48 protein-coding genes and 2 pseudogenes (1 of these 50 only partly in view) are annotated in these 56470 nt (G+C 72.9%); 21 read left to right on the plus strand and 29 right to left on the minus strand.

From position 1 onward, the window contains the following. Window positions 1-239: 239 nt before the first annotated feature. Window positions 240-1910, minus strand: coding sequence for a DNA repair helicase XPB (locus ACWD0A_RS09255; protein ID WP_451296139.1), 1671 nt, complete (start codon window positions 1908-1910; stop codon window positions 240-242). A gap of 85 nt (window positions 1911-1995) precedes the next feature. Beyond that, window positions 1996-4557: a helicase-associated domain-containing protein gene (locus tag ACWD0A_RS09260; protein ID WP_451296141.1), complete on the minus strand. Its 2562-nt coding sequence runs from the start codon at window positions 4555-4557 to the stop codon at window positions 1996-1998. A gap of 101 nt (window positions 4558-4658) precedes the next feature. Between ACWD0A_RS09260 and ACWD0A_RS09265 the strand changes: the two genes are divergently transcribed. Next, a complete protein-coding gene (locus ACWD0A_RS09265; protein ID WP_451296143.1) occupies window positions 4659-5666 on the plus strand; it encodes a hypothetical protein in 1008 nt (335 codons plus the stop codon). 193 nt (window positions 5667-5859) lie between these two features. Here ACWD0A_RS09265 and ACWD0A_RS09270 read toward each other — a convergent pair whose 3' ends face one another. The 4 genes from ACWD0A_RS09270 to ACWD0A_RS09285 all read right to left on the minus strand — a co-directional run bounded on the left by ACWD0A_RS09270 (window position 5860) and on the right by ACWD0A_RS09285 (window position 9848). Continuing rightward, the gene (locus ACWD0A_RS09270) at window positions 5860-6840 is read right to left on the minus strand and encodes an ABC transporter substrate-binding protein (protein ID WP_451296145.1); all 981 of its coding nucleotides are present in this window, start codon (window positions 6838-6840) and stop codon (window positions 5860-5862) included. Continuing rightward, window positions 6837-7670 carry an ABC transporter ATP-binding protein gene (locus ACWD0A_RS09275; protein ID WP_451296147.1) on the minus strand — a complete coding sequence of 278 codons (834 nt, stop codon included), beginning with the start codon at window positions 7668-7670 and terminating at the stop codon, window positions 6837-6839. The genes ACWD0A_RS09270 and ACWD0A_RS09275 overlap by 4 nt, the downstream gene beginning before the upstream one ends. Continuing rightward, window positions 7667-8740, minus strand: a complete 1074-nt coding sequence (locus ACWD0A_RS09280) for a FecCD family ABC transporter permease (protein ID WP_451296149.1) — start codon at window positions 8738-8740, stop codon at window positions 7667-7669. Before ACWD0A_RS09280 ends, ACWD0A_RS09275 begins: the two co-directional genes overlap by 4 nt. 97 nt (window positions 8741-8837) lie before the next feature. Continuing rightward, window positions 8838-9848 carry a FecCD family ABC transporter permease gene (locus ACWD0A_RS09285; RefSeq protein WP_451296151.1) on the minus strand — a complete coding sequence of 337 codons (1011 nt, stop codon included), beginning with the start codon at window positions 9846-9848 and terminating at the stop codon, window positions 8838-8840. A gap of 99 nt (window positions 9849-9947) precedes the next feature. On the opposite strand from ACWD0A_RS09285, the gene ACWD0A_RS09290 reads away from it, so the two are divergent. After that, a complete protein-coding gene (locus ACWD0A_RS09290; RefSeq protein WP_451296153.1) occupies window positions 9948-10586 on the plus strand; it encodes an HAD family hydrolase in 639 nt (212 codons plus the stop codon). A gap of 62 nt (window positions 10587-10648) precedes the next feature. On the opposite strand, the gene ACWD0A_RS09295 is transcribed toward ACWD0A_RS09290, so the two are convergent. Next, window positions 10649-10903, minus strand: coding sequence for a hypothetical protein (locus ACWD0A_RS09295; protein ID WP_177150326.1), 255 nt, complete (start codon window positions 10901-10903; stop codon window positions 10649-10651). A gap of 181 nt (window positions 10904-11084) precedes the next feature. On the opposite strand from ACWD0A_RS09295, the gene ACWD0A_RS09300 reads away from it, so the two are divergent. Continuing rightward, entirely contained in the window at window positions 11085-11468 is a 384-nt protein-coding gene (locus ACWD0A_RS09300) for a cold-shock protein (protein WP_451296156.1), read from the plus strand. A gap of 10 nt (window positions 11469-11478) precedes the next feature. Here the strand turns inward: ACWD0A_RS09300 and ACWD0A_RS09305 are convergent, their stop codons facing one another. The 4 genes from ACWD0A_RS09305 to ACWD0A_RS09320 all read right to left on the minus strand — a co-directional run bounded on the left by ACWD0A_RS09305 (window position 11479) and on the right by ACWD0A_RS09320 (window position 15419). Continuing rightward, complete coding sequence (locus ACWD0A_RS09305; RefSeq protein ID WP_451296158.1) at window positions 11479-12318, minus strand: 1,4-dihydroxy-6-naphthoate synthase; 840 nt, start codon at window positions 12316-12318, stop codon at window positions 11479-11481. After that, complete coding sequence (locus ACWD0A_RS09310) at window positions 12315-12986, minus strand: futalosine hydrolase (protein ID WP_451296160.1); 672 nt, start codon at window positions 12984-12986, stop codon at window positions 12315-12317. Before ACWD0A_RS09310 ends, ACWD0A_RS09305 begins: the two co-directional genes overlap by 4 nt. A 34-nt stretch (window positions 12987-13020) precedes the next feature. Next, window positions 13021-13503: a DUF2771 domain-containing protein gene (locus ACWD0A_RS09315; RefSeq protein ID WP_451296162.1), complete on the minus strand. Its 483-nt coding sequence runs from the start codon at window positions 13501-13503 to the stop codon at window positions 13021-13023. Between the two features lie 566 nt (window positions 13504-14069). Then, complete coding sequence (locus tag ACWD0A_RS09320; RefSeq protein ID WP_451296164.1) at window positions 14070-15419, minus strand: MFS transporter; 1350 nt, start codon at window positions 15417-15419, stop codon at window positions 14070-14072. 360 nt (window positions 15420-15779) lie between these two features. Here ACWD0A_RS09320 and ACWD0A_RS09325 point away from each other — a divergent pair, with 360 nt between their 5' ends. The 3 genes from ACWD0A_RS09325 to ACWD0A_RS09335 all read left to right on the plus strand — a co-directional run bounded on the left by ACWD0A_RS09325 (window position 15780) and on the right by ACWD0A_RS09335 (window position 21338). Further along, window positions 15780-16721, plus strand: coding sequence for a DUF3027 domain-containing protein (locus ACWD0A_RS09325; RefSeq protein WP_307714856.1), 942 nt, complete (start codon window positions 15780-15782; stop codon window positions 16719-16721). Between the two features lie 742 nt (window positions 16722-17463). Then, on the plus strand, window positions 17464-20607 hold the full coding sequence (locus tag ACWD0A_RS09330; RefSeq protein ID WP_451296166.1) for a sacsin N-terminal ATP-binding-like domain-containing protein: 3144 nt from the start codon (window positions 17464-17466) through the stop codon (window positions 20605-20607). A gap of 47 nt (window positions 20608-20654) precedes the next feature. After that, complete coding sequence (locus ACWD0A_RS09335; protein WP_451296168.1) at window positions 20655-21338, plus strand: SMI1/KNR4 family protein; 684 nt, start codon at window positions 20655-20657, stop codon at window positions 21336-21338. Here ACWD0A_RS09335 and ACWD0A_RS09340 read toward each other — a convergent pair. From ACWD0A_RS09340 to ACWD0A_RS09355, 4 genes are all read right to left on the minus strand, one after another. Continuing rightward, window positions 21328-21885 carry a hypothetical protein gene (locus ACWD0A_RS09340; RefSeq protein WP_451296170.1) on the minus strand — a complete coding sequence of 186 codons (558 nt, stop codon included), beginning with the start codon at window positions 21883-21885 and terminating at the stop codon, window positions 21328-21330. The genes ACWD0A_RS09335 and ACWD0A_RS09340 overlap by 11 nt on opposite strands. After that, window positions 21872-22741 carry a DNRLRE domain-containing protein gene (locus ACWD0A_RS09345; RefSeq protein ID WP_451296171.1) on the minus strand — a complete coding sequence of 290 codons (870 nt, stop codon included), beginning with the start codon at window positions 22739-22741 and terminating at the stop codon, window positions 21872-21874. Before ACWD0A_RS09345 ends, ACWD0A_RS09340 begins: the two co-directional genes overlap by 14 nt. A 486-nt stretch (window positions 22742-23227) precedes the next feature. After that, window positions 23228-25693: an HAD-IC family P-type ATPase gene (locus ACWD0A_RS09350; RefSeq protein ID WP_451296173.1), complete on the minus strand. Its 2466-nt coding sequence runs from the start codon at window positions 25691-25693 to the stop codon at window positions 23228-23230. Window positions 25694-25853: 160 nt separating this feature from the next. Next, window positions 25854-26147 (minus strand): DUF2530 domain-containing protein, encoded by a 294-nt coding sequence (locus ACWD0A_RS09355; RefSeq protein WP_451296175.1) that lies wholly within the window; start codon window positions 26145-26147, stop codon window positions 25854-25856. Between the two features lie 178 nt (window positions 26148-26325). Between ACWD0A_RS09355 and ACWD0A_RS09360 the strand changes: the two genes are divergently transcribed. Next, window positions 26326-27780, plus strand: a complete 1455-nt coding sequence (locus tag ACWD0A_RS09360) for an NCS2 family permease (RefSeq protein WP_451296177.1) — start codon at window positions 26326-26328, stop codon at window positions 27778-27780. Between the two features lie 10 nt (window positions 27781-27790). On the opposite strand, the gene ACWD0A_RS09365 is transcribed toward ACWD0A_RS09360, so the two are convergent. Beyond that, a complete protein-coding gene (locus ACWD0A_RS09365; protein WP_177150338.1) occupies window positions 27791-27973 on the minus strand; it encodes a ribbon-helix-helix protein, CopG family in 183 nt (60 codons plus the stop codon). A gap of 147 nt (window positions 27974-28120) precedes the next feature. On the opposite strand from ACWD0A_RS09365, the gene ACWD0A_RS09370 reads away from it, so the two are divergent. From ACWD0A_RS09370 to thpR, 3 genes are all read left to right on the plus strand, one after another. Then, window positions 28121-28567 carry a MarR family winged helix-turn-helix transcriptional regulator gene (locus ACWD0A_RS09370; protein WP_451296179.1) on the plus strand — a complete coding sequence of 149 codons (447 nt, stop codon included), beginning with the start codon at window positions 28121-28123 and terminating at the stop codon, window positions 28565-28567. Between the two features lie 27 nt (window positions 28568-28594). After that, entirely contained in the window at window positions 28595-29944 is a 1350-nt protein-coding gene (locus ACWD0A_RS09375) for an MFS transporter (protein ID WP_451296181.1), read from the plus strand. A 529-nt stretch (window positions 29945-30473) separates the two neighbouring features. Beyond that, a complete protein-coding gene (thpR, locus tag ACWD0A_RS09380) occupies window positions 30474-31043 on the plus strand; it encodes an RNA 2',3'-cyclic phosphodiesterase (RefSeq protein WP_451296183.1) in 570 nt (189 codons plus the stop codon). A gap of 132 nt (window positions 31044-31175) precedes the next feature. Here thpR and ACWD0A_RS09385 read toward each other — a convergent pair whose 3' ends face one another. The 4 genes and pseudogenes from ACWD0A_RS09385 to ACWD0A_RS09400 form a co-directional block, all read right to left on the minus strand. Beyond that, window positions 31176-32165: an aldo/keto reductase gene (locus ACWD0A_RS09385; protein WP_451296185.1), complete on the minus strand. Its 990-nt coding sequence runs from the start codon at window positions 32163-32165 to the stop codon at window positions 31176-31178. Window positions 32166-32220: 55 nt separating this feature from the next. Beyond that, entirely contained in the window at window positions 32221-33444 is a 1224-nt protein-coding gene (locus ACWD0A_RS09390; protein ID WP_451296187.1) for an outer membrane protein assembly factor BamB family protein, read from the minus strand. 95 nt (window positions 33445-33539) lie between these two features. Continuing rightward, a complete protein-coding gene (locus ACWD0A_RS09395) occupies window positions 33540-34130 on the minus strand; it encodes a Uma2 family endonuclease (protein ID WP_451296189.1) in 591 nt (196 codons plus the stop codon). 90 nt (window positions 34131-34220) lie between these two features. Beyond that, window positions 34221-34654: pseudogene (locus ACWD0A_RS09400) on the minus strand (MarR family winged helix-turn-helix transcriptional regulator); the annotation flags it as partial. Between ACWD0A_RS09400 and ACWD0A_RS09405 the strand changes: the two are divergent. Next, window positions 34651-34770: pseudogene (locus ACWD0A_RS09405) on the plus strand (carboxymuconolactone decarboxylase family protein); the annotation flags it as partial. The pseudogenes ACWD0A_RS09400 and ACWD0A_RS09405 overlap by 4 nt on opposite strands. Window positions 34771-34912: 142 nt before the next feature. On the opposite strand, the gene ACWD0A_RS09410 reads toward ACWD0A_RS09405, so the two are convergent. Next, a complete protein-coding gene (locus ACWD0A_RS09410; RefSeq protein WP_451296191.1) occupies window positions 34913-38131 on the minus strand; it encodes an FG-GAP repeat domain-containing protein in 3219 nt (1072 codons plus the stop codon). 361 nt (window positions 38132-38492) lie between these two features. Here ACWD0A_RS09410 and ACWD0A_RS09415 point away from each other — a divergent pair, with 361 nt between their 5' ends. Continuing rightward, a complete protein-coding gene (locus ACWD0A_RS09415; RefSeq protein ID WP_451296193.1) occupies window positions 38493-38954 on the plus strand; it encodes a hypothetical protein in 462 nt (153 codons plus the stop codon). 46 nt (window positions 38955-39000) lie between these two features. Here ACWD0A_RS09415 and ACWD0A_RS09420 read toward each other — a convergent pair whose 3' ends face one another. Then, window positions 39001-40008 carry a hypothetical protein gene (locus ACWD0A_RS09420; protein ID WP_451296195.1) on the minus strand — a complete coding sequence of 336 codons (1008 nt, stop codon included), beginning with the start codon at window positions 40006-40008 and terminating at the stop codon, window positions 39001-39003. A gap of 46 nt (window positions 40009-40054) precedes the next feature. Further along, the gene (locus tag ACWD0A_RS09425; protein ID WP_451296197.1) at window positions 40055-40738 is read right to left on the minus strand and encodes a GDSL-type esterase/lipase family protein; all 684 of its coding nucleotides are present in this window, start codon (window positions 40736-40738) and stop codon (window positions 40055-40057) included. 93 nt (window positions 40739-40831) lie between these two features. Between ACWD0A_RS09425 and ACWD0A_RS09430 the strand changes: the two genes are divergently transcribed. Beyond that, complete coding sequence (locus tag ACWD0A_RS09430; protein WP_451296199.1) at window positions 40832-41536, plus strand: N-acyl homoserine lactonase family protein; 705 nt, start codon at window positions 40832-40834, stop codon at window positions 41534-41536. Between the two features lie 15 nt (window positions 41537-41551). Here the strand turns inward: ACWD0A_RS09430 and ACWD0A_RS09435 are convergent, their stop codons facing one another. Next, a complete protein-coding gene (locus tag ACWD0A_RS09435; RefSeq protein WP_451296201.1) occupies window positions 41552-42139 on the minus strand; it encodes a TetR family transcriptional regulator in 588 nt (195 codons plus the stop codon). A gap of 86 nt (window positions 42140-42225) precedes the next feature. On the opposite strand from ACWD0A_RS09435, the gene ACWD0A_RS09440 reads away from it, so the two are divergent. Both ACWD0A_RS09440 and ACWD0A_RS09445 read left to right on the plus strand, forming a co-directional pair. Further along, window positions 42226-43062: a class I SAM-dependent methyltransferase gene (locus ACWD0A_RS09440; protein WP_451296203.1), complete on the plus strand. Its 837-nt coding sequence runs from the start codon at window positions 42226-42228 to the stop codon at window positions 43060-43062. Window positions 43063-43093: 31 nt separating this feature from the next. Next, window positions 43094-44071 (plus strand): WD40 repeat domain-containing protein, encoded by a 978-nt coding sequence (locus ACWD0A_RS09445; RefSeq protein WP_451296204.1) that lies wholly within the window; start codon window positions 43094-43096, stop codon window positions 44069-44071. Here the strand turns inward: ACWD0A_RS09445 and ACWD0A_RS09450 are convergent. Continuing rightward, window positions 44068-44832 (minus strand): TetR/AcrR family transcriptional regulator, encoded by a 765-nt coding sequence (locus ACWD0A_RS09450; RefSeq protein ID WP_451296206.1) that lies wholly within the window; start codon window positions 44830-44832, stop codon window positions 44068-44070. The genes ACWD0A_RS09445 and ACWD0A_RS09450 overlap by 4 nt on opposite strands. Window positions 44833-44943: 111 nt before the next feature. Between ACWD0A_RS09450 and ACWD0A_RS09455 the strand changes: the two genes are divergently transcribed. Together ACWD0A_RS09455 and ACWD0A_RS09460 are read left to right on the plus strand one after the other, a co-directional pair. Then, window positions 44944-45891, plus strand: coding sequence for an ATP-binding cassette domain-containing protein (locus ACWD0A_RS09455; protein ID WP_451296391.1), 948 nt, complete (start codon window positions 44944-44946; stop codon window positions 45889-45891). After that, window positions 45888-46721 (plus strand): ABC transporter permease, encoded by an 834-nt coding sequence (locus ACWD0A_RS09460; RefSeq protein ID WP_451296208.1) that lies wholly within the window; start codon window positions 45888-45890, stop codon window positions 46719-46721. The genes ACWD0A_RS09455 and ACWD0A_RS09460 overlap by 4 nt, the downstream gene beginning before the upstream one ends. Here ACWD0A_RS09460 and ACWD0A_RS09465 read toward each other — a convergent pair. The 3 genes from ACWD0A_RS09465 to ACWD0A_RS09475 form a co-directional block, all read right to left on the minus strand. Next, on the minus strand, window positions 46711-47211 hold the full coding sequence (locus ACWD0A_RS09465; protein ID WP_451296210.1) for a Uma2 family endonuclease: 501 nt from the start codon (window positions 47209-47211) through the stop codon (window positions 46711-46713). The genes ACWD0A_RS09460 and ACWD0A_RS09465 overlap by 11 nt on opposite strands. 104 nt (window positions 47212-47315) lie before the next feature. Next, complete coding sequence (gene serC, locus ACWD0A_RS09470) at window positions 47316-48434, minus strand: phosphoserine transaminase (protein ID WP_451296212.1); 1119 nt, start codon at window positions 48432-48434, stop codon at window positions 47316-47318. A 106-nt stretch (window positions 48435-48540) separates the two neighbouring features. After that, on the minus strand, window positions 48541-49077 hold the full coding sequence (locus tag ACWD0A_RS09475) for a GTP-binding protein (RefSeq protein WP_307714884.1): 537 nt from the start codon (window positions 49075-49077) through the stop codon (window positions 48541-48543). Window positions 49078-49308: 231 nt separating this feature from the next. On the opposite strand from ACWD0A_RS09475, the gene ACWD0A_RS09480 reads away from it, so the two are divergent. Further along, window positions 49309-52113 carry an FAD-binding and (Fe-S)-binding domain-containing protein gene (locus ACWD0A_RS09480; protein ID WP_451296214.1) on the plus strand — a complete coding sequence of 935 codons (2805 nt, stop codon included), beginning with the start codon at window positions 49309-49311 and terminating at the stop codon, window positions 52111-52113. A gap of 128 nt (window positions 52114-52241) precedes the next feature. Here the strand turns inward: ACWD0A_RS09480 and ACWD0A_RS09485 are convergent, their stop codons facing one another. Next, window positions 52242-53102 (minus strand): LysR family transcriptional regulator, encoded by an 861-nt coding sequence (locus tag ACWD0A_RS09485; protein ID WP_451296216.1) that lies wholly within the window; start codon window positions 53100-53102, stop codon window positions 52242-52244. Between the two features lie 69 nt (window positions 53103-53171). Here ACWD0A_RS09485 and ACWD0A_RS09490 point away from each other — a divergent pair, with 69 nt between their 5' ends. The 3 genes from ACWD0A_RS09490 to ACWD0A_RS09500 all read left to right on the plus strand — a co-directional run. Continuing rightward, window positions 53172-54215 carry an EamA family transporter gene (locus ACWD0A_RS09490; RefSeq protein WP_451296218.1) on the plus strand — a complete coding sequence of 348 codons (1044 nt, stop codon included), beginning with the start codon at window positions 53172-53174 and terminating at the stop codon, window positions 54213-54215. 217 nt (window positions 54216-54432) lie between these two features. Further along, window positions 54433-55338 carry a TIGR03084 family metal-binding protein gene (locus ACWD0A_RS09495; protein WP_451296220.1) on the plus strand — a complete coding sequence of 302 codons (906 nt, stop codon included), beginning with the start codon at window positions 54433-54435 and terminating at the stop codon, window positions 55336-55338. Then, window positions 55335-56470: the 5' portion of an acyclic terpene utilization AtuA family protein gene (locus ACWD0A_RS09500; protein WP_451296222.1), read on the plus strand. 583 nt of this gene lie beyond the right edge of the window; the window shows 1136 of its 1719 coding nt (coding positions 1-1136); it begins with the start codon at window positions 55335-55337; its stop codon lies off the right edge, out of view. The genes ACWD0A_RS09495 and ACWD0A_RS09500 overlap by 4 nt, the downstream gene beginning before the upstream one ends.

Here is a 56470-nt window from a genome sequence, read left to right on the forward strand (position 1 = left end):
CAGGGGCCGTTGGTGGTTGCTGCCGGGGGGTGGTTTCCTCGGGCTCGGCCGAGCCGGCCCGGCCGTGGCTGACCAGGGCAGGGGCCGTTGGTGGTTGCTGCCGGGGGGTGGTTTCCTCGGGCTCGGCCGAGCCGGCCCGGCCGTGGCTGACCAGGGCAGGGGCCGTTGGTGGTCGCTGCCGGGGGGTGGTTTCCTCGGGCTCGGCCGGACCCGGCGGCGGACGCCCTCGACGCCCTCCCTCAGTGGACCGGGTCCGCGGGGCCCTCCGCCTCGCCCGCCAGGAGCTCGTCCGCGTCCACGATCCGGTACGCGTAGCCCTGCTCGGCCAGGAACCGCTGGCGGTGCGCCGCGAAGTCCTGGTCGATCGTGTCCCTCGCCACCACCGAGTAGAAGTGCGCCTTGTGGCCGTCCGCCTTCGGGCGCAGGACGCGGCCGAGGCGCTGCGCCTCCTCCTGGCGCGAACCGAACGTGCCCGACACCTGGATCGCGATCGTCGCCTCCGGGAGGTCGATCGAGAAGTTCGCGACCTTGGAGACGACCAGCACGCTGATCTCGCCATTGCGGAAGGCGTCGAAGAGCTTCTCGCGCTGCGCGTTCGACGTCTCGCCCTTGATCACCGGGGCGTCCAGGTGCTCGCCCAGCTCGTCGAGCTGGTCGATGTACTGGCCGATGACCAGGATCTGCTGCCCCGCGTGCTTGCGGACCAGCTGTTCCGCCACCTTCCGCTTCGTCGCCGTCGTCGCGCAGAAGCGGTACTTCTCCTCCGTCTCGGCGGTCGCGTAGGCGAGCCGCTCCGAGTCGGTGAGGTTGACCCGTACCTCCACGCAGTCGGCGGGCGCGATGTAGCCCTGCGCCTCGATCTCCTTCCAGGGCGCGTCGAACCGCTTCGGCCCGATCAGCGAGAAGACGTCCGACTCCCGGCCGTCCTCGCGCACGAGGGTCGCGGTCAGGCCGAGGCGGCGGCGCGCCTGGAGGTCGGCGGTGAACTTGAAGACCGGCGCGGGCAGCAGGTGCACCTCGTCGTAGAGGATCAGACCCCAGTCGCGGGAGTCGAACAGCTCCAGGTGCGGGTAGACGCCCTTCCGCTTGGTCGTCAGCACCTGGTAGGTGGCGATGGTGACCGGGCGGATCTCCTTCCTCGTGCCGCTGTACTCGCCGATCTCGTCCTCGGTCAGCGACGTCCGCCGCACCAGCTCGTGCTTCCACTGCCGGGCGGAGACGGTGTTGGTGACCAGGATCAGCGTCGTGGCCTTGGCCTGCGCCATCGCGCCCGCCCCGACCAGCGTCTTGCCGGCGCCGCAGGGCAGGACGACGACACCGGAGCCACCGTGCCAGAAGCCCTCGACGGCCTGCTTCTGGTACGGGCGCAGCGCCCAGTCCGTCTCGTCGAGGTCGATGCGGTGCGCCTCGCCGTCGACGTAGCCCGCGAGGTCCTCCGCCGGCCAGCCCAGCTTCAGCAGCGTCTGCTTGATCTGCCCGCGCTCGGAGGGGTGCACGGCCACCGTGTCCGGGTCGATCCGGGGGCCGACGAGCGGCTGGATCTTCCTCGACCGCAGGATCTCCTCCAGCACCGGCCGGTCGGTGGTGGTCAGGACGAGCCCGTGGGTGGGGTGCTTGGTGAGGGTGAGCCGGCCGTAGCGGGCCATCGTCTCGGCGACGTCGACGAGCAGGGCGTGCGGCACCGGGTACCGGGAGAACTCGACCAGCGCGTCCACGACCTGCTCGGCGTCGTGCCCGGCGGCGCGCGCGTTCCACAGACCGAGCGGGGTGACCCGGTAGGTGTGGATGTGCTCGGGCGCCCGCTCCAGCTCCGCGAACGGCGCGATGGCGCGACGGCAGGCGTCCGCCAGCTCGTGGTCGACTTCGAGAAGGAGGGTCTTGTCGCTCTGGACGATGAGGGGACCGTTCACACCTGCGCCCTTTCGGTAAGGCTCGGGGCCGCTTGAGGCCGGTGAGGCCAAACCTCAAGTGTGCCGCATGCCGGCAGAGGCGGGCTCAGGCCGAGTCGTCGGCCAGTTCCGCCACGCCCGTGATGCGGTGCAGCGGGTACGTGCGCACCTCGTCCGCCGTGTGGTCGTACGCCGTCACGAAGCCGCCCTCCACCCGGACCGGGGCGATCACGCGCTGGCTGGCCGCGCCGTCCGCGTTGACGTAGCCGATCCAGACCGCCGAGCCGGTCATGGCCGCCGCCTGCACGGTGGCCAGGGTCTCGGCGGGGGTGGTGCGGGGCATCTCGCCGTCGGGGACGGGCACGGCGGCCTCGGCGACCGGCTTGCGTTCCACCGTGGCCGCGAGGTCGCCGGCCCGGATCGCCTTCACCGCCGCGCCGAGCAGCGTGGCGTCGGGCACCGGCGGCCCGTCCGGGACCGGGGCCGGTGCCGTGCGCGGCGGGGTGCGGCGGGCGTGGGCGCGGGTGATCACGACGTCGCCCTCGGCCGACTCGGCGGCCGGCGCGTACCCCATCGCCCGCAGCCCGTCGAGCAGCGCCGCCGGGTCCGCCTGGGCGGCCAGGACCGTGGGCGCGAGGCGGCGCAGACGCAGGCCCTGCGAGCGCTTGTCCGCCAGGATCTCGGCGAGGAGCGCGTCGTCGTCGCAGCGCACGTACGCGGAGGCGGCGCCGACGCGCAGGTGGCCGTGGCGGCGGGCGACGTCGTCGATGAGGTAGGCCAGCGGCTGCGGCACGGGCGTACGGGAGTGCCTGGCCAGGAACGTGTGCAGGTCGGCCGCGGCCCGCCCGGCGTCGAGCGCGCGGCGCACCGAGGCGGGCGTGAAGCGGTAGACGGTCGCGCCGCCCTTGGACTCCACGTCGGCGAGGACGGCGAGCGTCTCGGCCAGCGGCCGCTCCAGCGGGCCCGGGGCGACGGCCGTCAGGTCGGCCTGGAGGAGGACGTGGTCCAGCGGCTCGGGCAGGAGCGGGGCCAGGAGGGCGACGGCACGGGCCCGGCGCGCGGCGGCGCCGGAGTCGGAGGCGCCGTCGGCCGCGGCGCGGTAGGCGACGGGCCCGGGGCGCGGCACGGCGGTCCCGGCCGTCCCGCCGCCGGCGCCGTCCTCCGGCAGGTCCAGCAGCGCGCGGGCGTGGGAGGCGAGAGCACCGCGGCCCGTCACGCCCAGCAGCTCCGCCTCCGCCAGCGTCCAGGTCGCCATGCGCGCCCGCAAGGTCTGGCCGCCGCTCACCGAGTCGCCCCGCTCGCCCCGCAACGGCCGCTCCCAGCGCAGCCGGTCCATCAGCGTCTCCGGGTCCGGGACCGCGCCCGCCGGGAGGGACGCCATCAGCTCCAGCACGCGCAGCCGGACCGCGGGCGCGGCCGAACGGTCCAGGTCGGGGCCGAGAGCGGAGAGCGTGCGGCCCTTGGAGTCCTGGCTGCCGACGAGCCCCGGCGCACGCGTGGCCGACAGCCAGGCGACCGCGAGCTGCGCCCACCGTTCCGCCGGGGGCAGCTCCAGCCACTCGTCGTACGCGGGCGTCGGGGCGTACCGCTCGTCGGCCTCGCCGTCGGATGCCAGCAGACCGGCCGCGTAGGCCAGTTCGGCCCAGAACGCGGCGAGCTGCTCGGTCGTGTCCAGCGCTGCGGCCGTCCGCTTGAGGTCGCGTACGGACAGACCGCCCGCGCGCAGTACCGGCGGGCCGCCCTCGTGCCAGTCCTTCAGCAGGTCCTCGACCGTCGTCAGCGCCGTGAACGCCTGCCCGGCCGCCGCGCTGTCCACAACCTGTGGACGACGCTCCGCCGCCTGCGCCACCGACGGCGGGACCGGCTCCGGCACCCGGTGCGCCCGGCCCGCCCGCAGATGCAGCGCCGCCTCCCTGGGCAGCACCACCGTGCGCGGCGACGCGGGCAGCAGCAGCCCGCGGTCCCGCAGCCACTGCACGGGCGGAGCGGGGGAGGACGTCACCTCCCCGTACGGCGGACCCCACACCAGCCGGTCCAGCACCGCCAGCGCCTGCGGCGGGGCCGTGTCCAGCAGCAGCGCCATCCGGCGCCGGTCCGTGAACAGCGCCGTCAGCGCCGCCACCGCGGACACCGGGTCGTGCGTCGGCGGCAGCCCGGCCGCCGCGAGGATCTCCTGCAGCCTGCCCGGCGACATGCCCGCCGTCGCCTCGGCGACGGACGGGCCGAGACCGGTGGGCGAGGGGCGTGTGGGGGACGGCGCGAGCAGTTCGCGGGCGGTGCGCACCAGCCGCAGCCGGTCGTCACCGCCCCACACCACGGCCTGCGTGCGCAGGACCCCCAGCGCGCCGGGCAGCGCCGCCTCGACCCCCGGGTCGCCCTCGTCGCCGGCCATCAGCGCGAGCAGGATCTCGTACGGGGCGGGGTCCGGCGCCACGGCCAGCGCCTCGGCGGTCTGGAGCGCGAACCGGTCGAGCCGCTCCAGGGCACGGACGACGGAGGCGCGGGTACCGGCCCGGGTCGCGAGCTGGCTGACGTCGGTCGGCACCGGGCTCAGCAGATCGGGCCGGGCACGCAGCAGCGCGGCCAGTTCCTCGTCGGTGCGGGCGCGCAGCGCTTCCGCCAGCGTGCGCGGGGCGGCGCCGCCGCTTGGTTCGGGCTTGGTCCCCATCCGCCCCACGGTAGCCCCTGGAGCGCTACCGTCGGGGACAGGGCGGGCCCGGGGAAGGGGCCGTGATTCATGGGATACGCCGGGAGCGCAGGGGAACGTCCGTGGGGATCGAGAGCGATCAGCTGGTCTACGACTACCTGAGCCGGGTCGGGGACCTGGCCCAGCAGGCCCAGCTTCCGTCAGGCGCCCGGATGCGGCTCGTGTCGTCGCTGCGGGGCGAGATCGACAAGCAGAGGTCGCGGTCCGGCGGGGAAAGCCCGGCGGCGGTACGCCGGATCCTCGGGCGCCTCGGTGCGCCGGAGGCCCTCGTGGCCGCGGCGGCGGAGGAGGCCGTGCCCTCGCCGCCTCCGGGCGCGCCTTCGTCCACGTCTTCCGCTCCGCCGTCGCCTTCGCCTTCGCCCGACACCGGTGGTCGGCGGCCGGCGATGCCGCGGCAGCGGGGATGGCGCCGCATCCCGCGCCCGCGCACGGACTCCGCGCCCCGGGAGGCAGCCGCGTCGCCGCCGCACCTGGCCGGGATGGACGAGCTCGGCCCCTCGGGCTCCGAGCCGGACTGGTGGCGGATCGAACCGGGGCCGTTCGGGGCGGGAGAGCGGGTGGCCGGGTTCGTGGGCGGCGTGGAGGTCCCCGAGATACTGAAGCCGCCGCCGGAGGAGGCCGACACCGAGCCCGACGGCGAGTCCGATGGCGATCCGGCTCCCGGCGAGGAGGAGGCGGCGGAGGAGGTCGTGCCGGTGCGGCGGCGGTGGCTGCCGCGACGGGAGCGGGGCGGGCCCGCGGACCTGGTGCTGCTGCTGGCCGCCGCGCTGCTGCTCCTCGGCGCGGCCCTCGGGTCGCTGCTCGCCCTGGCGGGCGGCTGGCTCCTCGCGTACGGCTCACGCCGCCTGTCCACCGCCCAGTCGAAACTGGCGGTCGCGGGCCTCCCGGGAGCGGCCGCGGCGGCCGGAGCCGTATGGCTGTGGGGCCGCATCAACGGCCACTGGGGCCCGCCCATCCCGGACGACGGCATGCGGGAGGCGCTGACGGGGACGTGGCCGTGGGTGCTGCGGGGGGCGGCGGTGGCGTCGGCGCTGTACCTGCTGTGGCGGCGGCGGAGGGCGCGGGCGTAGCGCCTGCGCTTTCCCCACCCCGCCCTCCCCCTACGGCTTGGCGGCCGTGGGAGGGACCCCCGGACGGGCTGATTTCGCGCAGCGAAATCCAGCCTCGCCGGCGATTGAGGCGCGGGGGTCCGGGGGCGGAGCCCCCGGTTCGGGAAGGGGCGGGGTGGGGAACGGCTCCGCGCAGCGGCACTCCCCCGTCACCTCACTTCGTCAGATCCGCCTGCAGCTCGTCCAGGATCTTCGCCGCCGCCGTGTACCCGATGCCCTGGATCCACAGCTCGTCCTCCACGGCGAACACCTTGTCGTTCTTCGCCGCCGACATCCCCTTCCACAGCGCACTGTCCAGCGTCTGCGTCTGCTTCGCCTTCTTCGGGTCGCCGTACGTCGAGTGGAAGACCACGTCCGCGTCCGCCAGGTCGATCTTCTCCGGGCTCACGTCGTACGAGAAGCCGTCCTTGGCCTTGTCCGTCACGGCCGGGCGGCCGAGGCCGACGTCCGCGAGGATCGTGGAGATGTAGTTCTGCTTGCCGTAGATGCGGATGTCCGCGCCCTCGACGAAGCGGACCACGTTCACCTCCGTCGCCGCCTTCTCCTTGCCGCCGAGCGCGTCGGTGACCTTCTTCGCGTGGGCCTCGTACTCCGCGACGGCCTTCCCGGCCTCGGCCTTCTTGCCGAGCGCGTCCGCGTGGAGCTGGAAGTTCTCCTTCCAGGGGTAGCCGGTCGTCTCCGTCATCACCGTCGGCGCGATCTTCGTCAGCTCGGCGTACTGCGCGCCGTGCCGGACCTTGGACGTCAGGATCAGGTCGGGCTTCAGCGCCGCGATCGCCTCCAGGTTCGGCGTCATCATCTCGCCGACGTCCTTGATCCCCGCGACCTTGTCCTTCGGCAGGTAGGGCAGGAAGCCGGACTTGGCGTCGGCGTGCGTCGCGCCGACCGGCTCGACGCCCAGCGTGATCGCGGAGTCCAGCTCGGCGGTGTCGAGCACGACGACGCGCTTCGGGGCGTCGGGGACCTCGACGTCTCCCATGGCCGTCTTCACCGTGTGCGTGCCGCTGCCCGCGGACGGGTCCGCGGAGCCGGACTTGGAGGACGAGTCCGACGACCCGCACGCGGTGAGCGTCATCGCGGCGGCCAGTGCGAGGGAACCGGCGGCGAGGCCGTGGCGGCGCAGGGACGTGGTCATGAGGAGGAGACCCTTTCGGTCGGGGGGACGGGGGGTGTCTGCGTGGGGGTGTAGGGCGCGGCGGGTACGACGAGCGGCGAGCCGGTCACCGGGTCGGGGACGACCACGGACTCCATTCCGAAGACATCGCGGACGAGTTCGGCGGTGACGACGTCCCCCGGCCAGCCCTCGGCCACGATCCGTCCCGCCTTCATGGCGACGAGATGGTCCGCGTAACGGGCGGCCTGGTTGAGGTCGTGCAGGACGGCGACGACGGTGCGGCCGCGCTCGTGGTTCAACTGGCGTACGAGATCGAGCACCTCGACCTGGTGAGCGATGTCGAGGTACGTCGTCGGCTCGTCCAGCAGCAGCAGATCCGTCTCCTGTGCGAGCGCCATCGCGATCCACACCCGCTGGCGCTGGCCGCCGGAGAGCGCGTCGACCGGGCGGTCGGCCAGGGCGGTGACGTCGGTGCGTGCCATCGCGTCGGTGACCGCGCGCTCGTCCTCGTCGGACCACTGCTTCCACCACGCCTGGTGCGGCTGGCGGCCGCGCGAGACGAGGTCGGCGACGGTGATGGCCTCCGGTGCGACGGGCGACTGCGGCAGCAGCCCGATCGCCTGCGCGATCCGTTTCGTCGGGATCCTCGCGAGCTCCTGGCCGTCGAGCAGCACCGCGCCGCCCTTCGGCTTCAGCAGCCGTCCGAGGGCCCGCAGCGTCGTCGACTTGCCGCAGGCGTTGGGGCCGACGATGACGGTGACCTGCCCGTCGGGCACGGCGAGATCGAGTTGGTGCACGACCGTGCGGTCCTCGTAGGCGAGCGTCAGCTCGCGCGCCCTCAGCCTGCTCACGAATTGCCTCCAGCGGTACGACCGGTGTGGCTGCGGACGATCAGCCAGATCAGATACGGGGCGCCGACGGCGGCCGTGAGCACGCCCACGGGAAGCTCGGTCGGCGAGAACAGCCGGCGGGCCAGCAGGTCGGCGAGGACGACGATGACCGCGCCCATCAGGGCGGAACAGAACAGCGGGATCTGCGCGGTGCGGGTCATACGGCGGGCGATCTGCGGCGCGAGCAGGGCGACGAAGTCGACGGGTCCGGCGGCGCCGGTCGCGACGGACGCGAGGACGACGCCGAGGAGTACGAGCCCGAGCCGTACGCGCCCCAGCCGCACGCCGAGCGCGGTCGCCGTGTCGTCGTCCATCGCGACGGTGCGCTGCGCGCGGGCCGCCCACAGCACGGCGGGCAGCAGGACGAGCAGCGTCCAGCCGAGCGGGGCGGTCTCGTCCCAGCCGCGGCCGTTGAGGGAGCCGGTCATCCAGATCTGGGCCTGCTGGGCGACGAGATAGTCGCCCTTGGTCATGACCAGGGTGGTGACGGAGCGCAGCGCGATCGCGAAGCCGATGCCGATGAGGACGAAGCGGGTGGCGTGCAGACCGCCGCGCCAGGCGAAGACGTACACGAGCGCGGCCGCGACGATGCCGCCGGTGACGGAGAGGTACGGCAGTGCCGTGTACGAGGTGACGCCGAAGGTCAGCGCGGTGACCGTGAGCGCGCTCGCGCCCTGGCTGATGCCGATGATGTCGGGGCTGGCGAGCGGGTTGCGCGCGACGGTCTGGATGAGCGCGCCGGCGACCCCGAAGGCGGCGCCGACGAGCAGCCCGACGACGAGCCGGGGCAGCCGGAGGGTGCCGACGACCAGCTCGTCGGGGGACGGCTGTCCGAGGAGCACCTTCAGCACCTCGGCGGGCGCGACGAAGCTCTCGCCGACGCTGAGGTAGGCGACGCAGGCGGCGGCGAGCGCGGCGGTGAGCCCGACGGCGGTGAGAGCGGCGCGCCGGTGCAGCAGGAAGCTGGCGCGTCCGGCGCGGGCGAGGGCGTAACCGGCGGGGCGGACGGGGGTGAGGGTCTCAGCGGTCATGCGTCCTCCTCGTGCACGGGGCCGGGTCCGGGGCCGAGCCCCGCACGCGGCGGAGCCGCACATCGACACTGCGGGGAGGGGCGGGTAGGGGACGACGTCACGCCGGCACCGCCTTGCGGCGCACCAGCGTCACCAGGAACGGCACGCCGATCAGCGCCGTCATCACGCCTGCCGGTATCTCGCTCGGCGGGAACACCACGCGGCCCAGCGCGTCGGACACCAGCAGCATCACCGGGCCGATCAGCGCGGCCATGGGCAGCACCCAGCGGTGGTCGCTGCCCACGATCGCGCGGGCGATGTGCGGGACCGCGAGGCCGATGAACGCGATCGGGCCCGCCGCCGCCACGCCCACGCCCGTCAGCACCGTCGCGCCGACGCCGCCCACGATCCGTACCGTCGCCACGTTCTGGCCGAGGCCCTTCGCGACGTCCTCGCCGAGGGCCAGCGCGTCCAGGCCGCGGGCCACCGCGACCACCAGCACCGTGCCCACCAGCAGGAAGGGCCAGACCTGGTGCACGATCTCCGCGTCGCGTCCGGCCACCGAGCCGACCTGCCAGAAGCGGAACTCGTCCAGCGCCGCCGCCTTCGTCGTCAGGATGCCCATCGTCACCGACACCAGCAGCGCGTTGATCGCCGCGCCGCCCAGCGCCAGTTTCACCGGCGTCGCACCGCCGCGGCCGCTGGAGGCGATCGCGTACACCGCGACCGACGCGAGGGCCGCGCCCGCGAACGCGAACCAGACGTACCCCGTGAGCGTGTGGATGCCGGCGAACGCGATGGCCAGCACCACGCCCACCGACGCGCCCTGGCTGATGCCGAGGATGCCCGGGTCGGCGATCGGGTTGCGCGTGATGCCCTGCAGGGCCGTGCCCGCGATCGCCAGCGCCGCGCCGACCATCAGACCGATCAGGGTGCGCGGTACGCGCAGCTCCCGGACGACCTCGGCGTCCGGGCCGCTTCCGTCGTGCAGCAGGGCGTCGAGCACCGCCGACGGCGCGACCGCGCGCGCCCCGACGGCGAGGCTGAGCAGGACCGCCAGCAGCAGAGCCGCCACGGCCGCCGCCGTCCAGCCGATACGGCGGACGGCCTGAGCGCGTCTGGCTGACATGAACACCTATCGCAGAGAGGACCCAGGGTTGGTAAGGCTTGGCTAAGTCTATGCGTCCGGAATTCGCCGCCCCCGAGGGGGCGGCAAGCCCCGGGCACAATGGCCGGCATGGCCATCCACAGCGCACCGCAGCCGCCCACCGTCGGGTTCGACCTCGACATGACCCTCGTCGACTCGCGCCCCGGCATCCACGCCGCCTTCCGGGCGCTGTCCGCCGAGACCGGGGTGTGGATCGACGCGGACCTGGCGATCACCCGTCTCGGGCCGCCGCTGGAGCAGGAGTTGGCGCACTGGTTCCCGGACGAGCTGATCCAGGAGACGGCCGACCGCTACCGGGAGATCTACCCGGAGCACGCGATAGCGCCGAGCCTCGCGATGCCCGGCGCCCGCGAGGCCGTCGAGGCGGTCCAGGAGCTCGGCGGGCGCGCGATCGTCGTCACCGCCAAGCACGAACCCAACGCCAAGCTCCACCTCGCCCACCTCGGCATCGCCCCGGACGAGGTCGTCGGCTGGCTGTGGGCGGAGGCCAAGGCGGAGGCGCTGCGCGAGCACGGCGCGAGCGTGTACGTCGGTGACCACATCGGCGACGTACGCGGCGCTCGGGTCGCCGGCGCGCTCTCGGTGGCCGTGCCGACCGGGCCCTGCGACGCGGACGAACTGCGCGGAGCGGGCGCGGACGTGATCCTGGACGACCTCACCGCGTTCCCGGACTGGCTGCGGAGCCGCGCCCGGTCCTGACACCACCGCACCGCCGCGCCGGGGTCGCCTCCGCCGCCGTAAACCGAATGCTGTTGCGGTCGTTACCGCGACCGAGCGGATTTGGCCTGCCGCCGCTGCGCCGCGACCGACCGCAGCACCCCGGCCGCGGCGATCAGGAATCCGACGCCCATCAGCATGCTCACGGCGTACGCCACCGTCGGGAACGGCTCGGTGCCCAGGAACAGCGGGGCGACGGTGACGAGAGTGGCGACGGCGCCGACGACGAAGACGATGCCGCCGACGCGCACCAGCACGTCACCCGGGGCGGGAGCGGCTGCGGGAGGAGTAGCAGTCATTCGGCCAGGGTAGTTCCCTTGCGCGTAGGAACCGATCGGGGACGTCTTGTCACCAGCCTCTGGACCATTAGCCTTGGGGGTGGCGGGTCAGGCGACCCGCTGTAGTGCTATCCAGAGCCGTTTTTTCGGCGCCCGCCCGCGGTGCCCACAGCGCCCGACGAGTACGAGGACGAGGACAGACGTGCCCACCGGCAAAGTCAAGTGGTTCAACAGCGAGAAGGGCTTCGGCTTTCTCTCACGCGATGACGGCGGCGACGTCTTCGTGCACTCCTCCGTGCTCCCCTCCGGCGTGGAAGTTCTCAAGCCGGGCCAGCGCGTCGAGTTCGGCGTGGTGGCGGGCCAGCGCGGCGACCAGGCGCTGTCGGTGACGCTGCTCGACCCGACCCCCTCCGTGGCGGCCGCCCAGCGGCGCAAGCCGGACGAGCTGGCGTCCATCGTGCAGGACCTGACGACCCTTCTGGAGAACATCACGCCGATGCTGGAGCGCGGCCGCTACCCCGACAAGGTGCACGGCAAGAAGATCGCCGGCCTGCTGCGGGCGGTCGCGGACCAGCTGGACGTGTGACGCCCGGCGCTCAGACGAACGACAGCGCATTCCGGCCGAGGGGCGGTACGAGCCCCTCGGCCGCCGCGCGTGTCAGCAGGCCGCGCACGGCCGCGTAGCCGTCGTCGCCCAGGTTGTGGGTGAACTCGTTCACGTACAGCCCGATGTGCTGGTCCGCGACGGCCGGGTCCATCTCCTGGGCGTGCTCCAGCACGTACGGCCGGGACGCGTCGGGGTCGTCCCAGGCCATGCGGACGGACGTCCGCGCGGCGTCGGCCAGCCGGCGCAGCATCTCGGCGCCCAGCGAGCGCTTGGCGATGATCGCGCCGAGCGGGATGGGCAGCCCCGTCGTCCGCTCCCAGTGCTCGCCCATGTCCGCGAGCGCGTGGAGCCCGTACTGCTGGTAGGTGAAGCGGGCCTCGTGGATGACGAGCCCGGCGTCCACCTTGCCGTCGCGCACGGCGGGCATGATCTCGTGGAACGGCATCACGACCACCTCGCCGACCCCGGCCGGGACGACGTCGGCGGCCCAGAGCCGGAACAGCAGGTACGCGGTCGAGCGCTCGCTCGGCACCGCGACCGTCCTGCCCTCCAGGGCGGCGCCCGGTTCGCGGGTCAGCACGAGCGGGCCGCACCCGCGGCCGAGCGCGCCGCCGCACGGGAGGAGCGCGTACTCGTCGAGGACCCACGGCAGCACCGCGTACGACACCTTCAGGACGTCGAACTCGCCGCGCTCGGCCATGCCGTTCGTGATGTCGATGTCCGCGAACGTCACGTCCAGCTCGGGCGCGCCCGGGATGCGGCCGTGCGCCCAGGCGTCGAAGACGAAGGTGTCGTTCGGGCAGGGCGAGTAGGCGATCTGCAGGGTCACGGTTGCTCCTGGAGGACGGGGGCGAGCTGCTGGAACGCACCGCGCAGCGCGCCGAGCGCCTCGCCGATGCGCCAGGCGGCGCGGTCGCGGGGCCCCACGGCGTTGGAGACCGCGCGGATCTCGACCACCGGCACGCCGTGGGCGGCGGCGGCCTCGGCGACCCCGAAGCCCTCCATGGCCTCCGCGGCGGCGCGGGGGTGACGTGCGGTCAGCTCGTCGGCGCGGGCCGCGGTGCCGGTCACCGTGGAGACGGTGAGGACGGGCGCGTGCACGGCGCCGACCGCCTTGGCGATGCGCGCGGACAGCCGGGCGGGCGGCAGGTGGACGGTGCGGCCGAAGCCGAGCGCGTCGACGGGGAGGAAGCCGTCGGGGGTGTCGGCGCCGAGGTCGGCGGCGACGATCGCGTCGGAGACGACGAGAGAACCGACCGGGCAGCGCGCCGCGAAGCCGCCGCCGATACCGGCGGAGACGACGAGGCCGTACGGCTCGGGCGCGGCCGTCAGCGCGGTGGCGGTGGCCGCGGCGGCGGCGGCCGGTCCGACGCCGGCGACGAGGACGTCGAGCGAGGGCGTACGGGTGAGGGCGTAGCCGCCGGGGAGGACGCCGGGGTCCCCCGTGGCGACGGCTTCTGCCTCCGCCGCCACGGCGGTCACGACAAGGACGCGCACGAGGGTGCCCTCCGGGTCCTGCGGGTCCTCCGGGTCAGGAGGCCTTCTCGAACTGGAAGCGGTAGATGCCGATGACCTTCTTGCCCTTCGTCTCCATGATGTTGACGTCGGCCTTGCTGGTCGGCTCGCCGGTCTGCGACGAGAAGAAGGCGTTGCCCGGGATGGTCCGGTACGACTTCTTGTACGGCTCCTGCTCGACGGGCTGCACGCCGAAGAGCAGCGTCCAGCCGTTGTCGGCGATCTCCGGGTCGACGCCGAGGCGGACCTTGTCGTCGGCGGCGAACTTGATCTTGGTGGGAGTGCCCTTGGTGAGGCACTTCTGGATCTCGGACTCCTTGAGCGCCTCGCCGTCGTTGTAGCAGGTCGCTTCGGTGTGGACCGAGTCCGATCCGACCGTCACGGTCGCGAGCGGGGTCGGCTTGTCACCACAGGCGGAGAGGACGAGGAGCCCGGCGGAGACAGCGCCGAGAGCGGCAGCGGTCCGGCGGCGCTTGCCGGAGAAGAACGCAACGGTCATGGCCCGAAGGCTATCGGGCGCGACGGGCACGGCGGCGCGGGGGTACGGCGCGGCGGCCTTTTCAGCCCGGTGGCCTTCGCCGGCGGGCTTCGCCGGTGGGCTGCTTCCGCCCCGACCGGGCCCACCCGCACGTGGGGCGTGCGGTTCCAGCCCGTCTGGGGCCCTGCCCACGGCCGCCAGGCCGTAGGGGGAGAGCGAGGACATTCCCCCTACGCCCTGGCGGGCGTGGGGGGACCCCCAGCAGGGCATGCCGTGCCACCGGGTGGCGGCCGCGTCCAGTGCCCCGGCCGGGTTGCCGGGGCGCTGCCCCGGAGTCCGGGCCTCACGCGCCGGCGGGGCTGGATGTGCCGGGTCCGCGAGCGCGGCGCACCTGCGGGGGCCGGACGGGTCCGGCAGCGCGGCGCACGCGCGGGGCGCTGCCCCGGAGTCCGCGCCTCACGCGCCGGCGGGGCTGGATCGGGCCGGTCCACAGGCGCAGCCCCCGGCGGGGCTGGAGTCTGCAGGGTCCGTCGGTGCAGCGCACCCGCGGGGCCGGATGGCCCGGTCCGCGAGCGCAGCCGGGTGATTCACGCCACGCGGGGGCGGGGGGCGTCGGTGCGGCGGGCGGCCGAGAACAGGCCGGGGCCCGCCGACACCGCACCCGCCGCCACGATCGCCGCCGCCACCGACATCCCCAGCGAGCCGTTCAGCGGCAGCGAGATGCCGATCGCCCCGCCCAGCACCCACGACATCTGCAGCAGCGTCTCCGAGCGCGCGAACGCCGACGTACGGACCTGTTCCGGCACGTCCCGCTGGATCAGCGCGTCCAGTGACAGCTTCGACAGCGCCTGCGTGAAGCCCGCCGCCGCGCCCAGGATCGCCACCACGCCCGCGCCGAAGAACACCGCCGCCAGGATCGCCGCGGTCAGCACCAGCGCCAGCATCGTCGCGATGATCAGCTCAGGGCCGCGCGACTTCAGCCACGCGCCCACCGCCGTGCCCAGCGCGTTGCCCACGCCCGCCGCCACGCCCACCATGCCGAGCGACACCGCGGCCGACTGGCCGCCCAGGGGATGGTCGCGCAGCAGGAACGCCAGGAAGAAGATCAGGAACCCGGACAGCGCGCGGTGCGCCGCGTTCGCCTGGAGGCCGTGCAGCACCGAGGGGCCCACCGTGCGCAGGCTCGGCTTCTTCTCGCCGTGCGTCAGCATGTGCGCCTTGCGCTCACCCTTCGCCGAGTCCACCTTGGGCGGCATCGTGAAGGCCCAGTAGGTGCCCAGCAGGAACAGCGCGCACGCCCCGTACAGCGGCCACTGCGGCCCGATCTGCTGCAGCCCCACCCCGGCGGGCGCGGCGATGCCCGTGGCGAGCAGGCCGGCGAGCGTGACCCGGGAGTTCGCCTTCACCAGTGAGAACGTCGGCGGCAGCAGTCGGGGCACGACGGCGCTGCGCACCACGCCGTACGCCTTGGACGACACGAGCACGCCCAGCGCGGCCGGATACAGCTCCAGGTCACCGGTCGCGACCGCGCCCGACAGCAGCAACGCCAGCAGCACACGGGCGAGCATCGCGCCCGCCATCGCCGCGCGCCGCCCGTGCGGGAGGTGGTCGAGCAGTGGGCCGATGACGGGAGCGAGCAGCGTGAAGGGCGCCATCGTGACGGCGAGGTAGAGCGCGACCCGGCCCCGGGCCTCGTCCGTCGGCACGGAGAAGAACACGGTGGACGCGAGCGCGACGGTGATCATGACGTCACCCGCGCCGTTGACCGCGTGCAGTTCGATCAGTTTTCCGAGGCCCGACTCGCCCGCGCCGTGCGCGTGGGTCGCCTTGCGGATGCCGCGCGCGGTGCCGGTGAACGGCAGGTGCAGGGCACGCCCGACCTTCCGGCCCGCTCGACGGAGCGGCCCGGACGTCTCGGACGACCTCGCGGCTGCCACCTCGTCATAGTGCCCCACGCCCCCTCGGCGCGAACCGTGCTCCGCGCCGACGGGCCGCGTGTTGGCCGCCGATCGCGTCCGCGATGCGGACAGCGCGGCCCGTCGGTTCGTCCCGTGTTGCGACGGGCAGGTGGGCGGGGAGCTGCGAAGGGGGTAGCGTGCGTAGCGCGCCACCGGCGGTTGTTATCGGCCGCGCGCCTCTTCGGCATCCCGCAGAATGGATGACGTCAGGTGTGCCCGAAAACGGATCGGTCCGGGCGTGGACGTCGATGCGGCCCTCTGGTCCGCTCCGCCCACGGCCCCGTACCTGTCGGCCTGGCAGGCGCACCCGTGAGACGGCGTAGGAGAGAAGCGAGACCTGTGAGTGCGACGACGCGAAGCCGTACCCCCGACCGTCTGTGCGCCGAGGCGGTAGACCTCGCCCGGGAGGCGGCCGAGGAGGCCGCTGCACCGGGAGTGGTGGGCGAGCATGTGTCCCTCGTCTCCGAGGGAGACCGGGTCGTCACCCACTTCTTCGAGTGCAAGGAACCGGGCTACCGGGGCTGGCGCTGGGCCGTCACGGTCGCCCGCGCGTCCCGCGCCAAGGTGGTCACGCTCGACGAAACCGTCCTGCTGCCCGGTCCCGACGCGCTCCTCGCGCCGGAATGGGTGCCGTGGAGCGAGCGGCTTCGGCCGGGCGACATGGGGCCCGGGGACCTGCTGCCCACGGAGGCGGACGACCTGCGGCTGGAGCCCGGCTACACGGGGGAGGACGAGCCCCCGCCGAACTCGGTGCTCGCCGAGCATCCGCCCTCGCACGACCTGGCCGAGCGGGTCGACGCCGAGGACGCCGAGCTCACCGACCGCAGGCCGGCGATCGAGGCGACCGACAACACCGGGCGCGGCCAGATCGCGGCGCTCGCCGAGGAGCTCGGCATGCGCCGGGCCCGGGTGCTGTCCCGGTACGGGCTGCACACGGCGGCGGACCGCTGGGACGAGGCCTTCGGCCCCAAGACCGCAATGGCGCAGGCGGCGCCGGCGGCGTGCGTGACGTGCGGTTTCCTGGTGCCGATCGCGGGGTCGCTGCGGCAGGCGTTCGGCGTGTGCGCGAACGAGTTCTCGCCGGCGGACGGACGCGTGGTGTCGCTGGCGTACGGCTGCGGTGGTCACTCGGAGGCGGCCGTGATGCCGAAGCCGCCGGTGCCGCCGCCGCCGGTCCTCGACTCGATGGCGGCGGACGAGTTCCCGCTGCGGCCGGCGCGCGACAGCGGGTCGGTGTCGCCGGAGACGGACGCGGAGTCGGAGGACCTGGGCCACTCCTAGCCTCTCCGGCCGGCAGGTCCGCCCTCACGGGGTCCCACCCGAGGGCGGGCTGCGACCAAGCGCGCTGCGCCCGCGGGCCGGGCAATTTCAGCCTTGGCGGGTGCTGCGCCCGTGGGCCGGGCAATTTCAGCCTCGCCGGCGTTGTGCCCGCGCGGGCCGGGTCAACTCCAGCCCGCGGCCTGCGTTGCGTGTGGGGGTCGGACTGCTGTCCGGGGGCGAGGCATGCCCTGCGGGCGTGTCCTTCGTCTCCTCCTACGGCCTGTCGGCCGTGGGTGGGGGCCCCGGCGAAGTCAGGGGTGCTCCCAGACGGGCTGGGGACAAGCCTCGCCGGGTGACGTCTGTGGCGCGGGTGCATCCGGCCTCGGCGGGCGCTGGGCTTGGGGGCCGGGCGATTTCAGCCTTGGCGGGTGCTGGGCTTGGGGGCCGGGCGATTTCAGCCTTGGCGGGCGATGGGCTTGCGGGCCGGGCGATTTCAGCCTCGTCGGCGTGTGAGGCGCGGGGTTCGGGGCGGAGCCCCGCAAGGGGGTTGCGCGCTCGGGCACGGCTGTCGGCCGGTGGGCAGGGCATTCCCCCTACGCCCGCAAGGGCGTAGGGGGAATGCCCTCCATCGCCGGACGGGCTGAAAGGCACGCCCCCGCAGCGGCCCGCCACGTTAGGGAACTCCCGTACGCGGTACCTTCGGCCCCAGCAACAACACACAGGCCGCCGCAGGCATGCGGCACCGGCAGGGCGGAGTCACAGCGTGAGCGTCAGGACGACCGAGTGGGCCGACCCGTTCGGGACGGCGCGGCTGCGGCGCGGTGTGCTCGACGCGTGGGCGGCCAGCCCGGCCCGCTTCCGGGAGGACGCCAACGCCGAGGAGGACCTCGCGCTCGGCGGATACCGGGACCGGCTCGTCGTCGAGCTCGCGCAGAACGCCGCCGACGCCGCCGCCCGCGCCCAGGTGCGCGGACGGCTGCGCCTCACGCTGCGGCCGGGCACGGGCGGCGAGCCCGCCGTGCTGGCCGCCGCGAACACCGGCGCGCCGCTCGACGCGACCGGCGTCGAGTCGCTGAGCACCCTGCGCGCCTCCGCCAAGCGCGAGGGCCACGAGACGTCCGTCGGCCGCTTCGGCGTCGGATTCGCCGCCGTCCTCGCAGTCAGCGACGAGCCCGCCGTCGTCGGCCGCCACGGGGGCGTGCGCTGGTCCCTGGCCGAGGCGCGGGAGCTCGCCTGGCAGGCGGCCGGGGCCAGCCCCGGACTCGGCGACGAGCTGCGCCGCCGTGACGGCCACGTACCGCTGCTGCGGCTGCCGCTGCCCGCCGAGGGCAGCGCGCCCGAGGGGTACGACACGGTCGTGGTGCTGCCGTTGCGGGACGGGGCCGCGGTCGATCTCGTGGAGCGGCTGCTCGCCGGGATCGACGACGCGCTCCTGCTGACGCTCCCGGGGCTCGCCGAGGTCGTGGTCGAGACGCCGGACGGCGTACGGGAGTTGCGGCGCAGCACGCACGGCGCGTACGTACGGGTCGAGGACAGTGCGCGCGGCGAACGGCGCTGGCGGGTGGTGAGCCACGCCGGGCCGATCGAGCCCGCGCTGCTCGCCGACCGGCCCGTCGAGGAGCGGCTGCGCCCGCACTGGTCCGTCACCTGGGCCGTGCCCGTCGAGGTCGACGGCGCACCGGCCCGCCCGGGCACCGCGCCCGTCGTCCACGCGCCGACGCCCACCGACGAACCCCTGGGCGTACCCGCGCTGCTGATCGCCTCGCTGCCGCTGGACACGACGCGCCGGCACCCGGCGCCCGGACCGCTGACCGACTTCCTCGTGGAGCGCGCGGCCGACGCGTACGCCGAACTGCTCGGCGAGTGGCAGCCGGTGAGCACCGGCACGATCGATCTGGTGCCCGGCCCGCTCGGCAAGGGCGAGCTGGACGGGGCGCTGCGGGCGGCGATCCTCACGCGGCTTCCGCGTACGGCGTTCCTGGAGGCCGCCGCGCCGCGGGAGCAGGCGGACGACGACTCCGGCCTGCCCGGCCGCGAGGCGCCCCGGGCGCTGCGGCCCATGGAGGCTGAGGTGCTGGAGGGCGCGGGCGCGGAGACCGTACGCGTCATGGCCGACGTGCTGCCGAGCCTGCTGCCCGCCGGTCTCGAGCGCCGGGTCGAGCTGCGCACGCTCGGTGTCGCGCGGGTGCCGCTGACGGAGGCGATCGACCGGCTCGCCGGTCTGGAACGTGAACCGGGCTGGTGGCGCAGGCTCTACGACAGCCTCGCGGGCGTCGACCCGGACCGGCTGTCGGGTCTGCCCGTGCCGCTGGCGGACAACAGGACGACCATCGGCCCCCGCCAGACGCTGCTCCCTCTCGCGGACACCCCGCCCCACCTGGCCCGTCTCGGGCTGAAGGTCGTCCACCCGGACGCCGCGCACCCCCTGCTGGAGAAGCTGGGCGCGTTGCCCGCGACCCCGCGCGCCGTGCTGACGACGCCGCAGGTGCGGGCGGCGGTGGCGGCGTCGCTCGACGAGGGCGAGATCTGGGACGAGGAAGCGGACACCCTCGACGCCGAGGAACTGGCGGAGACGGTCCTCGCGCTCGTACGGGACGCGGAGCTGGAGCCCGGTGACGAGCCGTGGCTGGGCGCGCTGGCGCTGACGGACGAGGACGGGGAGCTCGCGCCCGCGGGCGAACTCGTGCTGCCCGGCAGCCCGTTCGCCTCGGTCATGCGCGAGGGCGAACTCGCGCTGTGCGACGCCGAACTGGCCGAACGCTGGGGCGAGCAGCCGCTCGCCGCCTGCGGCGTCCTGGCGAACTTCGCCCTCGTCCGGGCCACGGACGTCGTCCTCGACCCCGACGAACTCGACCCCCGCGAGGGCGACTTCGCCGAGCCCGACGACGCAGGGCTGCTCGACGCGGTCGACGTGTGGTGCGAGGACGTGCTCGACCGGCTGCCCGACACGCCGGTGCCGCCGGTCGCCACGGAGATCGTCGCGGTGCGCGACCTGGACCTGGTGGACGACGACCGCTGGCCGCAGGCCCTCGCCCTGCTGGCGCAGCCGCCGTTGCGGGACGCGCTGACGCAGCCCGTACGCATCCTGCTGCCCGACGGCACGACGGAGCCAGTGCGGCCGTACACGGCGTGGTGGCTGCGCGACCATCCGGTGCTCGACGGCCGCCGCCCCGCCGGCCTGCGCGCGGCAGGCGCGGACCCGCTGCTGGAGGGCCTGTACGAGTCGGCCGACACGACGGGTTTCGAGGACGCGCAGGTGCTGCGCGCCCTCGGCGTACGGACGTCCGTCGCCGCGCTGCTCGACGAGCCGGGCGGCGCGGCGGAGCTGCTGGCCCGCCTCGCCGACCCCGGCCGCCGGGTGCGCGCCGACCGGCTGCACGCCCTGTACACGGCGCTGGCCGACCTCGACCCGGAGCAGGTCACGCTCCCCGACGAGCTGCGGGCCGTGGTGGACGGCGAGGTGGTGGTCGTGGACGCGGGGGACGCGGTCGTGGCGGACACCCCGGACCTGCTGCCGCTCACCGCCGGGCTGCCCCTGCTCCCGGTGGCGCCCTCGCGCGCCGCGGACCTGGCCGACCTGTTCCAGGTGCGCCGCCTGAGCGAGGCGGTCACGGCGGAGGTCACGACCGAGGGCGAGGTGCACGAGGTCCCCGAGTCCGTACGGACCCTGCTGGGCCCCTCCACGCCCGCGACGTACGTCGAACACGAGGAGCTGATGGCGGGCGGCGTCGAACTCGACTGGCGCCGCACCCCGGACGGCGTGCTGCACGCGGCGACGCTGGAGGGCGTGGCGGCTGCCCTGGCCTGGTCGACGGCCCAGTGGCCGCGCCGCTTCGAGGTGGCGGCGCTGCTGGAGGACGCGTCCCGGACGACGGAGCTGGAACGGGCGCGCTGGTTCGACGCGTAGCGGCTGCCGCCGGGGCGGACTCGCCACCAACGTGTCAGGATGCGCTGGTGGACGATCTCATACGTGCCTGGGAACGCATCGAGACCTGGCTTGGGGAGCACCAGTGCACCAGTGCTCTGTCCGAGCTGCACCCGCCTGCCTCCGAAGAAGCCATCCAGTCCCTCCGGGACGCCATCCCGTACCCGCTCCACCCGCATCTCGTGCAGTGGCTCGGAATCCACGACGGCGCCCCCCTGTACGACGCTCCCATCTGGCCGGGCGGCTATGTCCCGTACGGCATCGACGGACTCAAGGGCGGGCCGGAGTACATGGAGGAGATGCTCGAAGAGTTCAACGAGCAGCGGGACGAGGACCCCGAGCACTGGATTCTGGATCCGTGGGCGGACCCGCTGTGGCTCCCCATTGCCGGTACGAACACGGGGGAGAGCCTCCTCATCGACCACCGGCCCGGCGACACCTACGGCAACATCATCGAGATCGACTATGAGGGCAACGAGGTCACCGCAGTCCGCTGGAAGAATCTGGGGGAGACGATCGGGCTGATGGCCGAGTCCCTGGAGTCCCGATCCCCTATGCCGTACTCGCGCCGGCACGCGCTCGTTCCTCAACTGGACGAAGGCCCACCCAGGCACCTCAACTGGAAGGTGGAGAAGGCCTGGCACCAAGGACGCGAGAAGACCCCCTCCCGCCGACCGGTAGGAGGGGGCTTCTGTCTACGTGCTACGGCCTGACCAGACCGGGGACATCGATGAAGTAGGCGTCATTGTCCAGCATTCGGTTCTTGGTGTAGAAGCCCGAGAGGCGGGAGCCGGCACGCTCGTTCCGGGCACCGGCCATGGTGGCGCGGGCGCACTTCTCCTTGTACGTGGGTGCCGTGTTCGGCGCCCTCAGGTCGTCGCAGAGACGCCACTTGCCGTCAGCGTCCTCACGGGCATACGCCTGGAGACACTGTGAACCGTTGGTGACACCCGCCTGCGATCCACCGCTCTCCTTGGAGGCCGCGAAGGCATACTCGTCGCACTGAGTCGCCTTCTTGTCACCGGTCGCCAGCGGGTGCAGGACCAGCGCGTACTGACCACTGTCCGGGCAGACCACAGCGCGGTTCGCGTCTCGCTTGGCCGGGTCGAACTCGCGGTGCAGCGGACTGTTGTGTGCCTTGCTGCCGTCCGGGACGGCGGTGTCGCCGCTGATCGGCGCCTTGCCGGTGCCGTAGTCGTAGACCTTCTGCGATCCCTTGTTGTCGGCCCGGTCGACGGCACGGCCCTCAGTACGGTTCATGCCCCGCTCGTCCGGTGTGCCCGTCACCGTGGTGGGCTGACCGGCCACGGCGGGCTTCTCCGCAGTCCAGGCGCCACCGTTGGTACGGCTCTCGACGCCTCGGACATCGTCTCCGGCCGGAGGTGTGATCTGGAAACTGCCGGCGCCCTTGTCCGGCGTCCACGCGCCCTCGGGGTAGTCGGTCGAGGCGATCTTCGCCGGGGGCCACCGGTGCGGTGGTGTCGACGACGAACTGGGTCCACGGCGACCAGTTCAGGTTGTCGTGCGTGCCGTCGTAGGCGTTGGTGCGGAACTTGTAGGTCCGGCCGTCCTTGAGCTGCCCGGCGGGCACCGTCACGCTCACCGGCTTGCCCTGGTCCCCGTACGGGGACAGGAGCAGGCCCTCGCCGAGCGGCGTGGTGATGGGCGTGTTGGTCGCGGCGTCGTAGACCTGGAAGGTGCCGTTGACCTGGTCGCCGTCCGGGTCGGTGAACGTGTCGCGCAGGATCGGGGTGGTGGTGTTGACCGCCCAGACACCGGCGTAGGACTTGAACGGGGCGCCGGCCTGGCGGGACGTGCCGTCCGAGGGACGGTAGTTGTACGTCACCGAGAGCTTGGGCTGGTTGGCCGCGTTGTTGGCCGAGTTGACCCGCTTCCACGCCCGGGTGTCGTCCGTCGCGGCGCGCAGGCCCATGTGACCGCGGGTGGCCTTGGCGGACGCCCAGGTCTGGACGAGGGTGTCGACGTCGGCGTTGATCCTGCCGTCGGCGCCGCAGGACGGGTTGCCCTTGGTCTCGGTGGAGGAGTGGTACTGCTGGTTCCACGCGGGCTGGCTGTTCCAGCGGGACGCGGTGGACGGGGCACTGGTGTCCCACACGGTCCAGGAGACACGAAGTGATGCCTTCCTCTTGGAAATTCAAACACATGTATTGGACGCACGGTTGAAGGACGCTATGCGCGTCAAGAGGAGGGCAGTAGGGCACTTCTGGCCGTGCGGGCGGCTTCGGATTGCGCAGGCCGTGGCGGCGTTGGTCCTGCAGAGGTGCGGTGTCTCACACATCGGATTGATCACATGGCGCCGCGGGGCGGGGTTGTCCTCAGCGCCCTGCCGGTGACCGATTCACGGGTGATCCGTGAGCGCCCCGAGAGCGAACCGTGGATGTCGGACGAATCGCCGTCAAAGCATCAGATGTTGCCAAGTCGCCGTGTGCCGTGGGGAATTCTGACGCGAAATAGGCGCCGCGTACTTGGGGGCCTCCGGGTCGTCCGGGAGCTCCAGAGGGGGACGGCTTCGCCGCCGCGCTCGGCGCGGGATCCGAGCAGATGGTCGCCACGTCGGGGAACGTCCGGGCCCCGCCGCTCCCTACGCCGGCACCCGCCGCCCCACCACACGCCACGCGCACTCCAGCAGCGCCGCGCCGCCCGCCGCGATCGCCACCGCCGTCCACGGCATCGTCACGCCGACCAGCTTCAGCGCGAAGAAGTCCTGGAGCCACGGGACGACCAGCACCAGCAGGAAGCCCGCGCCCATCGCCGCCACCAGGCCGATCCGCCACCATGTGTAGGGCCGGGCGATGATCGCCAGGACCCACATCGCGACCAGGAACAGCGTCAGCGTCGCCGCGCTCGTCTCCGCGTCCAGCGCGCCCGGGCCGCTGTAGTGCGAGCGCGCCAGCAGGTACGTGGAGAACGTCGTCGCCGCCGCGATCAGGCCCGCCGGGATCGCGTAGCGCATCACCCGCCGTACGAAGTGGGGCTTCGCCCGCTCCTTGTTGGGCGCCAGGGCGAGGAAGAAGGCCGGGACGCCGATGGTGAGCGTGGACAGCAGCGTCAGGTGCCGGGGGAGGAACGGGTACTCCACCTGGGAGCAGACCACGAGGATCGCGAGGAGGACGGAGTACACCGTCTTCGTCAGGAAGAGCGTGGCCACGCGGGTGATGTTGCCGATCACCCGGCGGCCCTCGGCCACCACGGACGGCAGCGTCGCGAAACTGTTGTTGAGCAGGACGATCTGCGCCACCGCGCGCGTGGCCTCCGAGCCGGAGCCCATCGAGACGCCGATGTCCGCGTCCTTCAGCGCGAGGACGTCGTTGACGCCGTCGCCGGTCATCGCGACCGTGTGCCCGCGGGACTGGAGCGCGCCCACCATGTCGCGCTTCTGCCGCGGGCTGACCCGGCCGAAGACCGCGTTCGCGTCGATCTCCGTGCCCATCGCCGACCGCTCGGCAGGCAGCCGGCGGGCGTCGACCGTACGCTCCGAGCCCGGCAGCCCCAGCTTGTCCGCGACCGCGCCGACCGCGACCGCGTTGTCCCCGGAGATGACCTTCGCCGCGACGTTCTGGTCCGCGAAGTAGCGCAGGGTCTCCGACGCGTCCGGGCGCAGCCGCTGTTCGAGGACGATCAGGGCCGCCGGTTTCGCGCCGTCGGCCGGGGACGGCGCGTCGAGTTCCTCGGCGGCCTTCGTGAGCAGCAGTACCCGCAGGCCCTGCTGGTTGAGGGCGTCGGTCTCGTCGAGGACCGGGTCGTCGTCCGGCAGCAGGACGTCGGGCGCGCCCAGCAGCCATGTGGACGTCTCCCCGTTGCCCTCGCTGAAGCTCGCCCCGCTGTACTTGCGCGCCGAGGAGAACGGCAGCGACTCCGTGCAGCGCCACTCCTCGCTGTCCGGATACGCCTCGATGATCGCCTGCAGCGAGGCGTTCGGCCGGGGATCGGACTCCCCGAGCGCACCGAGCACCTGCCGTACGTACGCCTCGTCCGTCCCGCCCAGCGGCCGCACCTCCGTGACGTCCATCCCGCCCTCGGTGAGCGTGCCCGTCTTGTCGAGGCAGACGACGTCGACGCGGGCCAGGCCCTCGATCGCGGGAAGTTCCTGGACGAGGCACTGTTTGCGGCCGAGGCGGATCACGCCGATCGCGAAGGCGACGGACGTCAGCAGCACGAGCCCCTCGGGGATCATCGGCACGATGCCGCCGACGGTGCGGGCGATCGAGTCCTTGAGGTCGGTGTCCTTGGCGACGAGCTGGCTGATGATCAGGCCGATCGCGGTCGGGACCATCATCCAGGTCACGTACTTGAGGATCGTGGAGATACCGGAGCGCAGCTCGGAGTGGACGAGCGTGAACCGCGACGCCTCCTCCGCGAGCTGGGCCGCGTACGCCTCCCGGCCCACCTTCGTCGCCGTGAACGCGCCGCCGCCGGCCACGACGAAGCTGCCGGACATCACCTGGTCGCCCGGCTGCTTGAGCACCGGGTCGGCCTCGCCGGTCAGCAGCGACTCGTCGATCTCCAGGTTGCCGGCCTCGGCGAGCTCGCCGTCGACGACGACCTTGTCCCCCGGCCCGAGTTCGACGAGGTCGCCGAGCACGATGTCGGACGTCGAGACGGTGGAGGCGACCCCGTCGCGCCGTACGCGCGGTTTCGCCTCGCCGATGACGGCGAGGGAGTCGAGGGTCCTCTTGGCGCGCAGCTCCTGGACGATGCCGATCCCGGTGTTGGCGATGATCACGAAGCCGAAGAGGCTGTCCTGGATCGGCGCGACGAAGAACATGATCACCCACAGCACGCCGATGATCGCGTTGAAGCGGGTGAAGACGTTGGCCCGGACGATGTCGACGGCCGATCGCGAGCTGCGCACCGGCACGTCGTTGACCTCGCCGCGGGCCACGCGTTCGGCGACCTGGTCCGTGGTCAGCCCGGTCGCGGGCGCGGTGGCCGACGCCTTGGGCCGCGGTGGCTGCCGGGGGTGTACGGGGTCGAGTTCGGCACCCGCGTCGATGACGGGTCTGCGGGGCTCCTGGCCGTCCATGTCGATCTCCGCCCGCTGCGTCATGGTTTCGACGGTACGGCGGGCGCGGCCGCTTCACCCCCCGGGCGGGCGGAAGACCGGACCGGGGGAGGACGTGAAGGGCCCCGGGTATTACGGGTCGGGTCGTTCGACGGGGTTCCGTGGGGTGTGCCTGCGGCCGCTCGCGGACCGGGCGGTCGTCGGGTCAGGCCTGCGGCCCGGCCTCCCGCGGCCCGGCCGCTTCGGCCTCCCGTGCCGCCCGGTCCCGCTTGATCGCCGCGTCCCGGCGGCGTACGTACCAGATGCCGATCAGGCCGAGGCCGCCGCCGGCCAGGCAGGTCCATACCCACCAGGTCAGGTCGCGGTCGGCGAACCAGCCGTAGAAGGGGACCTGGACGAGGAACATGACGAACCACAGGATCGTGCCGCCGGTGATGGTGGCGACGACCGGCCCCTCAAGGGGCTCGGGTGCTTCGTGCCTGGGGGTCCATTTCGCCATGCGCACAGTGTAGGTCCGGGCGTGGAAGCGGCTGCGAGGGCCGGTCTCGCAGGGGTCTACGCGCGGAGATACCGATCTCAACTTTATACGTTCATACTGAACGAGTTTGCGTCAGACCGGTTTCCTTCGCACGAACCTCTGTACGAGCCCCCACGGAACCGGGTGAGAAAGGTCCCGCATGTCCCCCACGGCCACCGCCGAGGTCGCTTCCCCCGGCCTGCCTCCCACGCCCCCGCAGCCCGTCGGCGGGCTGGACCGCTTCTTCAAGATCTCGGAGCGTGGCTCCACGGTCGCGCGCGAGGTCCGCGGAGGGTTCGCCACCTTCTTCGCGATGGCCTACATCCTCGTGCTGAACCCGATCATCCTCGGCAGCGCCAAGGACATGTACGGTCACCAGCTCGACGGCGGCCAGCTCGTCACCGCCACCGTCGTCACGGCGGCGTTCTCCACGCTCCTCATGGGCGTCATCGGCAACGTCCCGATCGCGCTCGCCGCCGGACTCGGCGTGAACACGGTCGTCGCCCTTCAGCTCGCGCCCCAGATGGCGTGGGCCGATGCGATGGGCATGGTGGTGCTCGCCGGCTTCGTGGTGATGCTGCTGGTGGCCACCGGCCTGCGCGAACGCGTGATGAACGCGGTGCCGCTCGGGCTCCGCAAGGCGATCGCCATCGGCATCGGCCTGTTCATCATGCTCATCGGTCTCGTCGATTCCGGGTTCGTCACCCGCATCCCCGACGCCGCCCACACCACCGTGCCGCTCCAGCTGGGCACCGGCGGTCACCTGCTCGGCTGGCCGGTCCTGGTCTTCGCCCTCGGCACGCTGCTCACCCTCGCGCTGATCATCCGCAAGGTGCCGGGCGCGATCCTCATCTCGATCGTCGTGATGACCGTCCTCGCGGTGATCGTCAACGCCGTGGCGGACGTCGCGTCCTGGGGTCTGACCACGCCCGAGTGGCCCGGCAACCCGGTCTCGACGCCCGATTTCGGGCTGCTCGGCCAGGTCAGCCTGTTCGGTGGCTTCGAGAAGGTCGGCGTGCTGACCGGTGTCCTGTTCGTCTTCACCGTGCTGCTGTCGTGCTTCTTCGACGCGATGGGCACGATCCTCGCCGTCGGCGACGAGGCCGAGCTGATGGACGAGGAGGGCAACTACGCCGGCATCAACAAGGTGCTGGTCGTCGACGGCCTCGCCGTCGCCGCGGGCGGCGCCGCCTCCTGCTCCGCCAACACCTGCTTCGTGGAGTCCACGGCCGGTGTCGGCGAGGGCGCCCGTACGGGACTCGCGTCCGTCGTGTCGGGTCTGCTGTTCTCGCTGGCGCTGTTCCTCACGCCGCTCGCGACGATGGTCCCGTCCCAGGCGGCCACGCCCGCGCTGGTGGCGGTCGGTTTCCTGATCCTGGCCGGTTCGGTCAAGGACATCGACTGGAGCGACTTCACGATCGCCGCGCCCGCGTTCCTGGCGATGGTGATGATGCCGTTCACCTACTCGATCACGCACGGCATCGGCCTCGGCTTCATCGCGTTCAGCGTGCTGCGGCTGGCGACGGGGCGCGGGCGCGAGGTGCCCGTCGCGATGTACGCGGTGTCGGCCGTGTTCGTCTTCTTCTACGCGATGCCGGCGCTCGGTCTGACCTGAGCCGGGGCCGTCAGGCCATCCCGTAGAACTTCTCCGTCTCGTCGACGGCCGCTTTGAAGCGTTCGTCGAAGTCGTCGCGAATGAGCGTCCGGACCACATAGTCCTGGACGCTCATTTGTCGTTTGGCGGCGTGCTGCCGGAGCCGGTCGAGCAGCTCACCGTCCATCCGCAGGCTGAGCACTGTCGATCCCATGCGAGCCAGGGTCGCCGCACCGCCGGAGCCCGCGCGTCACTTTCGGACTCACTCTCACTCATATGGGTGAGGCATCGATCACAGCCGAGACCGGTGGAGCACAAGATGACTGGTCTTTAGCGAGGGTAATGAGTTATGCTAATGAACATGCCTGACCTGTCCCACGGTACTGACGCCGACGTCGCCGCCGTGAACTCCCTGCGCTCCGCCGTCATGCGGCTGGGCCGGCGCCTGAAGCACCAGCGCGTCGACGAATCGCTGAGCCCGACCGAGATGTCCGTGCTCGGCACCTTGGCCCGCTGCGGCTCGGCCACCCCCGGTGAGCTGGCCCGCATGGAGCACGTCCAGCCGCCGTCGATGACCCGGATCGTCGCGCTGCTGGAGGCCAAGGGACTGGTCCGGCTGGAGCCGCACCCCGAGGACCGCCGGCAGAAGGTGGTCAGCCAGACCGAGCAGGCCGAGGCCATGCTCGAAGAGAGCCGCCGCAAGCGGAACGCCTGGCTGGCATCCCTCGCCGAGGGCCTCGACGAGGACGAGTGGGCCACGCTGCGCGCCGCCGCCCCCGTGCTGGAGAAGCTCGCACACCTGCAGTGACCGCCGACGCCGAGGAGGCGAACCCCTTTGAGTACGGGATCCGGAGCAGACTCCGCCCCCGCACCGACCGCCGACGACTCCACAACCGACCGACCCGACCGCAAGCAGACCATGTTCAGCTCGCTGAGGATCCGTAACTACCGGCTCTTCGCGACCGGACAGGTGGTCTCCAACACCGGCACCTGGATGCAGCGCATCGCCCAGGACTGGCTGGTACTGAGCCTGACGGGATCCGCCTCCGCCGTCGGCATCACCATCGCGCTGCAGTTCCTCCCCATGCTTCTGTTCGGCCTGTACGGCGGCGTGATCGCGGACCGGATGCCCAAGCGGCGGCTGCTCCTGGTCACCCAGGCGGCCATGGGCCTCACCGGCCTGGCGCTCGCCGTGCTCACGCTCAGCGGCCACGTCCAGGTCTGGCACGTCTACCTCACGGCGTTCCTGCTCGGCCTCGTCACCGTCGTCGACAACCCGGCACGGCAGTCGTTCGTCGCCGAGATGGTCGGCCCCGACCAGCTGCGCAACGCCGTCTCGCTGAACTCCGCGAACTTCCAGTCCGCGCGGCTCGTGGGCCCCGCCGTCGCCGGTGTACTGATCACCGCCGTCGGCAGCGGCTACGCCTTCCTGCTCAACGGGCTGTCCTTCGTCGCGCCCGTCGCCGGCCTGCTGATGATGCGGCCCTCCGAGCTCCACAAGGTGGAGCGCGCGCCGCGCGGCAAGGGCCAGCTGCGCGAGGGCCTGCGCTACGTCGCGGGCCGGCCCGAGCTGATCTGGCCGATCGTGCTCGTCGGCTTCATCGGCACCTTCGGCTTCAACTTCCCGATCTGGCTGTCGGCCTTCGTCGACGACGTCTACCACTCCGGCGCCGGCACCTACGGCCTGCTGAACACCCTGATGGCGGCCGGTTCGCTGGCGGGCGCCCTGCTCGCCGCCCGGCGCGGCACGTCCCGGCTGCGGATGCTCGTGGGCGCGGCGGTGCTGTTCGGTGCGCTGGAGGTCGTGACGGCGTTCGCCCCGGCCTTCTGGATCTTCGCGGCGCTGATGGTCCCCATCGGCATGTTCGGCCTGACGGTCAACGTCACGGCGAACTCCAGCATCCAGATGGCGACGGATCCGCTGATGCGGGGCCGTGTGATGAGCCTGTTCATGATGGTGTTCACGGGCGGTACGCCGGTGGGCGCGCCGCTGGTGGGCTGGGTCACCGACACGTACGGCGCGCGCGTCGGCTTCGCGGCGGGCGGCGCGGTGGCGGCGCTCGCGGCGGCGGGCGTCGGCGTGATGCTGGCGCGGGTCGGCGGCCTGCGCCTCTCGGTGGGCTGGCACCGCGGCCACCCCCAGGTGCGCTTTGTGGAACGGGACCGCCTGGCGACTGCGGCGTAGGCGGCTCGGGGGGCCGCGGGTACGGGGGCGTTTTCCCCGACCCCGCCCCTTCCCGAAACCGGGGCGTCGCCCCGGGCCCCGTTCGGGGCTCCGCCCCGGGCGTGGCTCCCGCGGGTGGGGCCCGCGGCGGACCCCACCCCCGCCCTCCCCCTACGGCCTGGCGGCCGTGGGAGGTGTCCCCATCCCGAACTGGGGCCCGCCCCGGACCCGGTACCGCGCTTCGCGCGGTGTCCTCAAGCGCCGGACGGGCTGATGTCGCTCCGCGAAATCCAGCCCCGCCGGCGTTTGAGGGGCGGGGTTTGGGGCGGAGCCCCGACAAGAGCGCCGCGCGCAGGAAGCCGGGCCGGTGTTTGAGGCGCGGGGGCGCGGGGGCAGAGCCCCTGAATCCAGCCCCGCCGGCGTTTGAGGGGCGGGGTTTGGGGCGGAGCCCCGACAAGAGCGCCGCGCGCAGGAAGCCCCGCCGGCGATTGAGTCGCGGGGGCTACGGGGGGGCGGAGCCCCCGGGTGGGGGACGCGGCACACTGGGCGCATGAGACTCTTCGCCGCCGTCCTCCCGCCCGACCCCGCCGTCGACGAACTCGGGCTCGCCGTCGACCGGTTGAGCCACATGGCCGGGGCCGACCGGCTGCGGTGGACCGGGCGGGACGGGTGGCACTTCACGCTCGCGTTCATGGGGGAGGTCGGCGACGACCTCGTGCCCGAGCTGCGGGAGCGCCTCGCGAGGGCCGCGCACCGGACCGAGGCGTTCCCCCTGCGCCTGCACCGCGGCGGGCGCTTCGGGCGGCGCGCCCTGTGGGCCGGAGCCGCCGGCGGGCTGGACGCGATGCGGCTGCTCGCCGAGCGCGCCGACGCGGCCGCCCGCCGCTCGGGCATCGACATGAACGAGCACCGCAGCTACCACGCCCACCTGACCATCGCCCGCGCCCGTGAGGACACGGACCTGCGCCCGTTCGTCGAGGCGCTCGACGACTTCGAGGGCTCCCCCTGGCACGTGGAGGAGCTCTCGCTGGTCCGCAGCAACCTCCCGGGCGGCGGCGTGCCGGGCGCGGGGCCCCGCTACGAGATGGTCGATTCCTGGCCGCTGAAGCCCGCGGGTTAACCTCGACGGGTGAACCCGAAGACCCGGAACCAGATCATGGCCGCCGTTCTGGTGCTGATGTTCGTGATCGTCGCGGTGGCGGCCCTGGCCGGCGAGTAGCCCGGTCACGGCCGCCACGGCGCGGCGACCGCGTCACCAGGCAAAGGCCTCCGGCGACGGCCCCGGCCCCGGGAAGATCTCGTCCAGAGCCGTGAGGACCTCCTCGGACAGCTCCAGTTCGACCGCCCGCAGCGCGGACTCCAGTTGGCCGGCCGTGCGCGGGCCGACGATCGGGCCGGTCACGCCGGGGCGCGTCAGCAGCCACGCCAGCGCCGCCTCGCCCGGCTCCAGACCGTGCTTGTCGAGCAGGTCCTCGTACGCCTGCACCTTCTCGCGCACGGCCGAGTTCGCGAGCGCGTCGGCCGAGCGGCCGCTCGTGCGCCGGGCCCCCTCGTTCTCCTTCTTGATCACGCCGCCGAGCAGTCCGCCGTGCAGCGGCGACCAGGGGATGACCCCGAGGCCGTACTCCTGTGCTGCCGGGATGACCTCCATCTCGGCGCGGCGCTCCGCGAGGTTGTACAGGCACTGCTCGCTGACCAGCCCGTACGAGCCGAGCCTGCGCGCGGTCTCGTTGGTCTGGGCGATCTTCCAGCCGGGGAAGTTGGAGGAGCCGGCGTAGAGGATCTTGCCCTGCCCGATCAGGACGTCGATCGCCTGCCAGATCTCCTCGACGGGGGTGCGGCGGTCGATGTGGTGGAACTGGTACAGGTCGATGTAGTCGGTCCGCAGCCGCTTCAGCGAAGCGTCCACGGCGCGGCGGATGTTGAGGGCGGAGAGCCGGTCGTGGTTGGGCCACGGGTCGCCGTCGGCGGCCATGTTCCCGTAGACCTTGGTCGCGAGCACGACCTTGTCGCGGCGGTCGCCGCCCTTGGCGAACCAGTTGCCGATGATCTCCTCGGTGCGGCCCTTGTTCTCGCCCCAGCCGTAGACGTTGGCGGTGTCGAAGAAGTTCAGGCCCGCGTCGAGTGCGGCGTCCATGATGGTGTGGCTGGTGGGCTCGTCGGTCTGGGGCCCGAAGTTCATCGTTCCCAGGACGAGTCGGCTGACCTTGAGTCCGGTGCGTCCGAGCTGCGTGTACCTCATGTGTCCCAAGCCAACTGCTTCGAGTCCACTCCAGGCAAGGGCGCGCGGCCCGGTGTCACGGGTGGCGGCGGCCGGTGTCCGCGTCCGCGCAGTGCAGCCGGGCCGTGGTGCCGTCCTTGCTCCGGGACAGGAACAGCACCCGGTCGGTGCCGAGGGGGACGGGGGTGTTGCTCCACAGGTTCGTGGGCGCGATCCAGCGGACCTCGCCGTCGACGACGCCCGCGACCGCCTTGTTCCCGCCGATGAACAGGTGCCCGGGTCCGGCGGCCGGCTCGGACGGACTGCGCAGCGCCTGGCCGTCCGGCGCCGTGAGCGGGACGGAACGCAGTCCGCGGCGGCCGCCGCTCGCGTCGGCCTCGTAGAGCCGGTCGCGCCAGGTGACGGCGTAGAGCCGGTCGCCGACGCAGGCGGCGGGGCTGGTGAAGGACGTGAAGCGCCACCAGCCGAGGTGCGGGCTCGCGAGTGGTTCGGCGGTGTCCCGGCCCGCGTACGCGTACAGCAGGGCCCCGCGCTTCAGGGACGCGGAGAACAGGGCGCGGCCCCCGTCGAGGAGTACGGGGTCGTAGGCGAAGCGCTGCACGGTCCGCTTCGGGAAGCGGGTGCGGGACACCTCCTCACCGGTGCCGGTGGCGCGGACGGAGAGGACCGCCGAGGTGCTCCAGCTGTGGAAGAGGGCGGCGTCGTTCGGGCCGGCGGGCCGGATGAGGGAGCCGTATCCGGCGGAGGGCTGGTTCCAGAGCTCCTCGCCGGTGCGGGTGTCGAGGGCGCGGAGCTCACCGACGTCCAGGACGACGCGTACGCCGCGCACCAGCAGGTCCCAGATCCGGCTGAAATCGTCCTCCCAGAGGGTCTCGCCGGTCCGCGCGTCGACGCCGGCGATCCTGCCGCGGTCCTCTCCGGCCTCGCCCCAGAGCACCACGGTGGGACCGGCGGTCGCGAACCTGTTCAGCGCGCTCTTGCGCCGTGTCCAGAGCACCTCGCCGGTCGCGGCGTCCAGAGCGGTGAACGCGCTGCGCTCGGAGTCCCGTTGGACGGGCAGCACGATCGTGTCGTTTGCCCGTGCCAGGGCGTGGGAGCGGGGATCGGTGAGCTGCCTGCTGCACCACAGGAGGTGGCCGCTGTTCGCGTCGAGGGCGGCGATGCGGCCCCCCGTCAGGGGTACGTAGACGGCGCCGCCCGCGACGACGGGCCCGAGCAGCGTCCCGGCAGGAGCCCGCAGGCTCCACAGGCGGCCGCCGTCCTGGGAGGTGACGGTCAACTGCGGTATGTCATCGGCCACGTGGGACTCCATCGAACGCGGGACGGCGGAGACGTGCGTGGGGGGATGCTGTCTCCGCAGGGTAACGTCCGAGCCGGGTGGAGCCCCAGCCTCCGCTATTCGCGGGGGAATTCGGAGGTAGTGAGGGTGAGGCCGACGGGGGTGTGGGTGAGGTCGAGCGGCACGCCGAAGTCGACGGTCAGCTCGCTGACATAGTCGTCTTCCTTGGGCTGGGAGAAGAGGTGGCACTTGCCGGTGTAGGGGTCGGCGATCAGATAGACGGGGACGCCCGCGTCTGCATAGGTGGCCTTCTTGGGGCCGTAGTCGTTGCCGGCGGTGTCCTTGGAGATGACTTCGGCGACGAACTCGATGTCCTGGTATCGCCAACGTCCCTTGAGGTCCTTCACCGAACGCTCGGCAAAGGCGGCCACATCACATGCGAATCCGTTGAGGTGTCCGGGAAAGTCGATCCGCACGTCCGAGGCGAGGCGCTTCGTCGGGTAAGCGGCCGTCAGCTGCTGGGCGATGTCGAAGACGATTTCCCAGTGGGTCTGCCGTTGCGGCGACATGAAGATGTTCCCCCCGACGATCTCGGTCTTGTAACCCTCGGGGACGGGCAACTTTTCGAGCCATTCGAACAGCACGTCCAGCGTGAGCTCTCGACTCATGTCGGCCATCTCGATCCTGTCGGTCTCTACGACGGTCATCGTGGCGCTCCTCCCCGGCTGCCGCTCGAACGCATGCAGCCGCGCAGTACAACGATACGCACGGTGACTGGGTTACATCCCTGATTGGCGTCACGCGCCGCCCAGCCAGCCCGCCGCGTCCAGGCGGAAGCTCTCCGGCGGGGTCACGGTGCGCAGGGCGTCCTCCAGGTCGCGCAGGCGGTCGGCGCCCATCGAAGCCGCCCACTCCGCGCGCAGTTCGTCGAAGATCGCGGCCGAGCGGGCCAGGGCGTCAGGCTGTGCGGGGTGAGGCGGATCAGTTTCCTGCGGGCGTCGGCGGGGTCGTCGGCACGTTCCGCGTAGCCGAGAGTGACCAGCCGGTCGACGGTCTTGCCGGCCGCCTGCTTGGTCACGCCGAGCCGCCGTCCGATGTCGCTCGCGCTCGCTCCGGCCGGACCGATCGCCTGCATGGCGAAGCCGTACGCGGGCCGCATGTCAGGGTGCCCCTGCTCGGCGAGCCCGGCGTGCAGCTTGTCGATGAGCGAGCGGAACCCGGCGAAGAGAAGCCGAGCTGCGCGCCTTCCTCGCCCACGGGTTCACCCCGCAGAACGCCCTGGAGGTGGTCATGGGCATCGGCACGTACACGATGTCGACGCTCGCCAACCGGCTGGTGCGTGCCTAGGCCGATTCGTTTGGCACTCCCGCCGGCCGAGGTTGTCGTCGCCCCCGGCCAATCGTCAGGGGCCGCACAGGCCGGCCCCCACGAAAGGAGTCAGCCGTCGGCGCAGCGACTGCGCCGACGGCTGACTCCCCTCACTTCGGCGTCAGAACAGGCCCTTGAATCCGTTCCAGCCACCGGTGCCGATCAGCACCCGGCTGCCGTACGTACCGGCCCCCGTGGAGGCGTACCGCCACAGCTTCCCGGCGGTGTCCCGCGCCAGCAGATCGGCGCGTCCGTCACCGGACAGGTCACCGGTCCCGACGAGAGCGGAGTAACCGCCCCACCCGCCGCCGACCCGCACCCGCGTGGTCACGCCACCGGTGGAGGTCCCGTAGTACCGCCACAGCACACCGGCGGAGTCGACCCCGAGCAGGTCGCCACGCCCGTCCCCGTTCAGGTCCCCGGCCCCGACGATCCGCTTGTACAGCTTCCAGTTGGTCCCGATCCGCACCCGCGACTTCAGCCGGTGATCGGCCGTACCGGCGTAGAAGTACATGTCACCGGTGGATGCCTGACGGGCGACCAGGTCCACGAATCCGTCGCCGTTGACATCGCCGGACGAGGTCAGCTGGTCGTACTGCCCCCAGCCGGACCCGATCAGCGTGTAGGGCGACGAAGCGGTGACGACCTTCCCGCACCCGGGCCGATACGCCCGCAGCTGGTCCCCGACCCGCACGAGCACGTCCCCGCATCGGTCGCCGTTCACGTCCCCGAAGGGCACGAGCACGGAGTTGGTGGCGAACTTGTCGCCGGATCCGGCGATACGGGACGACAGCGCGCCGGTCCCGGTACCCCGGTACAGCGACACGGCCCCGGTCGTGTCCATCGCCAGCAGGTCACCGAACCCGTCGTCCCCGGCCATGTCCCGCCACACGGCGGCGGCACCGCTCACGGCCAAGGTCCCGGACGCCGCGAGATCGGCCCCCTGCCCGTCGGCCGGCTTGACGGCCAGGGTCCACGTGTAGGCGCCATTGACCACGAGCTTCCCGCTCGCGTCCTTCCAGTCCCACGACGGCGCGACCAGACCACGGGCCTCGCCCCCGGTCAGGGTCCGCACGACCTTCCCGGTCGCCTTGTGCTTCAGCACCAGCGACCACGAGGCCCCCGGCTTCGACAGCCACCACCGCGGCTTCCAGGCCCCGGCCTTGATGTCGGCGGCCGGGATGTCGGTGTCGATGACGGCGATCCGCGAGGCGGGGACGCCCGACGGGACGATCCGCACCCGCCGGTCCTCGCCCGTGTAGGCGACGTGACCGCCGAAGCGGTCGACGGTCCACCCGGATCGGCGTCCGGTCCGGTCTCCGAGCTCGGCGGCGGTGGCGACCACTCGCTGGGGCAGGTCCGCCTCCTTGCCGCTGACCGGGAGGCCGTTGTGCAGGTCGACGAGCGTGAGGCCGGCCGCCTCCGAGTGGCGGACCAGGTAGCCGTCGCCGAGGAGCGTGCGGTCGGCGCCGAGCTTCAGGGAGCGCTTGGCCTGCCGGTCGTAGACGCCGGCGCCCTTGAAGTCGTGCCAGTAGTCGCTGCACCGCCAGTACACCCAACGGCCCACGGCCTGGAGGTCACTGGGGACGCAACCCGCGTCGAAGGACTCACCGGCGGCACCCGTCGAGAGGTTCTTCGCCGCCACTTGGGTCGGCACGCCCGAGCTGGTGTCGTCCCACCGGCCGAGGGCGCTCCACAGCGTGTTGCCCCAGACGGAGGCCGCGACCGGCTCCCGCTTCAGGAGCACGCTCCCGGTGTCGGCGTCCTTGAAGTGGAGGACCGCCTGCTGGCCGCCCCACGCCTGGTTCACGACACCGAACCGGCCGGAGAGGTCGACGAGTTCCGGGCTGCCGAGTCCGGAGGTCACCCTCGGACCCCACGAGGCGGCGCCGTTCCGGTAGAGCATGGTGACGTCCTGCTCGGTCGCGGCCTTGCGGCCGTGATGGCCGTCGCCGCTCGCGAACATGGTCACGCAGTAGATGCCTTCGGAGGGGCTGCAGTTGTCGTCCCGGCCGGACACGAGGCCGTCGACGGTCGAGTTCAGCTCCTCCGGACGGCCGGCGGTCTTCAGCCAGGTGCTCCGATAGCCACCGATGTAGGTGCCCGGGCTGTAGTACTGCGAGTCGTCGGCCGTGGTGAGGATGCCGCTGCCCAGCGAGATGCCGGCCGGCTTGGCCTCCCGGTCCTCGATGTCCGCGAGGCGCTTGCGGGTGACGCCGTCCCCGGCAGGGGTGAAGAGGTAGTACCCCCAGTCGAGTGCGCCGTAGGCGGTGTTCTCCTCCGCTCCGGCCACCAGGAGCGAGCCGTCGGGCGTGCGGTGCACCGAGGGGGAGGCGACGGCCAGCAGCGAATTCCGGCTCCCCGCGGCGTCGCGCAGGACGAGCTGGTTGCCCCGGTACTCGTTGTTGCCCGGGTTGGGCGGGGACACGGTGACGAAGCCGTCGCCGAAGCGCCGGACGATGTCGTCGTAGGCCACGTCCCGCAGGTCGAGGGTGGTCGGCTCCGCGTCCAGGTCGTCACGGCGGTACACCTGGGCGGCGTAGCTTGACGGGGCGCCGAGGTGGAAGACGGTGTCCCGGTCGAAGGAGACGCTCTCGCCCTGCGTGGAGAGCGCCTTCAGGCTCCCGGTGGCGAGGTCGACGACCCACCACCCCTGGGACATCGTGCTGTCCTCCCACTTGATGCCGCGGACGGCGACGGACCGGGCGTCGCCCTCGCTGATGGTGAGGTTCCACCCCTCCGGCAGGCCCTCCAGTTTCCGGTCCCGCACCTCGCCGTTCTCCAGGTGCAGGAGGTGCAGGCTCGTCACGGCGTTCGCGGCACCGGTCCGGGTGATGACGGTGTCGCCGTAGGTCGCGACGTACGTCTGGCCCTCCGGGATCGGGACCGTGGCCGACGGTCCGCCGCCGGCCCGCTGCTGGAGCGTCACGTGCGGGGCCGGGGATTCCGTGTAGAGGGCGACGGTGTCGGAGCCGTGGCCGAAGTCCGCCGGGTACTGGGCGAAGCGGAACTCGTCCACGTCGTAGGCGAGCGGCTCGGGCAGCCGGTGGTCGAGGACGGTTGTCGCACCGGTGGCGTAGTCGATCCAGCGGAGACGGTCGTCACCCTCCTGGGCGGTGAGGAAGCCGGTCTCGCCGGCGTTCAGGACGATGGTGGCGCGGGGCACGAAGCGTGCGCCCGGGCTGATGACGACGGGATCGGCGGACGCGCCCGGGATCTCGGCGACGGCCGGCCCCGCGGCGGTGCCGATTCCGGCGGTCACGGCGAGCGTGACGGTGAGAGCGATACGGCCGAGCGCGCGCTGGTGGCGCGTGGCCCGCCTGTTCAGCGGACGAATCACGAAAAAGTCCCTCCCCAGGGCGATCGACGCAGGGGGGCGCTCGCGGAACCGCCGCTCGTCCCTGCGCGAGCAGGGCGACAGTAGCAGGAAGGATCACCGCACGACATCCGGTTTCGAACCTGTTCAAGGGCTGACCGCGGCCCGCGTCGGACCGCCGGCCGGACCCGAGTCGGAGGTACCGGCCCGGGCGGAGCGCCGTGACAGTGATCTCTGACTCGGGTCGCCAGCCGCTCCTGTGGCAAGGGGGCGGATTCCGGCCGTTGTCGCGGCGCGCGGGAGTGTGCCCCTTCCTTTCTCCGCAGCTCCGTGCCGCAATGACGTCCGCCAGCCCGTGACCCCCACACGAAGGCGGGATCCCCCCATGAAACACAGCACTTTGCTCCTCACCGCCCTGCTCGCCACCGGCACGCTCGCGACCGCGACCACGGCATACGCCGCGCCTCGGGTGACGCCGGAGACGGCGACGCTGTCGTTCGACTGCGGTTCCTACGGCTCCGGTACGGCGACGCTCAAGGCCACGCAGGACGGCACGGCCGCGACGATCGAGGTCTCGACGGAGGCGATCAAGGCGCCCATCGCCCTCTCGGAGAACTCGGTCGAGTCCACACTCACCCTCACCAGGAACGGCTCCGGAACGACGACGTTCACCGGCAACGCCAACCCGGCGATCCCGGCCGGCGGCGCGGTCTCGACGGGCCCGCTGAACGGCACGGTCGCCTCGGGCGACAGCCTGGAGGCGACGTCCCTGACGGTGGTGGTCTTCGGCGTCACGGCGCAGTGCACGGCGACGTCACCGCAGAACCCGGGTCCGTTCGGCTTCTGACGCCTCGCCCGCACCCGTCCGCCGTGCCCCGCACGGCGGACGGGCGTCAGCGGGGCAGTTTCAGGTCGGTGCAGCCGTGTTGCTTCGCCGAGCGCTCGGCGAACGCGGTGAGCGCCGACCGGGCGAAGCCGGGGACCTCCTCGTGCGCGTATGGGGCCGAGGAGATCGTGAAGAGCGCGCGGGCGCTGGTGCCGGGGCACTTGGCGGTGGCCCAGGCGAAGTCGTTTCCGGACCGGCCCGCGTCCCGGGTGGACTCGTAGTCCGGGTACTGGGCCTGCGCGAAGGGGCCGAAGAAGGCGCTGATCTGGAACATTTCCACCGATGAGGCCCCTGTCTCGCCCAGCACGCAGGTCTCCAGCAGGGAGGAGTCCGTCGTCGGTGTCTCCTTGATCCAGTGGATGCTGTCCAGGTCGCGCATCGGGATGGCCGCGCACGTTCCCTTCGCCTCGAAGCGGGACTTCTCCTCCGGCTCCGCGGGGACGTCCGGGATCGGGCCTCCGGCCTCGGCCTCGCAGTTCCAGTATTCGGCCGCCCTGACCGCGGTGGCCGCGACGAGCTCGGCGGAGGTGAGGCCCGCCACCGCGCGCCCGGGGGCGGACGCGCTCACGACGACAGAGGCGTCCTGGTTGCCGCAGTCCAGTGCGACGGCGGCGCTCTCGAGGTTGGTGTAACCGTGCCAACCGCCGCCCAGCGCCATCGGCAGCGTGCCCGTCCTCTCCGGGCGCAGATCGTCGAACACGCCCCGGCGGCCGTCGTCGTCGCGGGCCGTTTCGGGGATGCGGGCGATGGTGAGCGCGGTCTTGCCGACCCAGCAGAACTCGTAGCCGTCGGACCCACCGATGTGCAGGTCCTTCGGCAGGCCCTCCTCCGTGTCGTAGTCGGTGAAGACCGCCGACTCCTCCGGCGGGATCAGCCCCTCGCAGTACGAGGCCAACGCCTCCTCGTAGCGCCAGCGCTTGCCCGTGTCGCTGAACTGGTACCAGGCGTAGCCCGCGACGGCGACGAGCGCCAGCGGCAGTGCCACGTACTGCGCCAGGCGGCGTATGACGGTCATCTGCTTGCTCTCCCCGGTTTCGCGGTGTCCCGCCGCACCGTATCCCTCAGGCGGCGGCCCGGTACGGCCGGCCCAGTCCCCACGCCTGGTGCATCGCGTCGGCGAACGCGGCCGCCAGTTTGTGCTCGCCGGTCGGGCCCGGGTGGGTGCCGTCGTAGGTGTCGCGGTGGATGTCGTACGACGGCGGGCGCGAGGCCAGCAGGATCGGCGACGCCGGTGTGTCCAGGTCCGCGACCGCCTTCGCGAGGAGCACGTTGAAGCGGTCGCACTCGGTGGCGAACGGGGCGTCGGACTCGGCGCGGACGTTGGGGATGACCGGCAGCAGGACCATGCGCACGTGCGGGTCGGCCTCGCGGGCCCGGGCGATGAACTCCCGGGCGTTCGCGGCCGTCTGGTCGCTGTTGGTGTAGAAGCCGAGGTCTATCAGGCCGAGGGAGACGAGGAGGACGTCGGCTCGGCAGGCGGCGACCGTCTCCTCGATGACGGGGGCCATGTGGAGCCAGCCCTCGCCCCAGCCCGCCAGGTGGCGGCGGGCCTCCGCGGGGAAGGACGGGTCGGCGTACGCCGTCGACACGGGGGCGTTCGCCCCGGTGTCGTACAGCGTGGTGCGCGGGCCGACGATCTCGTACGGCTCGCCGAGGGACGTGAGGTGCTGCCACATCCGGTAGCGCCAGCTGTAGTCGCCGGCGCGTCCGATGGTCATGGAGTCGCCGACGAACAGGAAACGCATGGGCGTCATCATCGCCGAACCCGTCGGTAACCCGTCAGTGGTCCGCGATGTGAGGCTGGACACGACCCCTCCCCGCAGGGGCAGGATGGGGCAGTGGCGACCGACACCGTGGTGCACCGGCTCGATCTCGGCTACTTCGTCCGCTCGGCTGCCGAGGCGGGCGGCCCGCATCCTCGGGTCGAGCCCGCGCTCGCCTATCTGCTGCGCACTGACGGCGAGTTGATCCTCTTCGACACAGGGGTCGGTGCGGGAGACGACGGTGTCGAGGCGCGGTACCGGCCGCGGCGCAGGCCGCTCGTCGAGGCGCTGGGCGCGGTCGGGGTGCGACCGGAGGAGGTCTCGCTCGTCGTCAACTGCCACCTGCACTTCGACCACTGCGGCGGCAACCCGCTGTTCGCCGGGGTGCCGCTGCTGGTGCAGCGGGTCGAGCTGGCGACGGCCCGGAGCGGCGACTACACGCTCGACCACCTGGTCGACTTCCCCGGCGCCCGCTACGAGGAGCTGGACGGCGAGGCGGAGATCCGGCCGGGGCTACGGGTCGTGCCCACGCCGGGGCACACCGACGGGCACCAGTCCCTGGTGGTCGAGCGCCCCGGCGGGGCATACGTGCTGGCCGGACAGGCGTATGACACCGCGGCTGATTTCGGTGCGGCCGACCTCGCGCGCCGGGCCGCCCGCGACGGCGTGGAGCGGCCGCTCCCTCCGTACCCCGCCTGGGTGGAGCGGCTGGCCGGCTTCGACCCGGCACGGGTGCTGTTCGCGCACGACTGCGCCGTGTGGGAGCCGTCGGGCCACTGACGGGGCGCTGAACGGTCACTGACGGATCAGCAGCGCCACCAGTCGTTCGACCTGCTCGCGCGGGTCCGGCGCGCCGGGCCACGTGGTCATCAGCAGGTGGTGGACCGTGCCCACCAGGGCGAGCGCCGCGGCCGCCGTGTCCAGACCGGCGGGGACGCGGCCGAGGGACCGCTCGGCGTCCAGATAGCGGGTGACGGACTCCTGGATCGCGGCGAAGCCCGGCGCTCCGGACGCCATCGCGTCGCGGAAGCGTTCGGCGGCGCCGGGGCGGGTGAGGGCGAGGCCCGAGACGTCCGGCCCGGTGGCGGTGAGCAGGGCGGTGGCGACGCCGGAGAGGTTGGCCGCGACCGTGTCCGTGCCCGCGCGGGCCGGGAGGTCCGCCGCGAGCGCGGCTGTACGGGCGAGGCGGTCCAGGACCAGTTCCGCGACGAACTCGTCCAGTCCGCCCGCGAAGTGCGCGTGCAGCAGGCCCTTGGAGCAGCCCGCCTCGTCCGTTATCGCCCTGCTGGTCAGGGCGCCGGGGCCGGACGCGGCGACGACGCGTTCGGCGGCGGCGAACAGCCGCTCGCGGGCGTTGGGTACGGCGACTCCGCGCGGTGACATCCGGATCCCTTCCAGGGGGCATGGACAGTATGGGCGTCTGCCCATACTGTTTGGGCGTACGCCCATACTAGTCGGGAGGCACTGCCGTGCAGAACGTCGTCAACACCGAGCAGGAGCAGGCGTGGAACGGTGACGAAGGTGCCCACTGGGCCCGCCACCAGGACCGCTGGGACGCCGTCAACGAGGGGTTCGACGAGCCCCTGCTCGCCGCCGCCGCCATCCGCGCCGAGGACACCGTCCTCGACATCGGCTGCGGCGCGGGGGCCACCACCCGCCTCGCAGCCCGGCGCGCGGTCCGGGCCACGGGCCTGGACCTGTCGGCTCCGATGCTGGAGCGCGCCCGCGCCTCCGCCCGCGCCGAGAACCTCGGCAACGTGGTCTTCGAGCGCGGCGACGCCCAGGTGCATCCGCTGGAGGGCCGTGACTTCGATGTGGCCATCAGCCGCTACGGCGTCATGTTCTTCGCCGACCCCGTCGCCGCCTTCGCCAACATCCGCGCCGGCCTGCGCCCCGGCGGCCGAGCGGCGTTCGTCGTGGCCGCGGACGCCCGGGACAACGAGTGGCTCCAGGCCCTCGCCCGGCTGCGTGGCCTGCTGCCCCTGCGCGGCTTCGGGGCGACCGGCGGGCCGGGCATGTTCTCGCTCGCCGACCCCGACCGCATCCACGAGGTGCTGTCGGGGGCCGGCTTCCATGGGATCGCGGCCGAGCGGGTGGAGGCGTACGGGAGGTGGGGGAGCGACGCCGAGGACGCCACCGCGTTCCTGCTGGGCTCGGGACCCGGGCAGCATCTGCTCGCCCAGGTCGACGAGGCCACGGGCGAGCGGGCCCGGCGCGAACTCGCGGACGTCCTGCGAGCGTACGAGACGGACGGCGCGGTCCGGCTGCGCAGCACGGCCTGGCTGGTCACCGCCGTACGCCCGTAGCGACGCGGGGCGGAGGTGGCAGGCTGGGGGCATGCGTTCGCTTCCGTACGTCACCGTCCTCGCCGCCGCGCTCGTCCTCGCCGCCGCCGTGCCCGCCGTGGCGGAGGACCACGACGGGTTCACCATCGAGGACCCGAGGATCACCGAGTCCAGCGGGCTCGCGGCGAGCCGGGCGCACCCCGGGATCTACTGGACGCACAACGACCAGGACGAGCCCCGCGTCTTCGCCGTCGACTCGGCGACGGGCGAGACGGTGGCGACGATCACCCTGCGAGGCGTGGGCACGCCGCGGGACATGGAGGCGATCTCCGTCGGCGCGGACGGGAACGTCTACGTCGGTGACATCGGCGACAACCTCGACGGCGGCTGGGGCCACGTGTGGATCTACCGCTTCCGCGAGCCGTCGCGGCTGCGCGACCAGACGGTGGACGCCACGCAGTTCGTCGTGAAGTACGCCGACGGGCCGCGCAACGCCGAGGCGCTGATGGTGCATCCGAAGACCGGCCGCGTGTACATCGCCTCGAAGAACGAGGACGGGGGCGGGCTCTACGAGGGCCCGGCGACGCTCAGCGCGTCGGGGACCAACACCTTCCGGAGGATCGGCGAGGTGCCGTGGGTGACCGACGGCGCGTTCTCCCCCGACGGCGAGGAGCTCGTGCTGCGCTCGTACTTCAGCGCCCGCGGCTACGCCTGGGAGAACGGCCGCCTCGGCGCCGACCACCGGGTGCGCGCTCCCATCCAGGGGCAGGCGGAGTCGGTGACGTACACGCTCGACGGCAAGGCGCTGCTGTTCGGCACGGAGGGCGAACGGAGCCGCGTCGAGCGGGTGGAGACGCCGACGCGTGACGAGGGCGGTTCCGGCGGCGGTGACACGGCACGGCCCAGTGGCGGCGACGCGGCCGGCACCGGCGGCGGGGACGAGGAGGCCGGCGCGACGACGTACGGTCTGCTCCTGCTCGGCGGCGGGGCGCTGCTGGTGTTCGCCCTGCGCCGCCGGAAGCGTGGCTAGGCGCCGTTCGCCCGTTCCCGTACCAGCGCCTCGAAGCCGTCGACCAGTCGCTCCAGGCCGAAGGCGAAGTGGTCGAACTGCGAGGAGAACGCGTCGTCGGACAGGCCCGCGAGGGCCGGGTAGTCGCCGCTGAGCATGGCCTTCGCGAGGAAGGGCTCCTGGCTCTTCCAGAAGTCCTCCTCGCTCTGACCGGTCTGCTGTGCGGCCTCCAGGGTCTCCACCTCGATGCGCACGATGCCGGTGACGAAGCACTGCACGGTGATGATCACCGAGATGAGTTCCGGGTCGCGCAGGCCCATGCCCCGGAGCGCGGTGAGTGAGGTGTCCAGGCCGCGCACGGCGCTGGGGCCGAGGACCGTGCGGGACTGGTTGACCTTCAGCAGCCAGGGGTGGGCGCGGTACAGGTCCCGGTAGGCACGGGCCATCGCGCGTACGGCGTCCTGCCAGGTGGAGGACTTCGGAGCGTAGGCGTCGTTGTCCAGGGGCTCGCCCGAGACCCGGTCGAGCATCAGGTCGAGCAGTTCCGCCTTGCCGGGGACGTACCGGTACAGCGACATGGTGCCGGTGCCCAGCTCGGTGGACAGACGGCGCATCGAGACGGCGGCCATCCCCTCGGCGTCGGCGAGCTCGACGGCGGCCGTGACGATCCGGTCGAGGGTGAGGCCCGGTTTGGGGCCGCGCGAGGGGCGCTCGCCGGTGCCCCACAGGAGTTCGAGGCTGCGCGAGACGTCGCCGCTGCCGCTCGTTTCGGTCGTCGTCATGGCTTCACCCTAATCCCGCGTCATGAAACTGAGTACGCCGTACTCTCTTATGGGTACGCTGTACTCAGTTGTTGTCGCGAGAGTGGAGGGGCCGTGGACGAGCACGCCGTGATGGCTGAAGGCATCGAGAAGAGGTACGGGGACAAGCAGGCGCTCGCCGGCTTCGACCTCGCCGTGCGCAGGGGCACCGTGCACGGGCTGCTCGGACCGAACGGCGCGGGCAAGACCACTGCCGTCCGCGTCCTTTCGACCCTGCTGCGGTTCGACGCCGGACGGGCCGAGGTCGCCGGCGTCGACGTGGCCCGTGAGCCGCGCCTGGTGCGCCGCCGGATCGGGCTCACCGGCCAGTACGCCGCCGTCGACGAGGTGCTGACGGGTCGCCAGAACCTGGAGATGTTCGGGCGCCTGTTCCACCTCGGCGGCCGGCGCGCCCGGCTGCGGGCAGGTGAACTGCTCGAGCAGTTCGACCTGGTGGACGCCGGGGACAAGGGCGTCGGCCAGTACAGCGGGGGCATGCGGCGCCGCCTGGACCTCGCCGCGTCCATGATCCTCGCGCCGCGCGTCCTGTTCCTCGACGAGCCGACCACCGGACTCGACCCGCGCTCGCGCGGTGAGGTCTGGGAAGCGGTACGGCGGCTGGTCGCCGGCGGCACCACCGTCCTGCTCACCACGCAGTACCTGGAGGAGGCCGACAAGCTCGCCTCCCGCATCACTGTCATCGACCACGGCCGGGCCATCGCGGACGACACACCCGACGGGCTGAAGAACCGCGTGGGAGGCGACCGCATCGAGGTCGTCGCGCGCGACGCGGCCGACCTGCCGGCCATCGCCAAGACCGTCGCACGGGTCAGCGACACCGAGCCGGCGACGGACGGCGTGGAGCGGCGCGTGCACGCCACGGTGACCGACCGGGTCGCGGCACTGACCGAGGTGGCGCGCACCCTCCAGGACGAGGGCATCGCGGTGGAGGACATCGGACTGCGCAGGCCGAGCCTCGACGACGTCTTCCTGCGCCTGACCGGACACGGCACCGACGAGGGAACGGAGGAGGCGGCATGAGCACGCTCGACACGGTGGACCTGGAAACGCGGGACACGCACGGCCGCGGTTTCTGGGCGGTCGCCGACTGCTGGAACGTCGTACGCCGCGGACTGACCCACTACCAGCGCCAGCCCGTCCTCATCGCCTGGCAGCTCGGCTTCCCGATCATCTCCGTGCTGCTCTACGGCTACGTCTTCGGCGGCGCGATGAAGTCACCCGACGGCGGCAGCGTCCGCGACTTCCTGATGCCGGGCATGTTCGCGATGACCATGGCCTTCGGCTTCATGAACACCGCCGTCGCGGTCGTCACCGACGCCTCCAAGGGCGTCATCGACCGCTTCCGCTCCATGCCGATGGCCCCTTCCGCCGTGGTCACCGGCCGCGGCGTCCAGGACCTGATCGTCGCCTGCGCGGAGCTGACCATCCTCGCGGCGACTGCCTTCGCCATGGGCTGGCGCTCGGACGCGGGGGCGGGCGCGGTGCTGGGGGCGTTCGGACTGCTGCTGCTCCTGCGGTTCTGCCTGATCTGGGTCGGGATCCTGCTCGGTCTCCTGGTCCCCACGCCGGAGGCCGCCGGCGGGCTCTACGCCGTGGCGTTCCCCCTCACCATGATCTCCAGCGTCTTCGTCCCGCCCTCGACGATGCCGGACTGGCTCGGCGCGATCGCCGCGTGGAACCCGATCTCGTCCACCGCCGCCGCGGCCCGCGAACTGTTCGGCAACCCGGTCGCCGGCGACGGCAGCTGGATCCAGGAGCACGCGCTGCTGATGGCGGTGGTGTGGCCGCTCGCGATCACGGCGGTGTTCCTGCCGCTCGCGGTGCGGCGCTTCCAGCGGCTCAGTCGGTGACGGGTTCTTCCCGGGTTCGGCGCTGCCCCGCCTTCAGCAGCTCGGCCGCGTCGAGTTTCACCTCGGCGCCGATGGAGGCGGGGAGGGTGATCTGCCGGCCGGGGGCGTAGACCTCGTCGCTGTCGTACTCATTGGCGACCGGGACGGTCAGGACGTGGACGCGGGTGTGCTTGCGATCGACGATCACAGAGACCGGGATCTTGGCCATGGCATACGCCTCGACCTTGTTCCGCAGGTCGTTGCGGTGGCTGCTGGACGTGACCTCGACGACGAGCCGGAAGACGGCGGGGTCGTAGCAGTTGTTCCGGATCAGGTGCTCGTCGATGTCGGCATCCATGATGGCCATGTCGGGGATGGCGTAGTCCTCGGGGCCATCCGGAAGCCACAGCCCCACGCCCCGGAGTGCTTCGGTTCCTCCGCCGTCCAATCCGGCGCTGGAGGACTGCGAGTACCTGGACTTCTCGCCGACCAAGGAGTTCAACGAGGTCATCGACCACGTCAAGGCGCACATGGGATGAGGGCCCGCAGGGGCACGGGTGACGCGAAGGGCCCGGCGGTGTTCGGCCGCCGGGCCCTTCGTCGTGCAGTCCGCCGTTACAGCTTCTCGATCACGTAGTCGATGCACGCCGTCAGCGCCTCGACGTCCGCCGGGTCGACCGCCGGGAACATCGCGATGCGCAGCTGGTTGCGGCCCAGCTTGCGGTACGGCTCGGTGTCCACGATGCCGTTCGCGCGCAGCGCCTTCGCCACCGCCGACGCGTCGATCTCGTCCGCGAAGTCGATCGTGCCGATGACCTGCGAGCGCTTCGCCGGGTCCACGACGAACGGGGTCGCGTACTTCGACGCCTCGGCCCAGCCGTAGAGCGTGCGCGACGAGGTGGCCGTGCGGCGCACCGACCAGTCGAGGCCGCCCTGGCCGTTGATCCACTTCAGCTGCTCGTTCAGCAGGAAGAGGGTGGCCAGCGCCGGGGTGTTGTACGTCTGGTTCTTGCGGGAGTTGTCGATCGCCGTCGGCAGGCTGAAGAACTCCGGCACGTGGCGGCCGGACGCGTGGACGCGCTCGGCGCGCTCGATCGCGGCCGGGGAGAACACGGCGAGCCACAGTCCGCCGTCGGCGGCGAAGGACTTCTGCGGGGCGAAGTAGTAGACGTCCGACTCGGCGATGTCGACCGGCAGACCGCCCGCGCCCGAGGTGGCGTCGACCAGGACCAGCGCGCCCTCGTCGGCGCCGGCGACCCGCTTGACCGGGGCCGCGACACCGGTCGAGGTCTCGTTGTGGGTCAGGGCGTAGACGTCGACGCCCGCCTCGGCCTGCGCCTCGGGGTGCGTGCCGGGGTCGGAGGAGATCACCGTCGGCTCGGCCAGCCACGGCGCCAGCTTCGAGGCCTTGGCGAACTTGGACGAGAACTCGCCGAAGGACAGGTGCTGGGACTTGTTCTCGATCAGCCCGTGCGTCGCGATGTCCCAGAAGGCGGTGGAGCCGCCGTTGCCCAGGATCACCTCGTAGCCCTCGGGCAGGGAGAACAGCTCGCGCACACCGTCGCGCACCTCACCGACCAGGTTCTTGACCGGAGCCTGGCGGTGGGAGGTGCCGAGCAGGGAGCTGCCGGTGGCGGCCAGGGCGTCCAGCGCCTCCGTACGCACCTTGGAGGGGCCCGCGCCGAAACGGCCGTCGGCGGGCTTGATGTCAGCGGGAATCTGGATATCAGCCACGAGCCGGAGCGTATCCCCTCAGGCCGCCCGACGCCGACCCGGTCCGGACCATGAGACGGGCCATGAGACGGGCCATGAGGCGACGGCACGGCCCTGAGCTGCGGGATCAGCCGGCGAGCTCCTTGAGGTGCTTGAGCAGGGCGATCAGGACGAACTTGCTCGAGGAGTGGTCCCGGGCGTCGAACTCGACGAGGGGGACGTCCGGCCCGAGCGTCAGCTCCCCGCGGATCTCGTCCTCCGATCGGAAGGGACCGCCGAAGTCGTTGACGGCGACGATGAACGGCGTGTCGCGGCCCTCCAGGCAGTCGATCGCGTACCGGGCGCCGTCGAGCGCGCGGGTGTCGACGAGGACGACGGCGCCGGTCGTGCCGTCCAGGAGCGGGTCCCACAGAAAGCGGAACCGGTCCTGCCCGGGCATGCCGAAGAGGTGGAGCACCGTGCGCTCGTCGAGGGTGAGGCGCCCGAAGTCGAGCGCGACCGTCGTCACCGTCCGGCCCGGCACGGCGGCGGGGACGCTGATCGGCTCCTCCGTGTGCAGTGGGCGGATCTCGCTGACGGACCGCACCATCGTCGTGCTTCCCGTGCCGGAACCACCGGCCACCACGATCTTCATGGCGCTGAGCTGTGCCCCGGCGCAGGTCATCGTTTCTCGTCGGTGCCGGTCATCGAACGGTGCCTTCCGGGGATGCGGTGGGGAGTGTCGAAGCCGCTGCATGCTGATCAAGTGGAGGTCACTATAGGAGAGTTGGCGATCACTTGGGCAAGGGTCCGGCGCGTCTCTTTCCGTTCTCTGCCGGACTCCGTGCGCGACCGGAACCGGCTCGCCGGGGGAGACGCAGGCGTGAGGCGTGCAGCGCGGGTCATCCTGGGAGACATGACAGGGGATACGCACGACGTGGCGCGGGCGCTCACAGCCGCCGTGCGCGGCGATGTCGACTTCGGCGCCACGGCACGGGCCCTGACGACCATGGACGCCTCCAACTACCGGCGGGTCCCCGACGGCGTGGTGGCGCCGCGCGACGCGGACGACGTGGCGGCGGCGCTGGCGGTGTGCCGCGAGCACGGGGTGCCGGTGGTGGCGCGCGGCGCCGGTACGTCGATCGCCGGCCAGGCCACGGGCGTCGGCGTCGTCCTGGACTTCACGCGCCACATGAACGCGATCGTCTCCGTCGACCCCGGGGCCCGTACGGCCGTCGTGCAGCCGGGAGCCGTGCTGGACACGCTCCAGGCGGCGGTGCGGGCGCACGGCCTCGCCTTCGGGCCGGACCCGTCGACGCACAGCAGGTGCACGATCGGCGGGATGGTGGGGAACAACTCGTGCGGCGCCCACTCCGTGCGCTGGGGCACCACGGCGGACAACATCCGCAGCCTGAAGGCCGTCACCTCGACGGGCGTCCCCGTCACCCTCGGCCGGGGCAGTGGCTCCACCGGCGTCCCGCCCGGCCTCGACGACCTCGTCCGCGCCAACCTGGCGCTCCTGCGCACCGGTTATCCCGACGGCCTGCCGCGCCGGATCTCCGGCTACGCCCTCGACGCGCTGCTTCCCGAGAAGGGCGCCGACCTCGCCCGCGCCTTCTGCGGCAGCGAAGGCACCCTCGCCGTCCTGACCGAGGTGACCGTCGGCCTGGTCGAGACCCCGGCCGCCCGCGCCCTCGCCGTGCTCGGCTACCCCGACGAGAGCGCCGCCGCCGAGGCCGCCCCCGGCCTGCTGCCCCACCGGCCGCTGACCGTCGAGGGGATGGCGGACGACCTCGTACCGGACGCGGCGGGCCTGCCGCGCGGCGCGGCCTGGCTGTTCGTCGAGACCGGCGGCGACACCGCCGCCGAGGCGCGTTCGCGCGCGGCGCGGATCGTACGGGCCGCCGACGCGCTCGACGGCACGGTCGTCGACGACCCGGCCGGCATGCGGGCGCTGTGGCGCGTACGCGAGGACGCGGCCGGCACCGCGACCCGGACGCCGGACGGCGGCGAGGCGTGGCCCGGCTGGGAGGACTGCGCCGTCCCGCCGGTGCGGCTCGGGCCGTACCTGCGCGACTTCCGCGCCCTGCTCGCCGCGCACGGCCTGCACGGCACCCCCTACGGCCACTTCGGCGACGGCTGCGTCCACGTCCGCATCGACTTCGACCTGATGAGCCGGGAGGGGGTGGCGCGCTTCCGGGCGTTCTCCGAGCAGGTGGCCGACCTCGTCGTCGCGCACGGCGGGTCGCTGTCCGGCGAGCACGGCGACGGCCGGGCGCGCGCGGAGCTGCTGCCACGGATGTACGGGCCCGAACTCGTCGGCCTCTTCGGCGCCTTCAAGGACCTGTGGGATCCCGACGGCCTGCTGAACCCGGGCGTGCTGGTCCGCCCCGGCCCGCTCGACACCGACCTCCGCTTCGACGTCCTGCCCAGGCAGCCGGTCGACGTCGCGTTCGGCTACCCGCACGACGGCGGCGACTTCGCGGGCGCGGTGCGGCGCTGTGTCGGCGTCGCCAAGTGCCGTACGGAGCAGCCCGCGGCCGGCGGCGGCGTGATGTGCCCCTCGTACCGGGCGACCGGCGAGGAGCGGCACTCGACGCGGGGGCGGGCCCGGCTGCTGCACGAGATGCTGGCGGGCGAGATCGTCACGGACGGCTGGCGGTCGGCGGAGGTGCTGGACGCGCTCGACCTGTGTCTGTCGTGCAAGGGCTGCCGCAGCGACTGCCCGGTGGGCGTGGACATGGCCACGTACAAGGCGGAGTTCCTGCACCACCACTACGCGGGCCGCCGCAGGCCCGCCGCGCACTACGCGATGGGCCGGCTGCCGGAGTGGCTGCGGCTCGCCGGGCCGTTCGCGCCGGCCGTCAACGCGCTCGCCCGCTTCGGCCCGGCGGCCGCGCTGGCCAAGCGGATGTGCGGGATCGCGCCGGAGCGGCGGCTGCCGGTCCTCGCGCCCCGTCCGCTGAGCCGCCTGCTGCGGGACCATCTGCGGGAGCGCACGGGCGTGTTCGCGAGGAGCCGTACGACGGTGCTGTGGCCGGACACCTTCACCGACCGGCTGTCGCCGTCCGTGGGCATGGCGGTGGTACGGGTCCTGGAGGCGGCGGACGTCGGGATCGTGGTGCCACCCGGCCGGGTCTGCTGCGGGCTGACGTACGTCTCCACGGGCCAGCTGGACCGGGCACGTTCGGTCATGCGGCGCACCCTGGACACGGTGGAGCCGCTGCTCGAACTGGGCGCGCCCGTCACGGTGCTGGAGCCGAGCTGCGCCGCGACGCTGAAGACCGACCTGCCGGAACTGCTGGGCGGTGATCCGCGGGCGGCCCGGCTCGCGGCCTCGGTGCGGACGTTCGCGCAGAGCCTCGGGCAGTGCGCCCCGGACTGGAGCCCGCCGCGTCTGGACCGCCCGGTGGTGGGCCAGACGCACTGCCACCAGCATGCGGTGCTGGGCGACGCGGCCGAGCGGGCGCTGCGGGAGAAGGCCGGGCTGAGCGGGGAGCTGAGCGGCGGCTGCTGCGGCCTGGCCGGCAACTTCGGTTTCGAGGCGGGCCATTACGAGGTGTCGGTGGCGTGTGCGGAGGAGCAGCTGCTCCCGGCGGTGCGGGCGGCGTCGCAGGAGACGGTGCTGCTGGCGGACGGCTTCTCCTGCCGCACCCAGCTGGACCAGCTGACCGACCGCCGGGCGCGGCACCTGGCGGAGGTCCTGGCGGACGGTCTGTGAGCGTTTCCCCTTCGGGGGCTTGCGCGACGTGCGCGTTGGCGGGCGGGTTGCGGGGCTTCGCCCGCACACTGCCCCCGAGCGGAACAGTCGCCCACAGGCCGGGCGAAGGCAAGGGCCGCAGGATCCCGTCAGTGGGGGGCGGTCGCCACCTGGCGGGCCAGGTGCAGCAGGGCGGTGATCGCCGGGTGTGGTGACGTGGCGCGCCAGGCGAGCAGGACCGGGACCGGCGGGGCGTCGGTCAGGGGGCGGTAGGCGACGCCGGGGTTGGTGTGCAGCTCGGCGGTGGAGGCGGCCGAGACGCCCGCGCCGTGGCCGGCCGCGATCGCGGTCAGCCAGTCGTCGGTGTTGCCGACGGTGAGCGTGCCGGCGGGCCGGGCGTCGGGCGGCCACAGATCGGGGGTCGTCATGCCGGAGCCGGTGTTCAGGACGACGGGCCCGGTGGCCACGTCGGCGAGGGTGAGCGTGGTGCGCGCCGCGAGCGGGCCGTCCGCCGTGACCGCGGCGACGCGCGCCTCGGTGAACAGCAGCGCCGTGACCAGGCCCGGCGTGTCGACGGGACCCCGCAGGACGGCGGCGTCGACCCGGCCGCTGGTCAGCCCGGCCGTGCGGTCGTCGATACGGAGCAGTTCGAGCGGTGTCTCCGGGTGCTCGCGCCCCCAGCGGCGCAGCAGCGGCGTGGTGTACGGGCCGAGCGCGGCACAGGCGTGGCCGAGCCGCAGGGGTGTGCGCAGCAGTCGGCCCGCGTCGAGGGCCTCGTCGAAAGCGGCGACGGCGGCGGCCGCCTTGTCGCGGAACGCCCGCCCCTCGGCGGTCAGCGCGAGGTGGTGCGTGGAGCGGTCGACGAGCCGGGTGCCGAGGTGCCTCTCGAGGGCGGCGAGCGAGCGGGAGACGCTGGGCTGGGTGAGGTTCAGCCGGGCGGCGGCCCTGGTCACGCTCGACTCCTCGGCGATGGCGGGGAAGCAGCGGAGGTGACGCAGCTCGATGCTCATACGTCCCGAGCACAAGCGCAGTGAGATCGGCATTTCACGGGGCATGCGCGGGTCCGTAGCGTGGAGGGGATGGTCGTGGGACGAGGTGAGCGGGGAGGCCGGGCGGTGAACGAGGCGGGGTCCGCGCACGGACGCACGGGCGTACCCACGGGGGCGCGCGGTCCGGCGGGGGCGGGCGATACGGCGGGTGCGGGCGGGCCCGGCGCCGCCGGGGCCGTCGTCGTGCTGCCCGAGGGGGCCGGGCCCGTGGCCGAGGCAGAAGCGGGACGGTCGCGGCGGAAGCTCGGGCCCGTGTCGCTCGTCGTGGCGGGCGCGCTGTCCGTACAGTTCGGCGCCGCGATCGCCGTGATGCTGATGCCGCGCACGGGCCCGCTCGGCGTGGTCACGCTGCGGCTCGTGCTCGCCGCGCTCGTGCTGCTCGTCGTGTGCCGGCCGCGCCTGCGCGGGCATTCGCGCGCCGACTGGGGCACGGTCGTCGCCTTCGGCGCCGCGATGGCCGCGATGAACGTCCTCTTCTACCAGGCCGCCCACCGTATCCCGCTGGGCGCCGCCGTCACCCTGGAGGTGCTCGGCCCGCTCGTCATGTCCGTGATCGCCTCGCGCAGGCTCGTCAACCTGCTGTGGGCGGGGCTCGCGCTCGCGGGCGTGTTCCTGCTGAGCGGCGGCGGTTTCGACCGGCTCGACCCCGTGGGCGCGCTGTTCGCCCTGGGCGCGGGCGCGATGTGGGCGGCGTACATCGTCTTCAGCGTCCGCACCGGGCGGCGCTTCCCACAGGCGGACGGGCTCGCGCTGGCGATGGCCGTGGGCGCGCTGCTCAGTCTGCCGCTGGGCCTGATGGAGGCCGGGCCGAAGCTGGTGGTGCCCTCCACGCTGGGGCTCGGCCTCGCGGTGGCGCTGTTGTCGTCGGTCCTCCCGTACACCCTCGAACTGCTGGCGCTGCGCAGGCTGGCCGCGGCGACGTTCGCCGTGCTGATGAGCCTGGAGCCCGCGATCGCGGCGACGGCCGGATTCCTCGTCCTGGGGCAGGGCCTGGCGCCTGCCGAGGTGATGGCGATCGCGCTGGTCGTGGTGGCGAGCATGGGTGCCGTCCGCGGGAGCCGGGTTCGTCCCTGACCGGGGCGGGGGCCGTTGGTGGTGGTTGCCGGTGGTCGCTGCAGTCCTGATGGGGGGTGGGGGAGCCGGGTTCGTCCCTGACCAGGGCGGGGGCCGTTGGTGGTGGCGGAAGGGCCCGGACGACCGTCAAAAAAATCAAAGCAAGCACGCTTGCTTGTTTTCTGGAACGCTGCCATGCTCCGGGGCACGAACCGTCGTGCCCACCAGGGAGCGTTACGTGTCCGATCCGACTGCCGTGCTCGACGACCTGCGCGACGAAAGCGATGAACTCGACCGGCTGGTCGCCGGTCTGGCCCCCGGAGCGTGGGCCGCGGCGACCCCCGCCGAGGGCTGGAGCGTCGCCCACCAGATCGCCCACCTCGCCTGGACGGACCGGGCCGCGCTGAAGGCGGTCACCGATCCGGACTCCTTCGCCGCGGAGGTCGCCAAGGCGCTCGCCGCGCCGCACTCGTTCGTCGACGACGGCGCGGCCGAAGGCGCGGCCCTGCCACCCGCCGACCTGATGCACCGGTGGCGCGAGGGCCGCGAACTGCTGCTGACCGCCCTGCGCGAGGCCCCGCCCGGCGCCCGGTTCCCCTGGTACGGGCCCCCGATGAGCGCCGCGACGATGGCGACCGCGCGCCTGATGGAGACGTGGGCGCACGGCCAGGACGTCGCCGACGCGCTCGGCGTCGTACGGAAACCGACGGCGCGGCTCGCCCAGATCGCGCGCATCGGCGTGCGGACGCGGGACTTCGCGTACCGGGTGCACGGGCTGACCCCGCCGGCCGAGCCGTTCCGCGTCGAACTGACCGGACCCGGCGGCGAACTGTGGACGTACGGCCCCGAGGAGGCGGCTGGCGTCCCCCATGCCGAAGGCCTGGGGAAGGTGACCGGCCCGGCGCTGGACTTCTGCCTCCTGGTCACGCAGCGGGCGCACCGCGCGGACCTGTCGCTGCACGCGACGGGCCCGGACGCCGACCAATGGCTCGACATCGCCCAGGCGTTCGCGGGCCCGCCCGGCAAGGGACGCCAGCCGGGGGCCCACGGGGCGGTCGGGCGCAGCGGCACATCCACCGACCCGGCCGACGGGCCCGAGCCCGGCGGCAACGCCAGGGGCGGCACCGGCGGGGGACGCCGGTGAACCCGGCCCCGGACGGCGGCGAGGCCCCCCGCGGCAGCAGCGCGCCGCTGCGCGTCGGGAACGCCTCCGGGTTCTACGGCGACCGGTTCGACGCCGTGCGCGAGATGCTCACCGGCGGGCCCCTCGACGTGCTCACCGGCGACTACCTCGCCGAGCTGACCATGCTCATCCTCGGCCGCGACCGCCTCAAGGACCCGCGCCTGGGCTACGCCAAGACCTTCCTGAGGCAACTGGAGGACACCCTCGGCCTCGCCCACGAACGCGGCGTCCGCATCGTCGCGAACGCGGGCGGGCTGAACCCCGCCGGACTCGCCGACGCCGTCCGCGCCCTCGCCGCACGGATCGGCGTCCCCGTCCGCGTCGCCCACGTCGAGGGCGACGACCTGTCCGCCCGCTTCCCCGACGCGCTGACCGCCAACGCCTACCTCGGCGGCGTCGGCATCGCCGCCTGCCTGCGCGCCGGCGCGGACGTCGTCGTCACCGGCCGCGTCACCGACGCCGCCCTCGTCACCGGCCCCGCCGCCGCCCACTTCGGCTGGGGACCGCAGGAGTACGACAGGCTCGCGGGCGCGGCCGTCGCCGGGCACGTCCTCGAATGCGGCACCCAGGCCACCGGCGGCAACTACGCGTTCTTCACCGGTCACGACGTGCGCCGCCCCGGCTTCCCCCTCGCCGAGATCCACGCCGACGGCACCTGCGTCGTCACCAAGCACGACGGCACCGGCGGCCTGGTCGACGTCGGCACCGTCACCGCGCAGTTGCTGTACGAGACGGGCGGCGCCCGGTACGCGGGACCGGACGTGACCGCCCGGCTCGACACCGTACGCCTGGAGGAGGACGGCCCGGACCGGGTGCGGATCTCCGGCGTGCGGGGCGAGGCCCCGCCGCCCGCCCTCAAGGTGGGGCTCAACCGCATCGGCGGCTGGCGCAACGAGGTCGTGTTCGTGCTGACCGGGCTCGACCTCGAGGCCAAGTCCCGCCTCGTCCGCGACCAGTTGGAGGACGCGCTCGGCAAGCAGCGGCCCGCCGAGGTGCGCTGGGAGCTGGCCCGCACCGACGCGGCCGACGCCGACACCGAGGAACGCGCCAGCGCCTACCTCCGGCTCGTGGTGCGCGACCCGGACGCCGAACG

The sequence above is a fragment of the Streptomyces sp. NPDC002867 genome (assembly GCF_053591895.1).

What these genes read in the sequence shown, in the direction of transcription:
- ACWD0A_RS09425 (WP_451296197.1), bottom strand. Translation starts at nt 40,738, where the DNA reads ATGCGTTTCCTGTTCGTCGGCGACTCCATGACCATCGGACGCGCCGGC.
- ACWD0A_RS09370 (WP_451296179.1), top strand. Translation starts at nt 28,121, where the DNA reads ATGCCTGACCTGTCCCACGGTACTGACGCCGACGTCGCCGCCGTGAAC.
- ACWD0A_RS09385 (WP_451296185.1), bottom strand. Translation starts at nt 32,165, where the DNA reads ATGAGGTACACGCAGCTCGGACGCACCGGACTCAAGGTCAGCCGACTC.
- ACWD0A_RS09445 (WP_451296204.1), top strand. Translation starts at nt 43,094, where the DNA reads ATGCGTTCGCTTCCGTACGTCACCGTCCTCGCCGCCGCGCTCGTCCTC.
- ACWD0A_RS09350 (WP_451296173.1), bottom strand. Translation starts at nt 25,693, where the DNA reads ATGACGCAGCGGGCGGAGATCGACATGGACGGCCAGGAGCCCCGCAGA.
- ACWD0A_RS09490 (WP_451296218.1), top strand. Translation starts at nt 53,172, where the DNA reads ATGGTCGTGGGACGAGGTGAGCGGGGAGGCCGGGCGGTGAACGAGGCG.
- ACWD0A_RS09260 (WP_451296141.1), bottom strand. Translation starts at nt 4,557, where the DNA reads ATGGGGACCAAGCCCGAACCAAGCGGCGGCGCCGCCCCGCGCACGCTG.
- ACWD0A_RS09340 (WP_451296170.1), bottom strand. Translation starts at nt 21,885, where the DNA reads ATGAACCGTACTGAGGGCCGTGCCGTCGACCGGGCCGACAACAAGGGA.
- ACWD0A_RS09285 (WP_451296151.1), bottom strand. Translation starts at nt 9,848, where the DNA reads ATGTCAGCCAGACGCGCTCAGGCCGTCCGCCGTATCGGCTGGACGGCG.
- ACWD0A_RS09460 (WP_451296208.1), top strand. Translation starts at nt 45,888, where the DNA reads ATGAGCACGCTCGACACGGTGGACCTGGAAACGCGGGACACGCACGGC.
- ACWD0A_RS09280 (WP_451296149.1), bottom strand. Translation starts at nt 8,740, where the DNA reads ATGACCGCTGAGACCCTCACCCCCGTCCGCCCCGCCGGTTACGCCCTC.
- ACWD0A_RS09315 (WP_451296162.1), bottom strand. Translation starts at nt 13,503, where the DNA reads ATGACCGTTGCGTTCTTCTCCGGCAAGCGCCGCCGGACCGCTGCCGCT.
- ACWD0A_RS09480 (WP_451296214.1), top strand. Translation starts at nt 49,309, where the DNA reads ATGACAGGGGATACGCACGACGTGGCGCGGGCGCTCACAGCCGCCGTG.
- ACWD0A_RS09420 (WP_451296195.1), bottom strand. Translation starts at nt 40,008, where the DNA reads ATGACCGTCATACGCCGCCTGGCGCAGTACGTGGCACTGCCGCTGGCG.
- thpR (WP_451296183.1), top strand. Translation starts at nt 30,474, where the DNA reads ATGAGACTCTTCGCCGCCGTCCTCCCGCCCGACCCCGCCGTCGACGAA.
- ACWD0A_RS09435 (WP_451296201.1), bottom strand. Translation starts at nt 42,139, where the DNA reads ATGTCACCGCGCGGAGTCGCCGTACCCAACGCCCGCGAGCGGCTGTTC.
- ACWD0A_RS09475 (WP_307714884.1), bottom strand. Translation starts at nt 49,077, where the DNA reads ATGACCTGCGCCGGGGCACAGCTCAGCGCCATGAAGATCGTGGTGGCC.
- ACWD0A_RS09365 (WP_177150338.1), bottom strand. Translation starts at nt 27,973, where the DNA reads ATGGGATCGACAGTGCTCAGCCTGCGGATGGACGGTGAGCTGCTCGAC.
- ACWD0A_RS09355 (WP_451296175.1), bottom strand. Translation starts at nt 26,147, where the DNA reads ATGGCGAAATGGACCCCCAGGCACGAAGCACCCGAGCCCCTTGAGGGG.
- ACWD0A_RS09360 (WP_451296177.1), top strand. Translation starts at nt 26,326, where the DNA reads ATGTCCCCCACGGCCACCGCCGAGGTCGCTTCCCCCGGCCTGCCTCCC.
- ACWD0A_RS09465 (WP_451296210.1), bottom strand. Translation starts at nt 47,211, where the DNA reads ATGACCTCGTTGAACTCCTTGGTCGGCGAGAAGTCCAGGTACTCGCAG.
- ACWD0A_RS09415 (WP_451296193.1), top strand. Translation starts at nt 38,493, where the DNA reads ATGAAACACAGCACTTTGCTCCTCACCGCCCTGCTCGCCACCGGCACG.
- ACWD0A_RS09270 (WP_451296145.1), bottom strand. Translation starts at nt 6,840, where the DNA reads ATGACCACGTCCCTGCGCCGCCACGGCCTCGCCGCCGGTTCCCTCGCA.
- ACWD0A_RS09450 (WP_451296206.1), bottom strand. Translation starts at nt 44,832, where the DNA reads ATGACGACGACCGAAACGAGCGGCAGCGGCGACGTCTCGCGCAGCCTC.
- ACWD0A_RS09290 (WP_451296153.1), top strand. Translation starts at nt 9,948, where the DNA reads ATGGCCGGCATGGCCATCCACAGCGCACCGCAGCCGCCCACCGTCGGG.
- ACWD0A_RS09295 (WP_177150326.1), bottom strand. Translation starts at nt 10,903, where the DNA reads ATGACTGCTACTCCTCCCGCAGCCGCTCCCGCCCCGGGTGACGTGCTG.
- ACWD0A_RS09395 (WP_451296189.1), bottom strand. Translation starts at nt 34,130, where the DNA reads ATGACCGTCGTAGAGACCGACAGGATCGAGATGGCCGACATGAGTCGA.
- ACWD0A_RS09485 (WP_451296216.1), bottom strand. Translation starts at nt 53,102, where the DNA reads ATGAGCATCGAGCTGCGTCACCTCCGCTGCTTCCCCGCCATCGCCGAG.
- ACWD0A_RS09455 (WP_451296391.1), top strand. Translation starts at nt 44,944, where the DNA reads ATGGCTGAAGGCATCGAGAAGAGGTACGGGGACAAGCAGGCGCTCGCC.